32 protein-coding genes, 3 tRNA genes and 4 pseudogenes are annotated in these 53920 nt (G+C 38.7%); 11 read left to right on the top strand and 28 right to left on the bottom strand.

Going from position 1 to position 53920, the window contains the following annotated elements; translation table 11 throughout:
- The 7 genes and pseudogenes from ACFILO_RS07840 to ACFILO_RS07810 form a co-directional block, all read right to left on the bottom strand.
- The coding region (locus ACFILO_RS07840; protein ID WP_375632556.1) for an autotransporter outer membrane beta-barrel domain-containing protein at positions 1–2441 on the bottom strand (2441 nt) is incomplete at its 3' end.
- Positions 2442–2613: 172 nt separating this feature from the next.
- A pseudogene (locus tag ACFILO_RS07835) lies at positions 2614–3339 on the bottom strand (autotransporter outer membrane beta-barrel domain-containing protein); the annotation flags it as partial.
- A gap of 28 nt (positions 3340–3367) precedes the next feature.
- Positions 3368–3496, bottom strand: coding sequence for a hypothetical protein (locus ACFILO_RS07830; RefSeq protein ID WP_375610851.1), 129 nt, complete (start codon positions 3494–3496; stop codon positions 3368–3370).
- 538 nt (positions 3497–4034) lie between these two features.
- A complete protein-coding gene (locus ACFILO_RS07825; protein WP_375678096.1) occupies positions 4035–7565 on the bottom strand; it encodes an autotransporter outer membrane beta-barrel domain-containing protein in 3531 nt (1176 codons plus the stop codon).
- A gap of 445 nt (positions 7566–8010) precedes the next feature.
- Positions 8011–10785, bottom strand: coding sequence for an autotransporter outer membrane beta-barrel domain-containing protein (locus ACFILO_RS07820; protein ID WP_375632554.1), 2775 nt, complete (start codon positions 10783–10785; stop codon positions 8011–8013).
- A gap of 1176 nt (positions 10786–11961) precedes the next feature.
- Positions 11962–15069: an autotransporter outer membrane beta-barrel domain-containing protein gene (locus tag ACFILO_RS07815; RefSeq protein WP_375678095.1), complete on the bottom strand. Its 3108-nt coding sequence runs from the start codon at positions 15067–15069 to the stop codon at positions 11962–11964.
- 675 nt (positions 15070–15744) lie between these two features.
- Positions 15745–20952 (bottom strand): autotransporter outer membrane beta-barrel domain-containing protein, encoded by a 5208-nt coding sequence (locus ACFILO_RS07810; protein ID WP_375678094.1) that lies wholly within the window; start codon positions 20950–20952, stop codon positions 15745–15747.
- A gap of 28 nt (positions 20953–20980) precedes the next feature.
- On the opposite strand from ACFILO_RS07810, the gene ACFILO_RS07805 reads away from it, so the two are divergent.
- From ACFILO_RS07805 to ACFILO_RS07780, 6 genes are all read left to right on the top strand, one after another.
- The gene (locus ACFILO_RS07805; protein WP_375678093.1) at positions 20981–21331 is read left to right on the top strand and encodes a hypothetical protein; all 351 of its coding nucleotides are present in this window, start codon (positions 20981–20983) and stop codon (positions 21329–21331) included.
- Positions 21332–21513: 182 nt separating this feature from the next.
- On the top strand, positions 21514–22464 hold the full coding sequence (locus tag ACFILO_RS07800) for a siderophore ABC transporter substrate-binding protein (protein WP_375678092.1): 951 nt from the start codon (positions 21514–21516) through the stop codon (positions 22462–22464).
- A 103-nt stretch (positions 22465–22567) separates the two neighbouring features.
- Complete coding sequence (locus ACFILO_RS07795) at positions 22568–23524, top strand: ABC transporter permease (protein ID WP_375613670.1); 957 nt, start codon at positions 22568–22570, stop codon at positions 23522–23524.
- Between the two features lie 67 nt (positions 23525–23591).
- On the top strand, positions 23592–24467 hold the full coding sequence (locus ACFILO_RS07790; protein ID WP_375638712.1) for an iron chelate uptake ABC transporter family permease subunit: 876 nt from the start codon (positions 23592–23594) through the stop codon (positions 24465–24467).
- Complete coding sequence (locus ACFILO_RS07785; protein ID WP_375613672.1) at positions 24464–25222, top strand: ABC transporter ATP-binding protein; 759 nt, start codon at positions 24464–24466, stop codon at positions 25220–25222. The genes ACFILO_RS07790 and ACFILO_RS07785 overlap by 4 nt, the downstream gene beginning before the upstream one ends.
- A gap of 64 nt (positions 25223–25286) precedes the next feature.
- Positions 25287–25360, top strand: a tRNA-Gln gene (locus ACFILO_RS07780).
- Positions 25361–25497: 137 nt separating this feature from the next.
- Here the strand turns inward: ACFILO_RS07780 and ACFILO_RS07775 are convergent.
- The 3 genes and pseudogenes from ACFILO_RS07775 to ACFILO_RS07770 all read right to left on the bottom strand — a co-directional run.
- Positions 25498–25703 (bottom strand): annotated as a pseudogene (locus ACFILO_RS07775) (DNA adenine methylase); the annotation flags it as partial.
- Between the two features lie 1039 nt (positions 25704–26742).
- A pseudogene (locus ACFILO_RS09855) lies at positions 26743–26826 on the bottom strand (DNA adenine methylase); the annotation flags it as partial.
- 231 nt (positions 26827–27057) lie between these two features.
- Entirely contained in the window at positions 27058–27447 is a 390-nt protein-coding gene (locus tag ACFILO_RS07770; protein ID WP_375613673.1) for a VOC family protein, read from the bottom strand.
- Between the two features lie 260 nt (positions 27448–27707).
- Here ACFILO_RS07770 and ACFILO_RS07765 point away from each other — a divergent pair.
- Positions 27708–27781: transfer RNA gene (locus tag ACFILO_RS07765), tRNA-Gln, on the top strand.
- 526 nt (positions 27782–28307) lie between these two features.
- Here the strand turns inward: ACFILO_RS07765 and ACFILO_RS07760 are convergent.
- From ACFILO_RS07760 to ACFILO_RS07700, 13 genes and pseudogenes are all read right to left on the bottom strand, one after another.
- Positions 28308–29309 (bottom strand): phage late control D family protein, encoded by a 1002-nt coding sequence (locus ACFILO_RS07760; protein ID WP_375678098.1) that lies wholly within the window; start codon positions 29307–29309, stop codon positions 28308–28310.
- On the bottom strand, positions 29309–29563 hold the full coding sequence (locus tag ACFILO_RS07755; protein ID WP_375678091.1) for a tail protein X: 255 nt from the start codon (positions 29561–29563) through the stop codon (positions 29309–29311). Before ACFILO_RS07755 ends, ACFILO_RS07760 begins: the two co-directional genes overlap by 1 nt.
- The gene (locus tag ACFILO_RS07750; RefSeq protein WP_375678090.1) at positions 29560–30006 is read right to left on the bottom strand and encodes a phage tail protein; all 447 of its coding nucleotides are present in this window, start codon (positions 30004–30006) and stop codon (positions 29560–29562) included. Before ACFILO_RS07750 ends, ACFILO_RS07755 begins: the two co-directional genes overlap by 4 nt.
- A gap of 13 nt (positions 30007–30019) precedes the next feature.
- Positions 30020–32356, bottom strand: coding sequence for a phage tail tape measure protein (locus ACFILO_RS07745; protein ID WP_375678089.1), 2337 nt, complete (start codon positions 32354–32356; stop codon positions 30020–30022).
- 131 nt (positions 32357–32487) lie between these two features.
- Positions 32488–32901 (bottom strand): hypothetical protein, encoded by a 414-nt coding sequence (locus ACFILO_RS07740; protein ID WP_375678088.1) that lies wholly within the window; start codon positions 32899–32901, stop codon positions 32488–32490.
- 9 nt (positions 32902–32910) lie between these two features.
- Positions 32911–33429: a phage major tail tube protein gene (locus ACFILO_RS07735; protein ID WP_375678087.1), complete on the bottom strand. Its 519-nt coding sequence runs from the start codon at positions 33427–33429 to the stop codon at positions 32911–32913.
- Positions 33430–33432: 3 nt separating this feature from the next.
- Positions 33433–34632 carry a phage tail sheath family protein gene (locus ACFILO_RS07730; protein ID WP_375678097.1) on the bottom strand — a complete coding sequence of 400 codons (1200 nt, stop codon included), beginning with the start codon at positions 34630–34632 and terminating at the stop codon, positions 33433–33435.
- A gap of 86 nt (positions 34633–34718) precedes the next feature.
- Complete coding sequence (locus tag ACFILO_RS07725) at positions 34719–34928, bottom strand: 2-hydroxymuconate tautomerase family protein (protein ID WP_375607418.1); 210 nt, start codon at positions 34926–34928, stop codon at positions 34719–34721.
- A 14-nt stretch (positions 34929–34942) separates the two neighbouring features.
- Positions 34943–36283, bottom strand: a complete 1341-nt coding sequence (locus ACFILO_RS07720; RefSeq protein ID WP_375672148.1) for a hypothetical protein — start codon at positions 36281–36283, stop codon at positions 34943–34945.
- Entirely contained in the window at positions 36273–37400 is a 1128-nt protein-coding gene (locus ACFILO_RS07715) for a hypothetical protein (protein ID WP_375678086.1), read from the bottom strand. The genes ACFILO_RS07720 and ACFILO_RS07715 overlap by 11 nt, the downstream gene beginning before the upstream one ends.
- A gap of 147 nt (positions 37401–37547) precedes the next feature.
- Positions 37548–38141, bottom strand: coding sequence for an FAD/NAD(P)-binding protein (locus ACFILO_RS07710; RefSeq protein ID WP_375678085.1), 594 nt, complete (start codon positions 38139–38141; stop codon positions 37548–37550).
- A gap of 95 nt (positions 38142–38236) precedes the next feature.
- Positions 38237–39415 carry a YbfB/YjiJ family MFS transporter gene (locus ACFILO_RS07705; protein WP_375678084.1) on the bottom strand — a complete coding sequence of 393 codons (1179 nt, stop codon included), beginning with the start codon at positions 39413–39415 and terminating at the stop codon, positions 38237–38239.
- A gap of 258 nt (positions 39416–39673) precedes the next feature.
- A pseudogene (locus ACFILO_RS07700) lies at positions 39674–39921 on the bottom strand (baseplate assembly protein); the annotation flags it as partial.
- Positions 39922–40716: 795 nt separating this feature from the next.
- Between ACFILO_RS07700 and ACFILO_RS07695 the strand changes: the two are divergent.
- Positions 40717–41181, top strand: a complete 465-nt coding sequence (locus ACFILO_RS07695; protein WP_375672146.1) for a hypothetical protein — start codon at positions 40717–40719, stop codon at positions 41179–41181.
- Positions 41178–42398 (top strand): MFS transporter, encoded by a 1221-nt coding sequence (locus tag ACFILO_RS07690; protein WP_375632603.1) that lies wholly within the window; start codon positions 41178–41180, stop codon positions 42396–42398. The genes ACFILO_RS07695 and ACFILO_RS07690 overlap by 4 nt, the downstream gene beginning before the upstream one ends.
- Positions 42399–42999: 601 nt before the next feature.
- Here the strand turns inward: ACFILO_RS07690 and ACFILO_RS07685 are convergent.
- Positions 43000–43090: transfer RNA gene (locus ACFILO_RS07685), tRNA-Ser, on the bottom strand.
- Positions 43091–43407: 317 nt separating this feature from the next.
- Here ACFILO_RS07685 and ACFILO_RS07680 point away from each other — a divergent pair.
- The gene (locus tag ACFILO_RS07680; RefSeq protein WP_375612473.1) at positions 43408–44604 is read left to right on the top strand and encodes a porin; all 1197 of its coding nucleotides are present in this window, start codon (positions 43408–43410) and stop codon (positions 44602–44604) included.
- A gap of 1249 nt (positions 44605–45853) precedes the next feature.
- Here ACFILO_RS07680 and ACFILO_RS07675 read toward each other — a convergent pair.
- The 4 genes from ACFILO_RS07675 to ACFILO_RS07660 all read right to left on the bottom strand — a co-directional run bounded on the left by ACFILO_RS07675 (position 45854) and on the right by ACFILO_RS07660 (position 51827).
- Positions 45854–46618: an N-acetylmuramoyl-L-alanine amidase gene (locus ACFILO_RS07675; protein WP_375632609.1), complete on the bottom strand. Its 765-nt coding sequence runs from the start codon at positions 46616–46618 to the stop codon at positions 45854–45856.
- 848 nt (positions 46619–47466) lie between these two features.
- Positions 47467–49641: an isocitrate/isopropylmalate family dehydrogenase gene (locus ACFILO_RS07670; protein ID WP_375653994.1), complete on the bottom strand. Its 2175-nt coding sequence runs from the start codon at positions 49639–49641 to the stop codon at positions 47467–47469.
- Positions 49638–50369: an alpha/beta fold hydrolase gene (locus ACFILO_RS07665; protein WP_375632600.1), complete on the bottom strand. Its 732-nt coding sequence runs from the start codon at positions 50367–50369 to the stop codon at positions 49638–49640. Before ACFILO_RS07665 ends, ACFILO_RS07670 begins: the two co-directional genes overlap by 4 nt.
- Positions 50370–50630: 261 nt before the next feature.
- Entirely contained in the window at positions 50631–51827 is a 1197-nt protein-coding gene (locus tag ACFILO_RS07660) for a multidrug effflux MFS transporter (RefSeq protein WP_375627883.1), read from the bottom strand.
- A gap of 754 nt (positions 51828–52581) precedes the next feature.
- On the opposite strand from ACFILO_RS07660, the gene ACFILO_RS07655 reads away from it, so the two are divergent.
- Positions 52582–52833: a phage tail assembly protein gene (locus ACFILO_RS07655; protein WP_375632598.1), complete on the top strand. Its 252-nt coding sequence runs from the start codon at positions 52582–52584 to the stop codon at positions 52831–52833.
- Positions 52834–53920: the final 1087 nt, after the last annotated feature.

Raw genomic sequence — 53920 nt, 5'->3', positions numbered from 1 at the left:
TGCGTGGTCATATCCACTAAACCAGCATGAAATAAGGCATTTGGCAAAAGAAGATAAGTTGGAACCTGTGGAACAACAGCTCTAATTTGGAGATTAGACTGAACATCAAGCGGTATAGAGAGATTAGATGAAGGATCTAAAGGATCAGAGGACTGAGAAGGCTTTGGTTCGACAGGGACAGAAGGAGGAGAAACAGTATCCAGAGATGAAGTGTCCTCCGGAGCAGAGGGCTCAGATGGCAGAACATCATTAGTAGAATCTTCCACTGGAACAAACGGTGCAGGCATAGGTTGCACAGCAGAAGGAGCCTCCGGAACTGTTGGTACAGAGGGAGGCTCAGACGGAACTGGTGCAGAAGGAGTCAGCGTCGAATCCGTAGGGATAAATGTTTCAGACGGTTCAGATCCTTCAGGCAAAGAAGGTGTAGATGGTATAAGTGGAGGCTCAACAGAAGGGGGTTGTTCAGGTGAAATAGTCTCTGTTGGTCGTTTAGAAGGAACCGTCTCTTCTTCAGATTGAGGAGGTAAAACTGTAGATGTTGGCTTAGAAGCAGTTTCAGAAGAATCTAATTCAGGACCAATGTAAACACTTTCGAGACGAAAATCCCAAAAATCCCCTTCTCCAACAACCAATCTATTCTTTGGATCTGCATTTCCAGAAGAAGAACTTGGACCATAGACACGAAGTTTATATTGATAAGGAAATCCATTCACCGTAGTATAACTATTGGCTAACTTAAAAGAACTTTCCTCTGCTGTCCCAGCAACTTGAACAAGTGAAATACTTTGACTTCCTTTATTGCCAGCTTCTCCTTCTAAGGTTTTGGAAAATTTCTCCATCATGAGCAGTGTACTTCCCAAAACATTCCCGTAGATCAAAATACGATCAGTTTTTTGAGGATTAAACGAGCCGTCATTATTCACAAACGCACTCATCTTAATCTGCACATTTCCCTTTGCATTATAGGCTTCTTTATCATATTGTATCCCCTCTATTGGATTTATGTCATTTAGACTACTTCCTTTCTCAATATATACTTTTCCAATATATAGCGTTTGATAATCTTGAGATATAAATTTATCAAAAAAAATTGTGCTATCAGAAATGCTTATAGACGAAAGTAATGAATCTACAGGAAGAGATTCCTGCAAATCTGTATGTTTCCTTTTGGTGAGATACCATGCAGAGCCATTTGTTAATTCTAAGTGAACAGTTGATGCATCCTCAACACGAATACCCCCTGTAAGGATAGAATCCTTTGCTTTCACCAATAGAGAAGAATTATTTTGAGCCTTTAACAATAAATCACCAGAGATCTTTGTCCTTTCTGTTAATTCAATGGTAGCTTCAGCTCCATAAATATCATCTCCCGTACTATAAATGGCAATACCATCGGGAACTGAAAAAGTTGTCTGTGACAAATGCAAAGATGCTTCACCCCAAACAATTTTTTCTACTTTTGAAAGTTTTTCACTCCCTACCTTAAACATATCACCCCATACATCTGGGCCTAATCCATAAAAATACAGACCGTATACTCCCTCACCCTGAACAGAAATTTCTGTACCTTCAATCTTAATATTTGTCTTTTTAAACTCATTTGATGAAGCGTATTCTTGAACCAATTTACCTTCAGCATCTGCATAACCTGCAAAATTCGTAATCAAGAAGCCATGCATATCAGTGAGCTGAATAAAATCACCACGTAATTGAACATTACCACCCTGTGATATGTCAAAAGCTCTTGGAAATTCATCAATACTTTCATTATCAACTACAATCGTGTGTTTCTTACCTTTTCCCTGAATATTGGTTGTATCAATAAGATATTTTCCCCCAAATTGTGTTGAAAACGCACCAATCTCATTAAAAGTAATAGTACTGCCTGACATCCTAATGAATGCATCAGAACTACTAACAAATCCAATCCCTTTTGCATTCAAATTATCTGATACAATATCAATATTTACGCTCACTAAAGCAATATCGGTTTTTTTTCCTTCTGCACATACAGCTTGCAAACTACCTTCAATCTTCCCTCTATTCATCACAACTTGCCCATTCTGAACACGAAAACCGGACATATCCTTAATATTTGAATTGGTTAGAACAAGCTTGCCATCATCTTTTACAGATGCACTATATAAAAACATCTGCTTTGGCCTATGCGAGATAATATTTGTCTCTAATAAATTTAAAACAGTTCCCTCTTTTTCTATAGAGAAGACAGCAACAAAATCATCTAGAGAAGAGACAGAAGGAGTATAATTTTTATTACTTATCGTATGTTTTTTACTATCGCTATATGTAAAAAAACTCTCTGATACATTACAGGAAGTTCCTAAATTATTAGGATTCGCATTAACACTCACGATTGGCAAAAAAGAAACAATAGCCGTTGTAATAAATAAAAATCTATACCCGCTTAATACATTAACCATAACTTTATTCCCAATTTGCCTTTCTCCCCCTGTTAGTTAAAAATAAAAAATATTCCCCATAACATTAAGTTAAACACACTAACAATAGCAAGTATAAAACTTAAATAATCACTTTATACTTCATAAAACACTCTATAACTTATGTAAAAATTACTCTATATTTCATAGGCACCTAAAAACGATAGTATAAACCGCCTGAAAAAATAATCCCTGAAAACCACCTTTTCTAAGGCAATGCTGATAAGTTACATCTCCATGCAAAGCAAAGTTTGAAGACAACTGAGCCTTCAATCCCATTCCAGTTTCTAGAAAAGAGCCAAAAGCCCTTATTGGAATTCATCTCCAAACCGCACACGTTGTTTTCCTCTAAAACTAATGGCAAGCTTCAGCTTGCAATTGAAAGAAACAACAAGAGCCTCTTCAGAAGCAGCAAGCATCTTTCTTAAAGACCACCAACACGCATCACCCATAAATCAAGTTTTCCCATCTCAATATCAAAACCATCAATATCAGACGCCTTATCAAACCGCACATTTTGATAAATAACCTAAACCTGCGGATCAAAAATAACCCCTTTATGCCCTGTCATAAATGACTTGCCCGCAATCAATGAAGCACTCAAAGGTGTTTCCTTCAATGTTGCTGTCTTGCCTCTTGCTTGCGTGAGAACATCCCCTTTAAATAAACCATAGGAAAAAAGGACATCTATATAAAAGCCTGTATCATGCTGCATGCTGCCATATACTGTAATAGACCATTTATCAAATGTACTTTTTTGCTTTCTTTAACATCTTGAGGTTGTAGAGAGTTTTTTTCCATTATTCTCCATTATTCCAAAGCTCAAAGTGTGATGTGTATCCTCAATCGCATTGAGCAAGACACTTGCCTCTATACCATGAACATCAGAAACCTGAATCTTACCTTCATCAAAGGAAAGAACCACCCTGTTTCACACCAAACACAGATTGAGATAACGTAGCATTTCTACCACTTTTCTTTTCGCCATTTCCTGTAATAGAACTCTTTTTAAAAGAAGTTTTATTATCTTTTGACACAACCACTGCTGATATAATCTTCTCAGATCTCTTTAATTCTAAAATTCCATCAGTTCCTGAAAGCCTTTTTCCCCTTTACTTTTTTGCGGCTTAATAACTATGTTATGAGTTCGTATTGTAAAAATAACACCTGTAGTCCTCCTATCCAATCCACTCATATATAACTTATTACGACTTCCAAAAGTACGAGAAGCATCAACTGTATCACACGAATACGACTTAAAAAGAGAATTACACGAGGGGTTATAATCTTCTCCACTCACATCTATATTGTGCGCGAAGAAAGAAATAGAGGTCGTAAGAGAACACACACATGGCGTTTTAGTACTTTAATCATAATTTAGTCTAAACTTCCTTTATTTTATTCATAAAAAACTGAAAAGACACACCTGGTTCATCTACTTATTATTCTTATTATGTACCGCTACATATAATTTGTTTTGTATTATATGTAAAGTCAAAAATCAGAAAAACAACACAACAAAACCATGTTTTGTGCTTATATCTTTCACAAAAGATGTATTAAAGAAAAATACAATTAAAAATGATAACTTAATCCACCAGAAAAATGCGTTCCGGAAAAGCCGTCACTCGTAAATTTATGCTGATAAATCAGATCGCTATGAAAAATAATTTTGGGAGATAATTGCGAAAAAACACCAAATCCAGCTTCTAAAGAAGTCCCAAAGGAACCAAGCTGGAAGGCATCTTTAAAATATACAAATTGTTTATCATCAAAACTACGAATGAAATGAAGCTTACCATAGAATGAGAGAACATGTGCATCTTTATCTTTAGTAAATGTAAGTGTCTTCGTTAAATACCCACCAATACGCATCCCCCAATGATCTGGACTTCGCATATCAATATTAAAATTATCAATATCACGAGTCTTATGAAACTGGAGATTTTGATAAACAAACTGAACCTGTGGTTCAAAAATAAAATATCGGCTGCCTATCATAAACGTTTTACCAGCAATTAAAGAAACACTTAAGGGCTTCCCTCTCAATGCAGCCGTTTTACCTCGCTCAAGTGTGAGAACATTTCCATTAAACAAACCATAAGAGAAGAGACCATCCATATAGAGACCCGTATCATGCTGCATGCTTCCATATGCTGTGATTGTCCATTTATCAAATATACTTTCTTGACTTTGTTTAACCTTTCGAGGCTGCAAAGAAAGCTTGCCATAATTTCCCATAATCCCAAAAGATGTCGTACTGTATGCACTTTCGATTTTCTTGAGTAAAATACCTGCCTCTAGTGCATTATAATCAAGCTCACCGCCATAATCACCATATTTAAATGCAGACAAATTTGAAGTATAATGATGATGTCCACCGTAACCGCGCAAAAACAAAGCGGGATTTTCATCATTTTTCAACAACCGACCAGGAACAGCTCGCAGCGCTTGCAACTGCTTGCTTTGATTACTGATATCCATCAATCCAGCATAAAATAAGGTATTTGGCACAAGAATATAAGTCAAAACCTGTGGAACAACGACTCTCACATTTGGCTCAAAATGAGAAGAAGACTCAAAAACAGATGACGGAACAGAAGAACCAGACGCAGGTGGAGTAACAACAAAAGGAGTGGGTGAAACAGATGGCGGAACAAGTGAACCAGATGCAACTGGGGAAACAACAGAAGGAGTGGGTGAAACATGCGGCGGAACAAGTGAACCAGATGCAACTGGGGAAACAACAGAAGGAGTGGATGAAACAGATGACGGAACAGAAGAACCAGACGCAGGTGGAGTAACAACAAAAGGAGTGGGTGAAACAGATGGCGGAACAAGTGAACCAGATGCAACTGGGGAAACAACAGAAGGAGTGGGTGAAACATGCGGCGGAACAAGTGAACCAGATGCAACTGGGGAAACAACAGAAGGAGTGGATGAAACAGATGACGGAACAGAAGAACCAGATGCAACTGGGGAAACAACAGAAGGAGTGGATGAAACAGATGACGGAACAGAAGAACCAGATGCAACTGGGGAAACAACAGAAGGAGTGGGTGAAACATGCGGCGGAACAGGTGAACCAGATGCAGGTGGAGAAACTGGATTAGATTCAGCAATAGCGGGAACAACAGGTGCAAGAGAGGAAAGAGGATTGGGGATCTCAAGTACAAAAACATCAGATACATTAGGTGTGGTCGTAAGATGGGAATCCCTATCAGGAGAATCTACAGGAGAAGAAAGACTTGGCTCCTGAGACTTTTGCTGAGAGTTAGAATCAATAGAACCATCCTCACCTCCAGTAATATTAGGATGAATTTTAGGAAAAGAAGGAATATCATCAGAAGAAGGGGGGACAACCAAATCAAGAACAGGAAAAACTTTAGTGGAATCAACAAATTGACTTTCAAGTCGGAAATCCCAAAATGTTCCAGAGTTTTTAAGCACTCTTTGATTGGAATCTGCCGCCCCTAAAGCAGAGCCTGGACCATAACTCTTAAGATGATACTGATAGGGGGAGGCTTCAAGTGTGACATACCCCCCCTTTAACTGAAAAGAATCTTCCATGGCTTTTCCATAAACCTGAATAATGGAAATCCCCTGATTATTACCACCATCTCCCGTCAATGCCCCTGAGCTTCCAGGAACACTATACACATGAACTGTTGTTTTTCCTTCAAGATCACCATTGATTAAAAGCCGGTCAGTTTTTTGCTCTTGCAGAGCTCCGCCTTTATCCAAATATGCATTAAGATAAAGATTCACATCACCGTGCGCTTTATAGACAGTCCCAGATCCTTTTCCAATGAGAAGTGTCTGATAACCATTTGTTTTTTTAGATTTTAATTCTTCAAAAACAAGAGAACTATCCGTAAGATTAACCGATGAAATGAAGGAATAGTCCCCTAAATTAGAACCAGAAGCATCAGAATTTTGCAATTTGTCATATTTTGGTCGCGATAAAATCCACTTTGAACCATTTTTTAAATCTATCTTAGCTGTAGAACTTTCATCAACATGTGCGCCTCCTACAAGGGTAGAAGCATCAGCCTCAATCTTTACATTAGAACGCTCAACAGCTTTCAGAAGTGAATCTCCAGAAATTTTTGAATGTTGTGAGAGTTTAACAGAACTTTCGAATTCGCGACTATAAATAGCCGTACTTTCTGGAGCCATAAAAGTTGTCTTTGTCACATGGACAGTCCCTTTTCCAGGTATAATTGTTTTTTTATCATTTAAGACAGCTTCCCAAAAAAAGTGCATACCATTAAATCCATTCCCTCTCACAAAAACATTGGAATATTTTATATGAGCAGCATTATGGTTATTCCCCTGCACTACAATGCCATGAACATTGTCGACATTAACGTTTCCCTTCTGGAAATTAAGAGAGCCTTTCCCCTGAAGCATACTAAAAGCAGAACCTTCACGATGATTATCTGTATTTGTTCCCTGTTTCCCCCTCCCAGTAATAGAAACGCCCTCTAAATTAATTTCTCCATCTCCTCCTGTTTGAACACCAATACCATCAGCAAAATCAATTTTTCCTCCTTTCATATAAATTTTTGCACCATTATGACTCAAAAGACCTATCGCATCAGAAGATGTCTTAATCTCTGTCTTGGTCAAAGAAACAAACGACCCTTTACCCCCAACACTGATCCCCATTCTGGTTGCTTTAATCACCCCATCCTGCATTTCAAAAGCTCCCTCATCATTAATATCGGCCCCTATCGACACGTTATTTAACATGGAATCAAATAGAGCAACGCCTCCCCCATTTGAGGACTTTACAGCTGTTGTCCAAGCGTTTGTTTCTGAATGTCCATGTGCATTCGAAACACCGTTAATGATTATAGCCTCTCCCTCAATGACTGTATTTTTCCCTGATGCCTCTATGGCAGCATAAGAACTTTCACCCGTAAGTTGATAAGTTTTCTTGGTAATTTCATGCGTTTTACCATCATTACAGCGATAAAATGAGGCACTTTCGTTACATGAATATGGCTTCTTCTCAGAAGAAATCTCACCTGCATCAGTATTGTATACAAAGAAAAAAATAACCGTTGTAAAATGATATAAAGAGAGATGATTTTTAAACATAATTTTCTACAAACTTTCTTCCCCTTCTCTAAAAACAAAAAACACGCGTTCTGTTTAATAACTTTGGTTGCGCGTGATAATTTAAAATACGTTTTGTGTTTTATATATCCACCCTATGTTTTATGTAAAGCCAGAATCCCAAAATATCACAATTTAAAATTGTATTATTTATAAAAACGCGTAAAAATATAGATAGAAATAAAAATTCCACCCCAAAGCAGTGATTTCAAGAGAATTTAATAAAAATAAACTCAAAGAAGAAAAACAGCATAAGAAGCAAAAACTGCAAACCAGAAAGCCTTATCTCGTTTCTAAAAAGAAACAAACTTGCTCATGCAAAAAAAACATTTTTTTAAAAAACTTATTTAAAAAGTTGCAAACAAATAATAAAAAACCACAAGCTATGCTTGTGGTTTTTTAAACAACTTACCTCAAGATGATCATCCTAAAAACGATAGCGCAATCCACCAGAAAAACTGATTCCAGAAAAACCACCTTTACTCAACTTATGCTGATAAACCAAATCACCATGAAGCGCAAATTTTTGAGACAAGCGAGCATTAAGACCTAATCCAGCCTCTAGAGAAGAACCAAAAGCCCCTAACTGGAAAGAATCTTTAAAGCGCACAGACCTTTCTTTTCCAAAATCATGGGCAAAATGAATCTTTCCATAAAAAGAAACATCACGATCTTTTTCAGACGCAGTAAGAGTCTTTATCAAGCGACCACCCATACGCACCATCAATTGATCAAGTTTATCCATCTCAATATTAAAATTATCAATATCGCGGGCCTCATTAAATTGAAGATGCTGATAAACAACCTGAACCTGTGGATCAAAAACAACACCTTCATATCCTGTGGCAATTTTCTGACCACTCATCAAGGAAACACTTAAAGGGTTACCCTTCAATGTTGCCGTTTTACCCCGCGCAGTTGTCAGAACATCTCCCTTAAACAGACCATAAGATAACAAACCATCAACATAGAATCCTACATCATGCTGCATACTTCCATAAACTGTAGCAGTCCATTTATCAAATGTACTTTTTTGGCTTTGTGCAACATCTCGAGGTTGTAGAGAAAGCTTTCCATAAGACCCCATCACCCCAAAGGATATAACACTGTCAACATTTTCAACAGTTTGTAGCAAAACACCTGTCTCTAGTGCATAGTACCCTAGATCTCCCCCATAACCATATTCAAGCGCAGATAAATCTGAGGCATAACGATAACTTCCACCATAGCCACGCAAAAATGAAGCAGAATTTTCATGAATTTGCAACATTCCACTAAGATTAGTCCGTACTATCTCCAACTGCTTGTTTTGATTGCTGATATCTATCAAACCAGCGTGGAACAAACTATTCGGCAAAAGTAGATAAGTTGGCACCTGAGGAACAACAGATCTTACACCTCGTTGAGACGGAGAAACATTTTCAATTTCAGAAAGACTATCTGTAGAAGACGCTGGAACAACATCACCAGAAGATTCGGGAATAATATCCTCAACAGAAGCACGTGCAGGAGGTGTACGTTGAGAAACCATAGGAGTTTCTCTATAATCAGCAGTTTGAACATATTCATTTTCTAAACGAAAATTCCAAAATGCTCCTCCGTTCAAAGCAAATCTCTGTTTAACATGCTCCTCCCCTCTAGTAACACTTGGGCCATAAGAACGAAGAACATATTTATAAGGCGCGCCATTTAATGCAACATACTGCCCATTCAGTTGAAAAGAGTCATACGATGCATCTCCATAAACTTGAATAATTGAAACACTATGCGCTTTTTCGTTTTTTTCTTCTAAACCTCCCGCAACCCCTTGTATATGGACTATAGTTCTTCCCTTAACGTCACCATGAATGAGAAGCCGATCCGTTACTTGATGATCACTTGTATCACTAGGATTTAAACGTGCATTCAAATGAATCCAAGCATCACCAAAAGCCTGATAAACAATACCTGTTCCTTTTCCAATATAAAGCGTTTGATATGCATGATTAGTACTGGACTTTGGTTTTTCAAAAGTAATGGAACTATTAGAAAGGTGTACCGATGAAATAAACGAAACACCTCTATAATTAGGATCTTGTAATTTTTTCTGTCTTGGTTGCAATAAAGCCCACTGTGAATTATTTCCCAAGATAAGGTCGACTTTAGAACTGTTATCAACCTGAGTTTGACCGACAAGTGCAGAAGCATCAGCAACAACCTCTATAGAAGAGTTACGATCAGCCTTCAGCAACAAATCCCCAAAAAGCTTTGTTTCCTTTAAAAATATTTTAGATTTTCCAGATTGACTGCTATAAACAGCTATACTATCTGGAACGACAAAACGCGTCTTTTTCAAATCAACGCGCAATGATTTTCCCTCTGACGAACCTTCTGATGCTGCCACACCTTCAAAGTGTATACCATAAAATGCATTACCTTTCACTGTAATATTGGAATCTCCAATATTAATCTGAGGAGCTTTATCTCCCTGCAATAAAAGCCCATGAGCATCAGTAACATCAACAGAACCTTTCATAAACTGAACATAACCATCTTCAGATATATGAAAAGCTGCCTGACGACCTGCATCCAACCCTTGATCATCCTTGCCGGTACTCCCCTTGCCGGTAATAGAGACACCCTCTAAAATAAGATATCCTTTTTCTCCTGCTTTAACCCCAACTCTCCCTAGGCTAATTTGCGTATTCGTTAAATCAACACCACTTTGAGATTTTCCTCCAGCAAAAGCCCCCACTTTGATTGCATCAATTGATCCACCAGACATTACGATGAATCCACCTTGAGCTTCCACCCCCACTAAAACCCCACTCAACGTGGAATCGCTCAGAAAAACGCCCGCTTCTTCTGATACCTTTACTCCATATTTCCAAAAATTGTTTTCCGAGTTATTCTTTTCATCCAAAATACCCTTAACAGTTATATTCTTGCCACGAATAATTGTACCTTCCTTAGACGCCTCCATGGCTCCATGAACACCATTAACATTTTTATCCATTAACGAATAAACTTTATTATTAATTTCGTGCGCTCCACCATCAGAACACTGATAAAATGCTGCATTCTGATCACATGAAGACTGCTTTTTTCCAGAGATAACCTGAGATTCAGCATTGCGTGCAAAAACACCAACATTGTGTGTCAAAAAAAGAAGTGCCGTTGTAAAAGTACATAAGGAGAAGCGATTTTTAAATAGATTGACCATAATTCCACCATAACCCCCCTCTTCTTACTAAGATCTACACATAACGTATCAAAAAACTTAACCAAAAGAAAAATATTTAATACGTTTAGGTTTTAATATCGTGAGTTTATTAATATTTTTTGTGTTTTATGTAAATATGGAATAAAAAAATTACTCGAAAATACAATCTAAATCTGTCGCTTTTACAAAGAATTTGCAAAAATATAACTGAAGAACGACAGAAAAATCACCTTTAACGTTGTTAGTCAAAAACACCCTTAGTCAGTTGACATGCATTAAGAACACCTACTTTAACTGCCGTCTAATCACCCCCAGAACGGATATAATCAACATCCTTACGATAATATTATATTGAAACAGTGTACACTCTGTAAGCAGACAAAACATATGCCAAAATTGAGAAACAAGAGTTCACATATGCCTTTTAGGCAATCTTCATGGTAAGACAGTCTAATAAAAAGTAAGAACGTGTAAAAATCAGTTCCGATTTTACCTTCTCCTTTTAATTCAACTTTACAATATTCAAAAACATTCAGAGCCATATTTTAAAAAGTGAAGATGACACATGACTTCATCTTTTTATTTATGCATTTAAAGAAAACACACTTTCAAAAAACAATACGTCATTATGTTTCTCATTCACCAATTTTCTCAGATATCTCTCATTTTTTCCATCCCCATTTCACAACGACAGCGGATATAATATCAAGTTCATCGGATACAGCCCTCATTGTGCCTGAGTAGCATCTTTGTCTTTGCTAATTTCTAATATTGTAAATCCTCTCCTCTTAATATAATTCCCCAAATTATATTGACTCCTTTCTTAAATGATTATCCACCTGCCAATTTTACATATAATAGACAAAGGAATGCTTTTTATGGATTCATCATAAAATCCTTGAAAATATTTCAGCACCCTAAATTAAAAATATCTTTATAAATCAAAACATTATAAATAATATAATAATCACTCTGAAATACGCGTTTTGAAACAATAACGTACAAACTCTTCAGACTTTTCAAAAAAATGAAAGAAGTCCAACCTAAAAGCATATTAAAGATATGCAAAATCACACTCTCGTAAAAATGCTATAACACAAAATGAATAGATAATGAGAAAAGCCACAAGTACAACTTGTAGCTTTTTTGAAAGATTAATCAAAAACAGGAACAACACTAGAAATGATAACGCAATCCACCTGAAAAACTCGTTCCAGAAAAACCAGCTTTCGTTAGTTTGTGCTGATAAACCAAATCGCCGTAAAGCGCAAAATTTTGAGATAATTGGGCATTAAAACCTAATCCTGTTTCTAACGAAGAACCAAAAGCACCTAGCTGAAAAGCATCTTTAAAATGCACAAATTGTTTTCCTTCAAAACCATGAGCAAGATGAAGCTTGCCATAGAAAGAAACAACCTGAGCCTCATCAGTAGCAACCAGCCTCTTTGTTAAACGCCCTCCAACACGCCCTACCCACTGATGAAGTTTTCCTAAATCAATATCAAAGCCGTCCACATCACGCACCTTATTAAATTGAAGATATTGATAAACAACCTGAACTTGCGGATCAAAAACAAAACCGTCCTCCCCCACCATAAATGTTTTACCAGCAGTCAATGAAGCACTTAAAGGGAAACCCTTTAATGTTGCCGTCTTGCCCCGTGCAGTTGTTAGAACATCACCTTTAAACAAGCCGTAAGACACAAGACCATCAACGTAAAAACCTGCATCATGCTGCATACCACCATATGCCGTAACTGACCATTTATCAAATGTACTTTTTTGACTCTGCTCAACATTCAAAGGTTGCAAAGAAAATCTCTCGTAAGCCCCGATAACTCCAAAAGAAGTGGAACCATACATATTTTCGATTGCTTTCAGCAAAACACCTGCCTCTAGTGCATTATAATCAAACTCGCCGCCATAACCATATTCAAGCGTGGAAAGATTTGAAGTATAACGATGATTGCCGCCATAACCGCTCACAAAAAAGAGAGGATTTTCACGACTTTCTAATAAGCCCCCAGAAGTAATTCGCAAAGCTTCTAACCGCTTATTTTGATTGTTAACATTCATCAAACCAATATGACGTAAGGCGTTAGGCAAAAGGAGATAAGTCGGAACCTGCGGAACAACAGCCTTAACGCCCGGCTTAGGATGAGGCTCCGGAGCTGGTGCTGGAGAAGGTTCTGGTCCTGGAATTGGGTCAGGATCTGGTTTAGGTTTAACATCAGAATCTATAGATCTACTTTCAAGGCGAAAATCCCAAAATTCTCCGTTCCCTTCAACTAATCTCTGATCCATACTTGCTTTTCCAAACTCAGATTCTGGACCATAACTATAAAGCTTATACTGATAAGGTAATGCGTTTAACGCTACATAACCACCTTCCAACTGAAAAGAATCTTGCTTTGCTTGTCCAGAAACCTGAATGATTGAAATACCTTCAGCATTCCCCCCCTTTCCCGTATATCCTCCTGGACTTCCTGCAACACCATGCACTTGGAGCTTTGTTTTTCCCGAAACATCACCATGAATTAAAACACGATCAGTCTTTTGATTAACAAGAGCACCACCATTATTCAGGTATGTATTAAGAGAAATAGAGGCACCGCCCTGTGCTCTATAAACTTCACCCTTTCCCTTTCCCACACGAAGGGTTTGATAATCATCAACAGAAGAAGATTCGTGTCTTTTAAAATTAATAGAGCTCTCATCCATAAGACTAACGAGTGAAATAGAAGAATCATGTGCAGCCCCATGTTGATCTTTTTGCAGCGGTTGTTGTAAAATCCATGTAGAACGACCTCCCAAATAAAGTTCAGCATTAGAATTCTTATCAACGTGTGTGCGACCTTCAAGCGTAGAAGCATCAGCCAAAACGATCACAGATGCCCCTTCCTCAGCTTTTAATAAAAAATTCCCTGAACGAAGAGTGCTGTGTACCAACCCCACCGCACCAGAAATCATGTTTTTACCATAAAGAGCCGCATCGTCTAAAACAGAAAACTCTGTTTTATCCAAATTAACAACTTCTAATCGTGGTGGAGCTTTTTCTTCCTCTAATGAAATCTCTTCTTTTTTATCCCCACCTTCACTCCATGGCTTCTTTCCCCGAAAATAGATACCATAAGATCCCTTACCCTTTACGGTAACAGAAGAGGATTTCATATTAACTTCAGTCACAGGAATTTTTGAATCAGAATCCTCATTTGATAAATCTTTAACTTCCTGCAAAGGAATAGAATCGACTGTATTTTCTAATAATATGCCATGGATACCCCCATCAGTACTAACAACAGTGCCCTCTAAATTAACAGCCCCCCCTAAATCCATATGCACAACCGCACGATCCTTGCCTTTGTCACCCTTCCCAGTAATTTTAACATTCTCGAGATTTACCTCCCCACCTAACATCGAAGAAACCCCATGGCTGTTCATAAAATCAACTGAACCACCTGACATCCAAACTTCTGAATGATCATAACTTAAAATGCTTGCGTTCCCATTAGCGGTCTTAATTTCTGTATCTTCTAAAAGAACAAACGATTTCTCTGTTGCATCAACACCCTCATGACTTGCCTTAATCTTGCCATTTTTTACCTCAATCACGCCATCACTCGCACGAAGGGCTATAACTGTATTTTTGATAATCGGATCTTCCAAAACAATCTTACCGTTCTCTAATACATGCACCCCCACTAGAAAAGTTTTATCATCAACTTGACTACTAACCGTTACATCCTCCCCACTAACCCTTGTGCCTATTCCTTTTACCGTTATAGCAGTAGGATCATCAGGATAATTGGAAACGTTCTTATTTGTAATCCTATAAGATTTATTATCAATTTTGGATTCCCTGCAATTATCGCATATATAATACAACCCATCATAGTAATAAAACCCACGCTTTATACCTCTTTCATCAAAGCCTGTATCTTTAACAGAGTTATCTATATGACCATTATTCGATCCCTCCATTCCACTCAACCCACGATAATCACTTCCCCCACGAATACCCTCATCGTTATTGCCAACAGGAATCATATTAGGAGGATAATAATTCTGCCCACTCTCTCCACTAAAGGGAGGCTTATACGCATTACTCCCACTAAGATGAGGACCAGAAGTAACACTAATACCGTTAATCGGAGTAACAGTTATAACATAAGGTTTACCGACCTCCTCTGTAGCGGCATACACTTCTCTTCCATTTTGAAGCAAAGAGAGGATAGCTGTTGTACAAGCACATAAACATACATGATTTCTAAAAACTTTAATCATAGTTCCCTCGAAACTTTCCTTCCCCTCTCATTAAAAACAAAAGCACTTACAAAACACCCCATTGCACACCTCAAAAATACGAAAAGTGTAACAAAAGAACATGCCTCATGCTCATCTGAACTGTGCAATGAATTATCCCAATAAATTTGGCAAAAGCTCTACGCCAAAACCACCTATAAGAGAATAGTTACAAAACACACTTTATGAGTGTATAATGCATTCTGTATTTCGTGTAAAGAAAAAATAAAACCAGTGCGTGTAATTAATTAAAAACACAATCAAACCTTGTGAACTTTAAAAATTAATCCACAAGGAGATGAATGAAACAATGACTTAAATCAGTAGAAAACAAACTCTCAAAAACGAGCTTTAGAAAACATCAAATATTATATTAGATAATATCAATACAGTACCAAAAAGGATAACGTAACGTATACCGGTCTGCTGAACGCTTAAAAAGCCGATAAAAGCGAAGCACTCTATCGCATCAGTAGCAGCATAAATTTTAAGAAAATTCGCTTTAGCGAAGAAAAGTGCTCTCATGCATAAAACAAACTATGTCTTTTTTGCTTAATAAAGAAGACGAGATTTCTTAAGAACAACACAAGTTGTTATAAAGAAAAAAGGCAGCACAATGTGCTGCCTTTTCTAAAAAGGTACATAGTGTACCTTATATTAAAACTGATAACGTACTCCTCCAGAAAAACTTGTTCCCGAAAAACCAGCCTTATTAAGCTTATGTTGATAGAGAATATCAGCATGCAGAGAGAACTGTGGCAACAATTTGGCATTAAAACCTAATCCAGCCTCTATAGAAGAACCAAAAGCTCCTAACTTGAAAGCATCATTGAAATGCACAGACTGTTTTCCTTCAAAACCATGAGCAAGATAAAGCTTACCATAGAAAGCAACAGCATTCACGCCTTCAGAACCTGTAGGAATCTTGGTTAAGCGTCCACCAACACGCGCTACCCACTGATTAAGGTTACCCATTTCAATATCAAAATTGTCGATATCACGGGCTTTATTAAACTGGAGATGTTGATACACAACCTGAACCTGCGGATCAAAGACAAAGCCCTTATATCCTGTCATAATTGTCTGACCACCAGCTAAAGAAACACTCAAAGGCTTACCTTTTAATGTTGCTGTTTTACCCCGTGCAAGGGTGAGAACATCACCTTTGAACAGACCATAGGATAAAAGACCGTCGACATAGAAGCCAACATTATGCTGCATGCTACCATATACCGTAGCAGTCCATTTATCAAATGCACTCTTCTGACTGTGCTCAACATTCACAGGCTGCAGAGAAAGTTTTCCATAAGTTCCCATAACGCCAAAGGATATAGCACTATCAGCATTTTCAATAGTTTGCAGCAAAACACCTGCCTCTACACCATTATAACTAAGATCACCTCCGTAACCATATTCAAGTGCGGACAGATCTGAAGCATAACGGTAATTTCCACCATAGCCGCGCAAGTATAAAGCGGGATTTTCACGAACCTCTACCATTCCTGTAGAAGTCATCCGCAACGTCTCCAATTGCTTATTTTGATTGCTAATATCCATTAAACCAGCGTGGAATACACTATTAGGCAAGCTGAGATAAGTTGGAACCTGTGGAACAACAGACCTTACAAATTGTTCAGGAAGGGCAGCAGATCCAACAGACTTAACATACTGATTTTCTAAACGGAAATTCCAAAATTCTCCACCATCCTTAACAAATTTCTGCTGAACATGCTCCTGTTTCGAAGTCGCTTCTGGAGCATAAGCACGAAGGGTGTATTTGTAAGGTGAGTTTCTCAGTGCAACATAATTGCCATCGAGTTGGAAAGAGTCTTTCTTCGCTTGACCATAGACCTGAATAATTGAAACAGTATGAGCAATCTTGGCATTCGCTTTACCATCTCCTACATTGCCCGCATCACCTCGTACATGTATTTTTGTTTTTCCAGAAACATCACCATGAATGACAAGCCGATCAGTGACTTGCTGATCACTCGGATCACGAGGATTTAAACGTGCATTGAGATGAATTACAGCATTACCCTGTGCCGCATAAACAGTTCCTTTCCCATTTCCAATATGGAGAGTCTGATATTTTCCTTCAGATTCCGAAGGTGCAAAATCAATAGCACTATTTACAAGACTTACAGAAGAAATGCATGAATCCACACATCCTGAATCTAGAGTCCCCAAATTCCTCTGTGCACTTCTTTTTAGAATCCACTGTGAATTATTAGCCAAGTCTAATTTTGCATAAGAATTTTTATCAACGCGAACACCGCCTGTAACAATAGAACTATCAACTGAAACCAACATGTTCGAATCATTCTCGGCTTTTAATAACAAGTCACCAGCAAGAGTTGTTTTATTTTCTAATAAAACACGACCACCAGAATTATTACCATAGATAGCTATACCATTTGCAACTTCAAAATCAGTTTTTTTCAACGAAACTGTCCCTGTTATGCCTATAGGTGTATTCTCCTGTTTGGATACAGCGCTCCGCTTAGCAACGCCTGTTTGCGCAGTTTCTAGATTCTGACTTCGAGTTTTCTCACTCCCTTCTTTCAGCGTTAGACCATCAAAATATATACCATAGGTTCCTTCACCTTCCACTTTAACAGTAGAAGACTCGATATTTACGTGATTCATAGTAGGACGAACGTCAGATGATCTCTTTTTTCTAGGAGAAGTCGTCTCATTCCCACTACCATTCACAATCCACAAAGCACGAGCATCAGTCACAACACTCCCATTTTTAAAATCAACAGAACCATTATCAATCAACAGAAAAGCTGCACGCCCAAAGTTATCTACAGAATCTAACTTACCCTGTCCTTTTTTCGCAATAATTCTCACTTTGTCTAATTTAACGCTGCCCCCAGATTCTGACCTTACTGCTACTCCCTTTTCCAGAGTAATAGTTCCAGAATTCATAGTTATCTCACCAACCTGACTCGCCAGACCAGCCACAGCCAAATTCCCCGTTACGTTAATTTTCGTATCCTTTAAATTAACAGATGATCCAGAACCTGCCAAAGCGCCCACATAACGCGCATTGACTGTTCCAGCGTTCATCGTAATCTTTCCGCCCCTTTGCGCTTCAAGCCCAATTAGAGAAGATTGAATTGTTGAATTTTTTTCCAAAACGACTTCTGCGCTATCTTCTGCAAGAACAGCACTCACAGCCTTTAATTCAGTAAGATCAACATTGCTTTCATTATCACCCCCCCCCATAATTGTAGCATTCTCCAACTTAATAACTGTATTCTCATTCTGTGCATGCATAGAATGCTGAACTTTATCATTCCCTTTCAGTATAAGATTTTTTATTGTATGTGTCTTACCATCACCGCATGCATAAAGAGCTTTCTCCACAGCATTACTCTCTTCGCTATTGTTCTGTATATCATTACACTGAGAAGAAACATCACCAGAACGACCCAATACAAGAACACGCCCAACAGGTCTACTAGGTTTTACGCCAGATGCAGCCACCGATCCTATAGATGCAAATTCCTGATGTACACCACCTGTATCAGATCTCAAAAGTGAAACACTTGAAGGAGAAATTATAGCTCCAGATTCTCCAGACACAGAAGGTTCCGCCAAACCACCACTATCTCCTCTTCCACGAGCGTCAGTGACAGTATTAGAAACACGAGGAACAACATATTGATTTTCTAAGCGAAAATCCCAAACACTTCTACTATTCGCATTTCCACTACTCGCAATTAATTTCTCATCAAAAGGTTGTATTTCCGAAGAAGAAATGGTTGGACCATAAGCGTGAAGAATATACTTATAAGGCGACCCTTCTCGTGTAATATAATCACCGTCTAGCCTAAAAGAATCCGCCTCTGCTTGTCCAAAGACCTGAATAATTGAAATACTATGAGATTGATTCTCATCTTGTTGTGTTCCTTCTGAAGTATCTTTTACACGCACTATCGTTTTTCCAGCAACATCACCATGAATCAAAAGCCTGTCAGACATTTGATCACTATCCGAAGTATTAGGAACTAAACGCGCATTAAAGTAAATATAAGAATCTCCAGAAGCAGAGTAAACCGTGCCGTTCCCATCCCCAACGCGAAGCGTTTGATAACCTCCATCTCTATTTTCAGATCGTAAAAACGCAATAGCACTATCTTTGAGATCTATAGACGAAACACAAGAATCTATACAATCTGTATCCGAAACTTCATTACTATACTTACTTTTTGCTAAATACCATTCTGAATAAGATAAAAAAAGGTTTGCACTCGCGGTGCTATCAATGCGTGCAGAACCTACAATACTAGAATCATGAGCAACAACCTTCAAACTAGAAGAACCTGTAGCACGCAATAATAGATCACCAGAAACTAATGTGTCTTCTCCTAAAACAACAGAACCGCTCAAATCGTTACCATAAATGGCCACACCATCTGGAACCTTGAGAACAGAACGTCTTAAAAGAACCATATGCCTCCCATCTACTTCTGGTTCTTGCGAGAAAGATGCTTGACTTTCTACAACACCTCCAGTAGTTACTGTAGCTGTAGTTGCTCCTGCAACATCACTACTTCTTCTAACTCTAGCACTTGATTCTTCTCCTTCTTCACTTTGATTGTTCGTTTCTAAACTTCTTTTTTCGAATTCCGGTTCACTTTCACCAAAATATATACCATAAGAGCCTCTATCTTCTACTGTAATAACCGAATAATTGATAGCAGACCTAATGCTGGCATAGTCATCAGCAAAATTATTCTTAACAAATTCAATAAAACTATCGACCTTTCCACCACTAGACCTTGGAGTAATGACACTCAAGAAACCATTTTCAATACTGTAGTTACTATTTATCCATAGAACAATAGCATTAGAACCGTTAAAGATTACACGATTAGAAGAAACAAAACCATCTTCCAATAAAAAAACAACACTCGGATCCAGTACACTAGAAGCAGCCTCTTCACCTAAAGTTCCTTCTGGAGATTCCTCATTGTTTCTCTCTTTTTCAGCAATACGAATTCTAACATCTTCTAGTTTAACAAATCCTTCGTCTTCCGCCAAAATCCCCACACCACCTTTTGCAAAAGTAATTGATCCAGATTTCATCGTTATTTGAGATCCACCAGAACTATGTAAACCAACTACATTCAGAGGTACTTTATCATTAACGACTTCCACATTAATATCTGTTCCCTCTAAAAAAATAGACGATTCAAAACTAGCTGTAGCACCAAAAAAAGTTTTTTTGATGCTTCCTCCCTTCATATGAATATTTCCTTTGTACCCAGCCTCAAGACCAGTAACAAAGTTCTCGATATTTGACTTCAGCAATTCAACCTTTGCACCTGCTAACGACAATACAGCACTCCCAAACCCCATAACAGCACTTTGAGCACTAAAGCTTTTAGGATCTATACCAACGATAGATACACCTTCTACCTTTACACTTGTCGCCTTAGCAATATTTACAGTTTTGGATAAAGGTCCCCTTACAACGCCAGAACGCGAAGAGTCAACAACACTTACACGTCCGGAGGTATTCCCCTCTACAAGACTATTAACAGTGCTGGTAGTCCTGGCAGCTCTGGCAGTTCTGGAACCTGCACCTCCCGTTACAACGCTAGAACGCGAACCATTCGCATTATCTATAACAAGACGACCCACTGCAAACACAGCATTATCACCGTATTTTTTTACACGAATCTTACCTCCTTTTATTGTATATTCTCCACCGTCTACACATATAATGGATCCACGCTCTGACTCACCAGAACTATTTTCACACATACCTGTACCGTCTTTAGGAAAAAGCGCAAAAAGAGGTATTCGTGAACCAGGAAGTTGTCTTATAGAAACGTACGCTCTAGGCAATGAACCCTTTGCTTCTGATCTAGGTTCAATGAATACTTCTAAATATTGCAATGCTGAAGATAGTCCTGTAACTAGAGATTCAGGCGTTGGAACTATAGAAGAGATTGAGTCAGCGACAGAAGAGATTGAGTTAGAGACAGATGTTTTAACTGTATCCAATGCAAGTGAAACTACCCTTTCAGCGATTGCATCAGAGACAGATGATGAAATTGAATTAGGAACAAATGACGCAAATGGAGATAATATAGGCGAAGAGAATGAGAACCAACCACTCCCCATAGAAACATCTACACCTTGCAAAAAGAAGAAAGCACTTGTTGTCAGTGCGTACAAACGTGTACGCTTTTTAAATACATTGATCATATGTCAAACTTTCTAAATAATGTTGCAAAAACACTAGAATTAAGTGAAAATGAGGTAAGTGAACGATTTGTAACATATGTCAGTCAACTTTACAACATAGTGTTATTTATTTACGCTTCATTTTGTGCATAAAAATACCAAAGTTAAGTTTTTAAGTGCGCAAACCTTTGTAATATTAGATAAAAGGATAAAATCACGATGATAAAATATATGAAATGGATGACTTCTGTTTTACTGGTTGCAATTAGTTTTGCAACGGTTTTGTGGACTCATACGAGTATTGCAAATACCAGTACCCAGACAAATGTAACGATTGATCATGTTTCAGGAACGACTTCTGTTCCCACTTCTCCGCAAAAGGTTGTTGTGTTTGATCTTGCCTCGCTAGATAATATGAATCGCCTTGGTATCCAAGCAGTTATCGGCCTTCCTGAAGGAAAAAAACCTTCCTATCTGCAACAATTTGACGATGCAAAATATGAAAGAATTGGAACCGTTTTTGAGCCAGATTATGAAAAAATTGCCACTCTTCAACCCGATTTGATTATTATTTCCTCCAGAACTCAAGCAAAATATAAAGACTTATCCAAAATAGCCCCAACAATTGATCTAACCGTAGAAAACGAAAATTCTCTTGAAGATATAAAACGAAATGTGTCTATCCTTGGAAAAATTTTTGGTAAAACACAAGAAGCAGAAAAGGAAATTGCAAAAATCAATGAAGCTTTTGCTGAAGTCCGTAAAAATACCCAAGGAAAAGGCACCGGGCTCATACTCATGACCTCTGGTGGAAAAATCAGTGCTTTCGGACCAAAATCACGTTTCGATATTTTTCACTCCGCTTTTGGAATTGCCCCTGCAACCGATAAACTTACCGTGCAAAAACATGGACAACTCATTTCTCCTGAATTTATTCTTGAAACCAATCCTGATTGGTTGTTGGTGATTGATCGCGATGCAGCCATTGGACGGGAAGGACAATCCGCAGCACAATTGCTCAACAATGAGCTTGTTCACCGCACAACAGCAAGCAAACAAAACCAAATTATTTATTTGGACTCTTGGAGCTGGTATCGTGCAAATGGTGGTTTAACGGCGCTCATTGAAACCGCACAGCAGATCAATGAAGCCTTTACAAAGAGCAAATAAGCGCACGAAAGAGCTTGCTTGCTATATAAATAAAATTTAAAAGCAGAGGTTGTTTATTAAGCAGTCTTTGCTTTTTGTAGATTTTGTTAGAAAATGATTTAACGTGAAGAATTACTGGATAACCATAACACTTCTAATTTTCCTGTCTATCCTCAGCATTTTTGTTGGTTATTCTGATGTCACACCTTCTAACCTTTTCGCAGCCGATCCCCATGCGTGGCTTATTTTTTGGCAAACACGTCTTCCTCGTACCATTGCAATCCTTTTAGTAGGCGCAGCACTTGCACTTTCAGGCATGATTATGCAACTATTAACACGCAATCGCTTTGTCGAGCCATCAACCACTGGAACCATTGAATCTGCTTCCCTTGGCATTCTTTTTATTATGATTTTTTGGCCCGATATTCCTGTTTTAGGAAAAATGGTCGTTGCGACAATTTTTGCCATGGTAGGCACTTTACTTTTTATGTTTTTATTGCGACGCATTCCTCTAAAATCTGCTCTCATTGTACCCCTTACAGGGATTATGCTAAGCTATATTATTGGCTCTTTAACCAATGCCATTGCAGATTATGAAATGTTACTTCCTTCTCTTCAAGCTTACTTATTTGGCAGTTTTTCGATGGTTCTTGAAGGAAAATATGAGCTCTTATGGCTATCCCTTCCCCTTTGTATTCTGGCCTATTGTACTGCTGATCGCTTTACGGTTGCAAGTTTGGGAGAAGATTTAACCAATAACCTTGGATTGAATTATCGTGTTGTCATGTTTTTTGGTCTTTTTATTGTCGCCTCAATCACTGCTGTTGTTGTCTGTACCATTGGCCGTATTCCTTTTGTTGGGTTGATTATTCCAAATATTGTTTCAAGTTTCATGGGAGATAATATGCGCTATACCGCTCCTTGGGTGGCCATCAGCGGTGCAGGATTGGTCTTAATTTGTGATCTTTTAGGACGAATCATTCATCCCTCTCTTGAAATTCCCATCAGCACCATAATGGGTGTAATCGGTAGTTTTATTTTTATGATACTGCTTTTACGCTGGAGAAAGCGTCTTGGATAGAAGAAGAAAAACAATATGTGTACTAACAACACTTATCATCATAGCATGCACTGTCATTAGTCTTTACATGACGTGGAACATCAATGTTTATACATGGAAATTTCGTCTTACAAAACTTTCCTCTTTGCTTCTTATTGCCTATGCAATAAGCGTTTCCACGGTTTTATTTCAAACAATCGTTAATAATCGTCTTCTTACTCCTTCAATTATGGGATTTGATCAGCTTTATATTTTAATAAAGACTGCCCTAATGTATTTTGTAGGCTCTCTTTCTTTGCCCTTTTTGAATGAAGAAGGACAGCTTGTTCTTGAAGCCCTCATTCTTATCCTTTTTTCAATAAGCCTTTTTCGCTGGCTCTTTTCAGGAAGCCTAAAAGGACTTCATTTAACGCTTTTAATCGGTGTTGTTTTAGGCGGATTTTTTTTCAGTTTACGGATGTTTATGCAATTGCAACTAAATCCAGACCAAATGATGAATTTAACGGATATTATGTTTGCAAATTTTAATAAATTTAATACACCGTTAATAGGCTTTGCCACAATCATTGTCTTCATTGTGAGTCTGATTGGATGGCATTCCCGTCATCTTCTTGATATCTTGGCTTTAGGACGTGAAAATGCCCTCAATCTTGGCGTTAATTACCACAAAAGTGCGACAGCTGTCCTTATTTTTATTTCCATTCTCGTATCCATTTCCACCGCATTGGTAGGCCCCGTCACCTTTTTTGGACTGTTAGTTGCCAACCTTTCCTATGAACTTTCTCCTCAAGCAAAACACAGTGTTGTTGTTCCAATTGCAATATTATTGGCTATTATTTGTCTGGTGGGTGGACAATTTATTTTAGAACAAATTTTTCATATGGCAGGACGTTTAAGTTTTATCATTGAGTTTTGTGGGGGAATTGTTTTCTTAATGTTACTGATGAAGGGAAAACTAAAATGATTGAGATCAATCATCTTTCCAAGGCTTACGGAGCACGATTGATTATCGATAATTTATGCCTTCATCTTCCAAAAGGGGGGATTATTTCTCTTATTGGGCCCAATGGTTCGGGAAAGTCAACTCTTTTAATGCTGATAAGACGTCTTTTGCCACACCATAATGGTACAATTCATATCGACGGCTTTGATATTGATAAAATGCCCCACGATATTTTGGCTCAAAAACTCTCAATTCTGCGTCAAGAAAATCCTTTGTCTTTTCGCTTAACCGTGTACGATTTAGTAAGTTTCGGACGCTATCCTTATTCAAAAGGCTGGTATACACATGAAGATAAACAATTTATCGACAGTGCGCTACGCTATCTCGGCTTACAAGATTTACAAGACCGTTTTTTAGATGAGCTTTCTGGCGGTCAGCGTCAACGCGCTTTTATAGCCATGGTTATCTGCCAAGACACTGATTATCTTCTTTTAGATGAACCATTAAACAATCTGGATATGAAACATGCGGTTTCTATGATGAAGCAATTACGCCGCACAGCTGATGAACTGAAAAAAACCATTCTTATTGTTATGCACGATATTAATTTTGCCTCATCTTACTCAGATATGATTGTTGCATTGAAAAATGGGAAAGCGGCCTATTGTGGGACTCCAAAAGAAATTATGCAACCAAAAATTCTTAAAGACATTTATGATGTCGATATTCAAATCAAAACAATTAATGACATCCCTATCGCTCTTTATTATCGATAATCATAAAGATTTTTTGCGCTTGCATGCACTATAGAATCTGCTAGGGATAGTAAAATTGGCTTATTGGGGAATAGTTTAATGGTAGAACAGCGGACTTTGACTTCGTCAATCTTGGTTCGAATCCAAGTTCCCCAGCCAGTATTTAATGATTGTAGCTTGTCATCGGGTTTTGTATAATTTGAAAGCAGGTTTTGCATCAATTTATTTTTTTCAAAGGATCTTCAAAAACTTTCAAGGGTTATTTAAAATCCCTTTAATGCATATTTTCTTTTCCTCTAAAAATTGCAATTTGAGATGATAAGCTCTTGAGCCGGTGCGGATTCTTTGAATCACATGTATAAGATGTGGCAACCCCTTTTATCTTAAATTGGCTAAATATTTTTCGGATCTGAGACACATCATTGAGAGAGAAGAATTTTTCTCTTGCGCAAGCAAAGCAAACATTGTCTGGTAATCCTCGCGCAAATAAATCCTTTCCATAGTAATACACGTATATCTGGCTCTGTTTATGGGAAAGCCTTATCTAATAGCTATAAACCTATCTAAAGAGAGAATTCAAAAAAGAAAGCCGAGCCAAATGATATGACGCGGCTTTCAGATATTGATTATAAGATTCAAATGAATCATCCACAATGGAGTAATAAATTCATATATACAAAACGTATCATATTGCAAGTGCTCTATTTAGAAATATGAAAACTTATCAAAAGAAACGTAAATGATAGCTATGATTTTGATATCATTCATTAGCATTATAGAATCTATAAACGCTTGGTAACTTTATCAATCCAATCAAAAGAAAATGCATCTTAAATGAATGTTTTCTCAATAAGGCTTTCATAAGTATCTTTTCATTTTGCACTCAAATGTAACTTCTTTGCAAATTAACCAGCTCAAATTTGAGTTGGCAAAATTAACCAATCCAATTTTGGAGGCGTTATCTTTAGAATAGCCATCTTTAAACATTATAGCTTTTGACTCAAAATTGAATAAAATCCCATACCTTAGATGTTACAATGGTTTTGAATTTTGCTGCCTCATCTTTTTTTCAATAGGTGCCCCCCAAATTTTGAGAGAGCTCATTTGGTTTCGTATTTTTAAACTGTAACTTTTAAAACGTTTTTTTCTCGCTTGCTTGCGTTATATCATTAAAAGGCTTTCAATTTCATAAGACATAACATTGTGATTTTCATTCTATATTGTGATGATAGTATCTATATAATGCCTGCCTATCATTTACTAACTTTTTAGTAAGCGTTTTTAAAAACGTATCATAAAATTTATGATACGTTATGAATGATAACCGCTTTTCATTTCATTTGAATGCACCCATGCGTTATAATATTTGCATCATGATTTGCTTTTTATGGTCTATACATCCATGGCAATCTTATATAAAAAATGATCAATTCAAACATGCATAAAAGTATGGATTCTTAAGTGGATTCATATAAAATAACTGCACTTAATATATTGATATTATTAGTTTTTATGTACAATGTCTTTTTAACTTCAAAAGATATCAATTTCCTTGTAAAAAATATTCCTCCCATTCCAATAAAAGGCTCAATATAAGTGCGATGAGGGATAGCTTCTATGATTTTACAAGTACTGATCACTGGCCATGTAATAACGCCGATGATGTCCAAGCCAATTAGACCGCCTGTGGAAACAGGCAGGTTGTGGGGCTGAATATAGTGGAACAGCACCGAACGGATAAGCCACACGTCGTAAGTAAGCCTCTTAGCGTACATAGCTTATAGGTTTTGGAAACAGACAATTATTATAATTCAGGTATTATAATTCAGACGATTAAAGATCAGATCTCAAGCTTTTTAATCCAGTGGACAAACACGAATAATATGTCCGTCTGGATCTTTGATTAGGAAGGTACGTCCAAATACATCAGTATACGGTTCCTTCAAAACATTTATCTCAACAGTGGTTTGCTCTTTCCATTCCGCATAGAGCTTATCTACGTCCTCTCCTGTCGGAAACATAATGCCGATTTCTGAAAAACGAGATGCATTTTCCTCAGGCGTATCGCCCCCAGACCAGAGAGCAAAGAGAGCATCCCCCGAAGAAGCAAATGCAACATAGCGTAGCGAGGTAAACACAGGTTCTTTCTTGAAGATGAATTTGTAAAAAGCCGTAGAATACTCTATGTTTGAGACGTATACCAACTGTAGGTTTGGGGTAACAGGATAAGTAGGGATATTACTCATTAATTCTCTATGATTTAGTAGCTGTTGCCTGACAGGCATATACCTATTAGAGAATATTTCAACAAGAGTTTGTGATACCTCCGTTCGCGGTGTGCTCTATTTATATGTTTTTATTCGCTTATTGCTATATGCTAAAATATTGAGACCGCCACTACGGGGATTATAATGATATCCCTATCGCTCTTTATTATCGAGAATCTAAAGATTTTTTGCACTTGCCTACACTATAGAATCTGCTAGAAATGGTAAAATTGGCTTATTGGGGAATAGTTTAATGGTAGAACAGCGGACTCTGACTCCGTCAATCTTGGTTCGAATCCAAGTTCCCCAGCCAGTGTAGCTGTAGCTTGTGTAGCTGTAGCTTGCCTGTAGCTTGCCTGTAGCTTGCCAGCAGGTTTTGTATATTTTGACACTAGGTTTTGTACCAATTTATTTTTTTCAAAGAGTTTTTAAGGGGTTCTCAAAGGGTCTTCAAAGGCCTTTCAAAGATCATTTAAAGCCTCTTTTTCTTTTCTGCTCAAAATCGCAATTTGAGATGATCAATCATTGAGTTGGAATCGTATTATTTGAGAAGCAGCGTATATAAGATGTGTTCACCTCTTTTAGCATAAATTGACTGATGATTTTTCTGTATCCTAAGCACATTATTCAGGACATTATTAAATAAGAGAAGCGTTTAAGGAATTCGGTCAACTTGACCAAATTGCTCTTCAGTCTGCAATTGTGCAATGTTTGCACCATTGCTCCTTTTAGGAATTGGGTAAACATTACCCTATTGCTGTACTCATGCAATTGGTGCAAGTTTCACCTATTCCTCATCACGACCGATCAAAGGGTCAAGTTGTCCCTTTGATTTTCTGTCACTCAGAGGTTTCCTTTTCTCCTGCCTCTTTTCCCTTGTTTGGTGCTTCTAGTGTGATTTCTGTGGTGTATCCGCTTTGTTTTTCATAGCGGTGGGTGACGGTTGCAGCTTTCCATGGTCCATTGATTTGCCCACGAAACCCTTGAAGGATGAGAGGTTGATCCGCCATGATTTCAGGGCGTCCCTCAAGGGTCAAAGAACCACTGCCTACAGCACGACATAAGCGATCCGACTCGGAAGCAGCGGCAGATAAAGCTTCCTCTTGACATGGATAACAACTGCGAAGACGCCGCACGGGACCGCTAAACCCTGTCTGATGCTTGACTTGGCATTGCTGCCCTTTTGCGCGATCAAAATAAGAAGCTTCAATAGTGCCGTATTGCGTACGTGGCTCTAGGGTAAATTCCCAGTTAGAACAGTCGTGCTTATGAAGTTCAAGGGCTGGTAAATTGTCACCGCTTAAAAATAAAAACTTATTGTCCTTGATTAAAAAACGCGCCCGCATGCGATCGGCAAGGCGGGTTAAAAAATCAACAGCCGATTGATCTGTACGAATCACATAAGGCAAAGTTTGTTGAGTGAACTGAGGACTGACCTTTGCTTGATAGCCATGGCGTTTGGCAAGTGTCTCGACAATCTCACCAACAGTTTTGTGGTCAAAATGTTCACTCACCTGTTCTTTGAGCTCTTTACGCATCGAGGCGCTTTTGCCACAAAGGCGCAAGATCTCTCCATCACTGCCACCACAACTGACCACTGACTCCACAACAAAACACCCCATAAATGCACTGATGCTGTTCTCATAACCAAAGATCACCTGTAGCGCACTTTTACTGGAGGGAACCTCTAAATCATTGCCACTATCGTCAAACTCTGCTTCAAATGTATCGGCTTCATTACCGGCATGATCCGTGATAGTTGCGGTTAAAAGACGCTGGTAAAAAACCTCATGAACAGGTTTGTCTCCCACCTTGACCACAATAAAAGGGTGTGTACGCATTAATCCCATAACCGCTTCACCATGCTTTGGGGATTAGACAACACAAATTCAGGCAGAATGACCTTTAAGCCCCGTGGTAAAAATACACCATATTTGGCAATCTCTGGATTGGCTTCCAGTGTGGCTTCTAAATAGCCGTTTAGTGCCCCAACTTGAGAACGGTCCCCTAACACAGCCATGACATGGTGAAAGCAAAGGAGATCGAGGCTCATATCCTCTAGCTCTACAACAACATGTTTTTCTGGTATCTTCATAAAGTTTGTCCCACTTGGTATTGTCCTTGTGGTTTTCCGCCATTAAAAAAGGGCAAGAGCGTAATGGAATAGCGGATGCGCTGGGATTGACCAGAGCGACTGATATAGTCGTGGTCTTTATTGATCGTGGTGATTACTACGGGTCCATGGAGAAGGACACTATAGGTCGTATCATTGATCCAACGAAGCATCTGGACCGGCTTTGCTCTTCGGATAGTTGTAGTGATGGCATCAATGGCTACACGGTCACCAAACTCTTCTGGAAACCAAACCCCATGAATGGTTTTTGCATCATTGCCATAGCCGGTAAATTGCAAACTGGGTGCCTTGCCAAAACGCTCCATACAAACCCATGAGGCAGAAAACTCTTCTTCAAAGGATTGGAAATTCAGCCAGTCCACGTAAAAGAGATGTGGACCTAACATCAGCAAAGGATCTCTCATAGACGCCCTCCCCTCATTCTGTCCCGCCATGCAGAGCATTAGCACGTGCCCGTTGCAAAGCATGGGCAACCGCACGACCAGTGGCCACAGGATCACGGGCACCATTGACATGCACTGTGACATTTTGATTGTGGGTGATGGGGGAACGGTCTTTGTCTCTTTGTTCTCTCACAGAGTAATTGGCATGCCCCGCCCCCGCAAATTGTGCAATCGGTTGAATGGCTGTTTTACCCCCCAAAAAACTTGGCAAAAACTCTCTTACATCAATGGAACCAATCCACCCCTTAATGCGGCTAGGCAAAGATTTACAAAAATCCATCAATTGTGAGATAGACGACATAAAGCCATCGACAATCGAATTAGCCAGATCTTCGCCCGCTTGTTCCATACCAGCCTTGGCACTCTCCGAGAGCTTTTCCTGTGTAAAAAAACTCTTCAACCATTGCCAAAAGTTGGAAAAGCTTTGTTTAACGCCCTCCCACAAATTGCCAAACCACTCGACAACAGAGGAAAGTCCTTGTTTAAACTTTTGCCAAGTTTGAGAGAAATCAAAAGCAGCAGCAATGATATTTTTCCATTTGGTAATGGTGGTGGTATCAGCACCAAAAAAGCGCATAACAGCTTCAAAGGCTTGCCCAAAAGCCCGAGATACCCCCCGTGCAAAGCCCTTCATAAAAGAAGAAAAACGATCCCAATATTTCCACAAAGCAAAACCAGCAGCCAGTATGACCGCCACAACAGCAGCAATGACCACCCCGATCGGGGTAAAAATACCCCCCACAACAGAGGAAAGACTTGCCCCAACCACTTCGATCACTGTCCCCATAAAGCCAAAAGAGGCAGCAAATGCACTTCCTGAGACAGCAATCCCCCGTAAAGCCCCGACCAACAAGGTCATGGGGCGTAAGAGTCGGAGTGAACTTGCCCCAAGACCCGCGGTTAGCAAGCCCAGCGAGCGCCCTGCGGCTGCTAAGCCCCGCCAGCTTGCAGCAACACCACGACTGAGTACTCTAAGCTTAATAAAAGAGCCCATCAATTGAAGAAGCCCAAGGCGTGTCCCGGCAAGAGTAAAGCGCAAAACCCGTAGAGCAATATTAAAAGCCATAAGGGCAGCAATGGTTTTGATGATGGCGCTTGTTAAAGTGGGATGGGCATTCGCCCACGCCATAAGCCCATTGGTAAAATTGCCAACACTTTCCATCAAACTGTTGAGGGGGGGCAGAAGCACTTCACCAATGGTGATGCCCAGAGCCACAATACGGTTTTGCAAGAGTTCAAATTGCCGCATGGCACCGGTTGCTTGTTTGTCTGCTTCTTGTTCTACAGAACCTTTAAAGACTTGTGGATCTTTCACATAATCTAAAGCTTGCCCTAACAATTCGGGGTTACCCACCAATTTGGCAAAATCACCAGTAAAATCGCGCCCAGCAATGGCAATCAGCGAGCGCATCCCCTGTTCGGATTTACCCAACACATTAAAAAAGCGCACCAAAGTGCCGGTAGCATCTTTGTCCAGATCTTGCATAAATTTTTCACGGGAAAGCCCGATATTGGCAAAAGCATCTTCAATATGCTTGCCTCCTGCCTGGATACGGGCACTCATGGCATTAAAACCACGCGCGGCACTCTCTGGAACAATCCCAGCAGAAATCATCGCCGTACCAAATGCCGCAGTTTCGCGCGCGGTGAGCTTAAACATGGTTGCCGCACCGGTGGCACGATTGGTAAAATCAGACACTTCACTGGCTTTTGCCGCCATGTGGTTAGAGAGATGATTGATAGCATCACCTAGATCTTCAATACCTACCTGATTAAGCTTAAAAACATTGCGCAATTTGGCAAAGCGCTCCCCAATCTGATCTCCCGTCATATCAAAAGCTACAGCTGCTTTAGCGGCATAAATGCTAAAAGCTTCTAGATCTTGTTCGCCAATCCCTGCTTGGCTGGCACTGGTCATCAATTCTAAGACTTCACGCGCCGCTAACGGAATCTTGGTGGAGGTTTCAAGCGCAAAACGGCGCAATTCCTTTAAGCGATCAAGGGGGGCATCGAGAACCTTTTCCAAGCCCTTCATCGATTGATCAAATTGCATGGCTTTATAGAGCGGTGCAATTAAGGTTGCTGTTTGCGCAATGGCACCCACCATGCGCCCGCGGGCTTGGATAAAAGCATTTTCCGCATTCTTTGTCGCATCCTCAAGATGCTCAGGGTCAAACCACCCTTTAAAATGCTGCCTTGTCTTGTTTTGGAAATGCGCAACATCTGAACTAAAGGCTGCAAGATCCCGCTTGGCAGAAGCGATCCCCTCTTGCAGATGATTGACAAAACGCACAACAAGGGAAACATCCATGACGATTCTTTATCCTAACTGATGACTTTCATATTCTTGTTGTTTCAGGCGTGCGAGTTCTTCTCGATAGGCAATCACATCCAGCCAATCCATCTGGTTAATCTCTGAAGGCGCCCAGTGATAATAAAGGGCTAGTTCTGCCCCAAATTGTCTGGCAGAGAGGATTGGCGTTGCGTAAAAAAAGCAAAAAAAGCCTTCAATATTGCGACAATATCCATCACATCAACTCGATCAATCAATTCAATAGATTCACGTGACATATCAGCCAAAAGTGCTGTGATGCCTTCTGTTGCCTCACTTGTGAACAAAACTTGAGAAAGCTTCGTGATAAGCACATCATTGCTCAAAGTTGTTTTTTGCTCTCCAAACTCAGGAAGCAGCAGCTCTGTCAATTGTGGTCCAATGAGCACCGCTAATTGCTTGGCATGCTTAAAAGTGGGGCGATAAAAGGTCAGTTTCTTGCATAGAGATTCTTTGCCACTTTTATCTTGATAAGGAAGCGGAACAGCTAATTCCACGTCAATGCTGGTTTGTAAACTTGTCATGATCAATTCCTATAAGTTGAGAATAGCGCGGCGGCGAGAACCGATCTCTTGCCCATTGCGGACAAGCCACCCGCCCCGTTTAAAAGAAAAGCGGTGCAAAACAGAGCCATCCCAAAATTCCGTATAGTCCCAAACATTTTTGATTTCGCAATCATAGCCTGTCGCTTTTCCAGCTGTTAAGCCTTCACTATCCACTTTGACCAAGCGCCCTGTCACATCAATGGAATGTTCATGCTCACGCCCATCTTCTTCAGAAATCACATGTTTTTTGCCAGTGAATTTATGACGAAGACCAGGAGGACCACCAAAGATGCCGATAATTTCGGGGGTATGGCTGCGGATTTTCATTTGTAAACTCAAAGCTTTCACACCAAGACCGCTCACATCAATTTGCATATCAGAGCCGCCCGGTTGATAGGTTTCGGTGATTTCTTCCAACGTGGGCAGTTTCAATGTTTCAAGATCAAGGTGAAGATTCACATCATCATCAACAATCAAGGTAAAACCGCGTACAATGCGTAAAGTCATGCTTTAACTCCTTGCTGCTTTGCGATAAGTTTCAAGCGTATCGCCAAATTGATAAGTCATTTTCTTTTGGATATCTTGCGCCAAACGGTCAAAATAAGCGCTATTGCGCCGGCTGCCAAAGCTTAAATCTTCTAAAGGCGGCACTTCTTCTGCATCAAATTCCACCCGCAATTTCCCCAGTTGTAAATTGCTGTTGGAATTTAAATCACGATCAAACCAAACCCGCCCACCAAGCAGTGCACCGCGTGCAATCATATCATCAAGAAACTGTGTAAGGCTGCGGGTAATGGCAATGACATGTTGACCAGTAAGGTTTTCATCATTCGCCCAAGGGCGGAAATTGTTAATGATCGTTTTTTCCAAGGCTGCACGGGTGCGCACCACATTGACAAAACGCCAAAGTGGATCACTAGAGGTGGTATGGTTGCCCCATAAAATGCGCCCATTGGCGGCAATTTGCCCATGCCCATTTTGACTAAGTCGTGCTGGAATAAAGGTTGCAATATCGGCTTGGTTAAGGCGATTTGCCTCATGATCAATTTCGCCATCAAAATAGCTAATGGGGCGTGCTGTCCCTAAAATGCCATGCACATCTTGGTTGGAAGGAGACCAAAAAACACCGCCCCTTTGCTTGTCCCGTTTGATAAACATGGCGGCAGCAAAAGGACTTGCGGGTTTAACACTAACACCCCCCTCACGATTTGCCACCCGTACAAAGGGATCAATCAAATAACAAAAGCGTGAGGAAAAATCTGCACGATAGGCAAGGCTTTCTTCCGCATTTTTACCCCCCGTATCAAAAACCGCAATCGCTTGTAGCTTTTCTGCAACCTGTTCCAAAGCGTCTGCCACAGGGTTTTTGCCATTGTCAATCCGCCCTGCACTATAAGCCGGTGCTAAGAGAATTCCAGGTTCTACCCCCAAATGCCCCCGCGCATGCGCTAAGGCATGCACACCGGTCAAGTGAGTATTGGATCCCACCATTTCGGTTTGTGTCTCAGCAATGGTTGACTTTTCTTCCACACGCACAAGGATAATTTGTGCCTCAATCCCCTGCGCGCACACGGCTTTAATCACATCAAGAGCCGTGCCTCTTGCCCCAAGCTTTTGGATTTTCTCTGTCTCATGCGTAAAGACCAACACAGGCTCATTAAGGGGATAAGTTTGTGCATCAGCATCAGGGGCTGTAACAACCGCCCCAATAGCGCTCTGATCAAATGTTGCTAAAGGACGGGATTTTTTACATTGATTAACCCTATTGACCTTAAATTATTGTCAAATACACAGAGTTATTCTTTATTTTGAGCTTTTCTTAATTCTGTAATGGGGACACCACCAATACCCCAATTGTCTGTCTCCACTTCATCAATCACGACAACAGTCGTTTTCGGATTTTTATTCAGAATATTAACTAATAATTGAGTTGCCCCTTCTATTAGTTGCCGTTTCTGTTCAGAGGTAACCCCTTCATTAGTAATTTTAATATTTATGTAAGGCATAAGATCTCCACAATTTACAAATATTGAATAAAAAAGCTCAAATAAATGAACGCAAAAAGATTAAATATTAATACATAATAACTATGCATTTTAAAGCTCGTATCCACCGGTGAAATATGCAGGCTACTGGAAGCAAAAATAGCATTTATTGATACAGGAGAAAGGAGTTGAGCTGCAATAAAGAAGCAAATCCAAACCAAATAATCCGTAACCCCATAAGCCATCGATGACCCTAGTAAGGGAAATGCCAAACTAAATAGCACCATAGGGTGAATTCCTACTACACTGAAAATTGGCAATACAAAGAGAATACAGGCATAACGCTGCCAAACAGAGAGTGATGCCAATGAGTGACTAAACGTCACCGGCAACAAAGGAATAAGCAAATCACAAGTAGATATTAGCAGACTACAACCTAGCAACAACATAATTTCACTGGATATACTGCGTATCACTGCCACCAAAGGAGTCAAAAAATCAATACTGCGTGAACTCCCACGCTCAATGAGGTATAGAATGCTCGCCGTCAATGCAATGCTTTCTAGTGCATTCAACCTAATAACTGTCAACGCAACGATAAATATTAGCCAGAAAAATATCAAAAAAATCCAAATTCTTACTCTCTCTCCTTCTTTATTCGCTCTTCTCTCATCGCAAATAATCGGGTTAGCTAGCGGTATAACAGGAGAAAGGCACAACAACAACAGACTGAATAGAAAAAGTGGTATCCCCAAAGCAGCGGATGTGAATATTGGTGTTCTAGGCATAGCAGCGAAAACTGTTGCTGCACCGATGCTGGTCGGCATCAGTACCATCGTGATGCTCATCATTCGCATCACAATAGCGGCCAAATGGCGAGAGGGAAAAACACTTTTTTTCAAGGCATCAATCATTAGGGGGATAACCCCCAAACTCATCGGCCAAGCTAAAAACGCAGTCAGTATCGCGATGGACAGGGTAAGCGAACCCTTTCCATAGCGCATCAACCGTTCAGAGAGAAATTCTGAAATACGCCATGTATTCATCACATGGCGCAACAATCCCATGGCGAGTAATAGCCAAAAGACATCAGTAAAACGCACAAGCACAGTACGAACATCAGGCAAGTGCCAACGCCATATCAGCACTAAAGCACAAGCCAACAGGATGAACACACCACTGCGTGCATTACCCTTCAACCACCAGTATGGTATCGTCAAAAGCAAATAACCGAAAACAGTCACTCCAGCCAATGGAATAAGAAACCAAGTTCTTATTGAGATAGACATAAGAAAAATGAATAGCATCAGCATCGCCATTATAACGGATACGGAGGACATGCGTATCAGGAAGCTTTTTACATCATCAATGTACATTAATTGTTGAATCTTTGACTGAGTAGCGATTAAGAAGCTGCTCGTACATGTCAGTGACACAGCGCCCTGCATCCCGCAGTGCACGAGAATTAACTAAAGGCCTAGGCAAAATATATGTATAAAAATTGGGCCCCTCTACTGGATTACCGACCACCCATAATGTATTTTGTATTTGCCCTTTAGTGTCTATAGGATGCTGCCGACGGTCAATATCAATACCACCAGGATGATATCCTTGGTTGATAAATGGTCGAATGATGCCCTGACCAGCCAAATTCTGGATAAAAGAGGACTCATCACGCAACGGAGAAAAACGATCAATCTTGGCCTTGATCAGCACATCTCCATCAACTGAACTGTTTTCATCTTGAAAAACAGACTGAATTTCGAAACGGCTGGTACTAGCATTGAGAACAAGTTTAGGTGAAGGTCCGCCAGCCAAAGTCACGATACCAGCCTCCATCAGAGCCTTCAACTCTTGGTTTCGCTGCATCGGTGGGCCGACAGAAATACGGTTAAAGTTTGGATTAAAATATTCAATAAAATACTTGTGAGATGAAGACGTTAACCCGCAAAAATCAATTGCTGAACGTAAGATATCACGGACATCTCGTAGCACATCTGTAGCAGCTTTCACTGGGCCATCAACATTACCTGCAGCGGAAGAATGAAGATCGTCCTTCAAATGCTCCATGAAGAATCTTGTATAATCCTTCAAAGAAGCAAATATTTTATTTCGATAAGGATACAGCAACGCTTGAATACACTGCTCGTCTTTGGAAGTAACAACATAGGTTTCAGGGTCTAGCCAGTGCCCCAGCTGCGTACTTCGATAGACATAACACATTTCTTTAAGCAACAGAGGTAAAAGCTGCGTTTCGAAATCCAGCTTCGGAGAACCGTTAGCAATGCTGGATTGCTTACGTAGATGATGTATTGCATCGAGAGTAAGGAATGATGGTATGTATTGCCCACTACCACCCTTTTGATTAATCCCGCGACTACTAAAAGGCAATGTTTGACGGGAGAATAGAGCTGTCGCAGGTTCTTTGCCGCTTGGCATGTAGCGCAATTGTCCAGCATTTTCAGTAAAAGTCCCACCGCGACCGTAAGTCAATTACGACAAGACATCATAGCTAGTTAATCCAATTCCCTGCAGCAGCACACGAGACTGAGCTTGTATAGAGTCCAACTTTTCAATTGGATAAGGATTCGAATAATAGTTCAAAAGCGCGTTTTTCATTTGGTGAACAGCCACAAACTGTTACAGGCTTTCATCATGCGATGAATATATATTCTTACCGTGACCCGTGGTCATGGAAACAAAATCTACACTATAACGACAGCCATCTTCCAAAAGAACATCCGTTTTATTATCTTGGTGGATATGGAGATTGATAACCTTTTGTCGGATCTCCTTAATACGAATACCAGAAGGTAAATCTTGCGTGAGCTCTTGGTAAGCCCAAGACAGGTATTCCCCTAACAAACGACGTGATAAATAATCATTTTCTTTGATTTCTCTCCCAACATTATGCTCTGTACGAGAAAAAACACCGTTAATATTACGATAACCTTGTTGAATAGCCCATTGATAGAAATTCGGCCCTTTACGAATAGGCCCGACACCCTTAACTGTATCATCACCAAATAAAGTAATCTGGCAAGCGACAGTGTTAACCAATAAATGATCTGGCTGATGCACACTATGGGTACCGGTTCCCATCTCATTGGGATCAATCAATAAAATATCAATGTTCCCAGAAAATGGATAATGGGAATAAAGTGTGAGCAAGCGTTCGAGAATACTGATCCCACGAGGACCAACGCCCAAAATAGCGACTGTAGAGTGAAGCATTCTGTAATCTCTCCTATTAGAATAATTTGACTTTCACAAAATGTTTCAAAAAGAATGGAATAAATTCTCTCGACTTTTTAGTGAAGATTGCGGATTTATGAAACGTCAACGACCTTTTTACAAAGACAATATTGACAGATTCCAGCAGCGGCAAAAAGCGCTACAGCACCACAGATAACGGAAAGCGCAATGGCATATGAACCAGACTGTAAAAAACTCGTCAAGAGAGGTCCTAATATTTGGCCAAAACCGTAAGTTAAGGTAGCCAAGCCTAGCAGATTTATACCATACGGCGCATATAAACGCTTAGCTAACGGCATAACTAAAGAAGTCGTCCCCATAAAAGTAAATCCAAACCCTATACAACTGAGAACGATCAGTACAAGAGACTGGCTGAATAATGTCAGTAATACGCATCCTCCTTGGATAAGCAAATTGAGCATCAGACAACGTAATACCCCCCACCGATGGGCTCCCCATAACCAAATGAAACAACTAGGAACAATGGCTATTCCGACAAACGACCATAAGTGGTTAGCAAGTAGTGGGAAATTAAATGTTTTCGCCATCAGAGGAAGATATGTCGCGACAATAATATAACCAAACCCAGCAAGCCCATAAATCAGAGCGAGTTCCCACCAAACGATATTTTCGTGTGCCAATGACTCATTAATAGCAAATTGAGACGCATCAACACGACGTGGAAATAAAATAAACAACAAGAGCAACAATACAACAGATATAAAACCAGCTCCAAACCAAATATTTTTCGCGTTCAGCGATTTACTCAAACCAATAATAACATACTCATTACCCAGCAGAATACCAACTCCCACACCTGCATAGAGCGAAGCAATAACCCACACCTTGTGACTATGCTGCATAACCGTCATAGAACCAAAAATCATCATTGCTGCACTCGCGATACCGGCAGCAAAGCGGATAAAGAAGACCAAGTAAAAGTTTGTTGTTAACGCCATGGCAAAAATAAGTGCACTCGTCACTATAGCTGCACCAAATAGCATGTAGGGAGCACGGGATATATTCCCAACTCTGCAAAACGAAAAAAACATACTCCCAACTAAATAACCGCCATAATTAGCACTAGCTATATAAGAAAGTTGCTTAAAGGTAAACAATCCTTCATCCAACATAACTGGAAATACCGGCGTATAGAAAAATCGCCCAATTCCCATCCCCAAAATCATAATAATCATACCGAACACAGCGATTTTGAAATAACTCAAATCTTGACGATTATTTTTTCCCCCCATTACTCTAATCCCTTAACGAATAATTCGCTCATCCGCATTCTATCTCATCGAGGGTAGCACTTATCTCAGAGAGTAAAGCCAATCTAGCCATTTGTTTGAACAACCAGAGGAACATATTGAGCGATTATTGTCAACATTACTGGATCAGTTATATGCATTTCATCGTTTTACGCCCTGCTCCATGTATGATCTTCTCCCTACAAAGCTTCTTTTTCAGAAAATAATGGCTGAAATTAAGCAGCAATAACAACGAGGAAATCAATAAGCACGCCCCCGTTCAAACAAGACAATATCCCCTAAAGCTCTGCTTCATCAGGTATGACTAAAATACCCTCACAAAGTTGCGTTATGTTCACATGGTGAACACCCTCAACCATCAAGCGGCTTAGTATCCAACTTAAAGAGAGATCAAGGACAAGCTTTTGCGCACGCGCCCATTCTGCTCTTAAATTCTGCTCTGCTCTTTCCAAAACAAAGGAACCTTCATCCGGTAACAACCAAAAATCAATAGTATTGAAGGGTATAAAGGCTACTTTTAATATAGCTTTGTTTTTTATCAGCAGCAGTAAAAAGTTTGTTTTTTTATAAAAATTGAAATTTATTCATTTTTTATCGTATATTTTATGTTATCTTCTTTAAATTAATTAAAAGATCATAGAATATTAAACTGATAGGATGCATTTTTCTCAAGCGGCATTTTTAGAGAAATGTTGATTTAATCAGTGAAGACAAGCAATGAGCAAAGTTATAATTTGAAAAGACAGTATATAATGTTTTATGATCAATGATCTAAAAATGATCTAAATTAGAGACATGAATTGGGGGAGTTTGATCTTTCTTACAGCACAGTAGCTCAAAAAAACAGTAGATGAAGTTTAAAATTCACCATTACCCATCATAAGATGAAAGCTTTTATCCCACGTTTGATTTTTTTAAACTATTTTCTTGTCCTATCTGTAATATCTAAAGAATATCTTCAAGCACTCATAAGCACTCTTTTAGGGTATCATTTCCATAATCAACGTAACGGTTATCGAGCTTCCATTCAAGATACTGTTTTGCAAAAGGAAATCGTCATTTCAGGATACGGAGGGATTTATGTATTTAGTCACAATGTATCATGCACCCTTCCTCTTATATCAGAAATTTAATTCTTAATCGTAATGACGTGATTAAAAAGCACCTTGCGAGACAATCTTTTTAATAAATTTTTAATAAATAAAGTAAAGATGAATTCTGAAAAAAATTTTTAGACGTAAAGTGATACGGAGAAACAGTCAGAAAGAATGGGGGGATTACAAATGTTGATGACTATAAAAAAAGATATCAAAAAATTACCAAAAACCGATTTATGGATCATTTGTGCTATTTCAGCTGATCAGCAAAGAGAATGGATCAGTAAATGGTGTATAAAAAATAAACACACTTCTATAAGTCCTAATTATGTCAATGATCTTGCCGTCCTAGGGTCATTTTACAGATCTAGACAAAATGATTACTACGGAAGCAACTCCCCTCAAAAAATAACAATCTCATTTATGAGGCTTATGTTGCTTCTCATAATCACTTTACAATTGCATCATTTGCTCTCATTAATACGCTTTGAAGTCCCATATGGACTAAGGGACCTTTTAAATTTTGGGATGGTTATGGAAGCCTTCTTTCCACTAATCCCTGAATGGGGATATGAAACCGCTACCTTTTCACAGAAAAATATTCTTTTCAATGAGAATTCTTATTGTACAATCTATGGAACAACACAATGAACAGAGCACGCACCCTTGCTCTCACCTATGGCTCCTATAATGCTGTCCGCATGCTGATCGGCGTTTACCATGCGATTTTTTTAATGTCCATGGGAGTGAGTCTGGCGCAATTAGCTCTGCTTCAGGTTGTCTTTTCCACCACCATTCTGCTGCTTGATTTTCCCTGCGCTGTTTTATCTGACAGATATCGGCGTAAATATTCCGTTATGGCTGGGGTCTTTATGACAGGAGTATTTTATCTTCTATGCCTTCAAGCTCCCAATATGACAGCACTTATTATTGCGCAAATTCTCTATGCAGCAGGCATTTGCATCATTGTCAGCGCCATTGACGGATGGATTTACCATTCTCTAGGCGATAAACAGGATCACTTTTCGCATTATGCTCATCTCTACCACCAGGTTAACTCTTTTGGAAGTATTCTCAGTGGGATTGTAGGAATTGGAACGATCTATTACTCTGGACGATATTTTATGGGATATATCATCTCATGCCTCATGATGGGATTTATTTTTTTGATATTCCTTATTGTTCCTGAAGAAAAGAAAACGACAATTGAAACGTCCAAAACAAAAACAATCTTGCACAATGCCAAGGAAACGCTCTGGATATTTCAAAATACAGTAGGAGGAGCATGGTTTATTTTCCTCATGTGCCTTTTTAGCGCTGGTATTCAGATTATTTATCATTTCTGGCAACCAATAATACTTTTAGGGGGAAAAATTCATCACCTCAACGGTTCGCAAATGCTCGTCTTGATGTGCTGCCATATTGGAGCCTTTTCAGCACAATATTTTTCAAATTTACTGATGTCTAAGTATCATGTTCTTGATAAAAAATATAAGAATTCTATAAAATATTTTTCCTTCTTTTCTGCGCTGATGTGCATAGCGCTCTATTTTTCAGTTCATAGCCATCAAACGGCTGCATCAGTCATCGCCTTCTCTTTAATCCATGGATTTATTTGCACTGTACCGATCGGCGCAAAAAGCTTATTTTTCTCAGAACTTAACCAAAAACAAACGCAGCATATTTCCGGTGTTGTTGGTGCTGTCTCTTTTAGCGGAAGAATATTTTCAATTACAGTATTGAGTATTATTTCTTTTCTTCCTGCAAAAGTTTCTCCATCTTACTACCTAATATTACCGACCATTACTTTTTTCATGTGTGGTTTGGTTGTCATGAGATGGATGAAACACTCTCAAAAGTCTCTATGAAAGGAAAACCATAACATTTCACCCACAATGTTTTCTTCTAAAAGAAATCTATAACTTTTTTGAGAGCATTGCCACATCCAACTTTCAATACACAATGCAAATATAAAGCAACACGTTGATTTATAATGATAATATACCAAACGCGAATATTGTAAGATTCTTTCTTTTCAAATCTGCTTTATGGTTGAAACAATCAAAATCATTTGCTTGCACATCATAAGTGGAGAAAGCCGTATAAATAAAAACGATTTAGAAAGGAAAAATGCCTTTTATGAACTCTCATAGTCAAAATCTATAACAACAGGAAGGCAGATATATAAGCAGATATATAATATGCCTCTTTGCATCTTCATAAGTATACAAATGATGTGGCTTTATAAGGCTTTATATGTCTCACAGAAACTTTTGTGTTTTATACCATTTACGAGGTGGCGTCGCAAAATGGGCTTATACACATTGCAAAGATATCTCTTTAAAACAAGTGCATAAATCGGCAACACAAGTATATTTGTGTTTAGAACATGCTTTTTATATGAGAGGTATAATCCCAACGGGATAAACAGAATCCCGATACACAGTCAACTGCTTTTATAACAATAGATGGCGGAGAGGAAGAGATTCGAACTCTCGAGAGCCTTTTGAGCCCTACTCCCTTAGCAGGGGAGCGCCTTCGACCACTCGGCCACCTCTCCAACAGAGAGGCATAAATGGTATCAACAGAAAGTTCAAGACATTTTCGATTTTTTTCCCAAATATCTGAAAATTTTTTTCCTTTATTGATCCCATAAGGAGCAAAAGTTAATAAAACAAAAATTGTGTCTTTTTTACCACAGCATCTCGAATAGTACATGTATATATTACAAAAAGGTAATTTCATATTTGAAACTCTAAAAAGATTAGTTATAGCTAAGATAACAAGTGCTGCGTATTTTACTTATGTCTTTGTCCTTAATGCGTTAGGCAAATGGTACTCTTTAGAAGAAATTTAACCGGACCTCGGAGATCCCATATGAATATTAAATCCCTCTTTTTAAGCTCTACAGCAGCTTTTTTAGCAATTTCTGGAGCACATGCTGCTTCAACAGTTATCGCCGAACCCGAACCTGTAGAATATATTCGCGTTTGTGATGCCTATGGAAAAGGATATTTTTATATCCCTGGAACAGAAACCTGCATGCGTTTATCAGGAAATGTTCGTACTGATTTTATAGGCGGTGATAATATCGATGCAACAACCGAAACTGAACTAAGAAACAAAAGAAAAACCTATGGCGCAGCATCACGGCTCACCCTTGTTTTTCAAGCAGCTTCTGAAACAGAAATGGGAACACTTCGTTCATATGCAAGAATTTATTCAAACTGGGGTGATGGTAGAGACAACGCTGCTGCAAAGCTTGCCGCGGCTTACATTGAACTGGGTGGTTTTCGCGTAGGTCTTGATGACACAATTTTCAACAGCTGGACTGGTGATTATGGAAATGTTCTCAATGATGACAGCATAGCGCCTGCCGGCACAACACGCACCAATTTTATTTCCTACACCTTTAGTGGTGACTCCGGCTTTTCTGCTATTATCGGCGCTGAATTAGGCAATAATGCAGATTCTCTTCCAGGAATAACAGGATACTACATTGATAAAGATGATAAGCTTGTTTCTATCACTGAGGGCACTCTTCCAAGTAAAGCAATTAAAAATTACACCCCGAATGTGGTTTTGGGTATAAAGTTCATGCAAAAATGGGGTGGTTTTTCAGCAGTTGCAGCATATGATGCTTACTACAAAAAGTGGGCTGGAAAAGTACGTGCAGATTTCAATGTCAACGATCGTTTCAATCTATGGGTAATGGCTGGCTATAAAAATGGACTTGATTACTACACAGTAAATGCAAATGATGAGTTATCACGAAAAAGCACAACGATTTATGCAAACTGGGGTGGTAAATGGGCTGCTTGGGCGGGTGCCACTTACAAGCTTACTCCAAAAGCAAATTTGAATGCTCAAGTTTCTTATAGTGCTGTAAAAACCTTTGCAACTTCTGTAAATATTACATACACGCTGGTTCCAGGATTTGTGATTACACCTGAATTAACCTATGTTTCTTGGAACGATGATCGCGTTGTGACGGATAAAAATAATGATGAAAAACATTTATTCAATAAGAAAAGTGCTTTTCAAGGTATGATCCGTTTACAGCGTTCATTCTAATCCTATTTAAGCTACAGCTTTTAAAAACTGGCAACATGGTTTGCCAGTTTTTATTTTTGAAATCAAATATCATGAATATCTTTTCCTGATACGTATTGTCTTGTCTCTCGAAAAAAACCGCCTTAGTTTCATAAAACTACTCTTAGAAGATTAACCTGATATGCTTGATAAGAGCACCTCACACGGGCGTTTACACATCACTTCAAACACAATCTCTTCCTTGCCCTTTAAAGCATGAATAACCCCTTTGCTTTATGACCAAATTGGTCTTTCTTGATAATTTACTTCTAACCTTTGTTAATTTAGGTCATGATCTTCTCAAATAAATTCTACACTGAACAGATAAAATATTGAAAAAACAAGACATCATTGTGTTTTTGATATGCCTGAATGTGTCTTCTATCAACACTCTAAAACACAACGTTTTATAACACTGCTTCATTAAAAAACTTAATCATTAAGAAACATGCTGTCAAAACGATGCAAACATCCCCTAAAGCAATAAAAGAGAAAAGAGATATATCTTCAAAAAAATGAATTGACCTCTTCCCCTTCTAAAGAATAGCCCCCCTATCAGTAGCAATCTGTAAATGCCCCTATTTTTCTTGAATCTGCATCACTTTGATTTATAATCATAATTTATAATTTTGCATGTTTCAATCAACCAAAACCTTTCACTTGTACACGACAAGCGGAGAGAGCCGTGTGAATAAAAACGAGTAAAGAAAACCCTTTTATGTATCGTTTTCAGTTCCAAGGGTTGTCGTAACATTGAGATCTAACAAAGTGTACGATAATGCTAGGCACTTTTATTAAGCATAAAAATGAGGATACACTTCATAGAGGATTTTAGATTATATTCTCTATGAACGTCGCTGTAAAATATGTGTTGTAATACACATTAAAAGACATTTCTTTAAAACAAGCATGTAAATATACAATACAAATCCATTTTATTTGAAGCCTTTTACCCTGCGTAAGGAACATGTCATCATATACACAACATCTTGGCTTTATGCGTTCTTAAAGGAAGAAAAATATAAGACAAAGAAACAATAAAATTTAATCTCTGCAAATCATAGAGCTTTCAGAGTTATGTTTCCATAAAACGCCTTACACCGTACATGGGATTTTTTACACGATTAATGCCCTTTTTACATAAAGCCAATTGGCAAAAAGCAGCCTTTCCTGATAATAAAAAGGCTTACACGTAATCATAAGCCATATTTTCAATTAAAACGCATTGAATTCACGGAAAATACTTATCAACCAATGCATAAAGAATTGCTGCTGTTTCAACATCTAGAATCCCATCATAATTTTCTTGACGAAAATGAAGTTGAAATGCTCGGATCAAATCTTTGTATCCTGTTTGGGTACACGCAGCAGAAATGTCATATCCATAACATTTTAGCTTCGCCAAAACATCTTCTTTGGGTGGCAAATTCTTAGAGAATTGCTCTTGATAATGACTTTTTAGTTCATCATCATACCATGCTCCTATACCTGCGCTATAAAGTTCTCTCCATGGAAAAGCTGCTCCTGGATCACTTTTTCTTCCAATGGCAATATCACTATGTCCCACCACATCAGTTGGCATAATATCGGGATACCGTTGAAGAATATTCAAGGCAAGTTCCTTAACAGCATCAATTTGTATTGGATTATAAGGAGGAAACATACCCGTCTCATCATGATAAGTCGCTAAATTAACGATTTCAATCCCGATAGATGCATCATTGAGATGACTATGCCCAGCCCATGAACTCACACCCGCATGCCATGCACGCTCATTTTCATCAACCAGATTAAAAATACGCATATCCTTAAAGCCTGCCTCACGATATGTCTGCTCTGAAGGATCAGGAACAAGATAGTGTGCACTAACCTTTTCTCCTGTAAGCGCCATAATCGAGGCTTTAAAATCAATAGCCGTATAATGCATAACGAGAAAATGAACGCGACGACTAAAACTCTTGACAGAACGATAACTGTTGTAATCAATCTGATACATAAAAGCCCTTTCTTTTTTGCTTAAAAAACCACTGCGCATCACAACAGATAGAATACGAACTGTTAAAAAATGCAATAAACTTCCCATCTAGATACTAAGAATTACGACTAAAATTTGTTCATCAAAAATATTGACACTCTTATCAACAATTAAGACCACATTTTTATTTTTCTCCCACACACGCATAAAATGTTTTTAACCACATTAAATATTTTCCCCAAAAAAAATTCCTACAAATTACCAATCAAAAAGAAAACAAAAGCGTAAAATAATCACTCCTTAAATCTTCACATCTTACAGAAAAAATAGTTCTTCCTGTTATCAAATTGAAAAATATCGCCCCTCGGAAGTGAACACCCAACGATCATGCAATCACACAAAAACTTAAAGGAAAAATTTTATGAGCTCTTTACAGCAATTTATTATCAGATAACAGAACGGCACATGTTCACAATAAAACTCTTCACGGACATATTGTTCAATAAAATTTGCAAAGCTTTCCTGTAAATGACACGACTTCTTGTCTTTTCACACCATCGCTTTTTGATTTTCAGAAGAATCTCAATTATCTACAACGCTTGCGGTACATGACGTCTCTGGATTCCTTGTCATCAGCTCCATGAAAGATAACATCTTGATTTATAATCATAATTAATCATTATAAATATTGAATATAGCGAGCCTAATATCGTAAATTTTTTCTTAATCTTGAATCAATCAAAGTCATTTAATGACACATCAAAAGAAAAATTACCCTATAGACAAAAACCACTGAAGAAAAGGATCAAAATACTTCCTATAATAGAACGTTCAATAATTTAGGCAATATTTTACATCCCCATAGAGGTTCATTTTTTCTTCTCCATTTTCAAATATCTTTTTAAGACAGCCCAGGCTGCATATTCTTGTAAGACGACACCTAAAAGTGGTCGCGTATAGGGAAAAGTAATATAATCCTCACCATAACCTTTCATCCGTATAGTTATGGTAGCATGTCCAAGGCTTTCTGCTTGATTTTCTAATGTCTCCAAAGAAGGCTCTAGGCTCACTTCAACCTCAAGCAGTGGAATATCTTGTTTACCTTTTTCTATGGGCTGAAAATATTTTAAAAGCAGCGGATCATTGGCAGACCAATGAACCTCTGCATGCATCGCTAATTGTTTACAAGCAGTAGTAACTTCTGCCCCAACTAAATAGGGGTGAAAATGATTTTCAAATGCTTCCACGAAATGTTGTTCCAAGAGCGCTTCTGATTGAGCAACCAGTTGCACCAAAACATAGGGGCTTTTCCATAAAAAATGCCGTTCAAAGGGTTCATTTTCAAGATGATCATCAACCCACTGCGCAATAGTACTTTCATCAATTCCAATCAAAGTCCATGCATACTCCGCACGCGATACAGAAGAATATTTCTTCTCATTGTGTTCTAAATAATTCTCTAAAAGCGCAAGAGCCTGTGATGGTGGACCAGGCAAAACAACAAGCGTACTTCCATCGCAAGAGAGATAAAACCCTGGTGCTGTGCCTGTAGGATTATCAAGCACAGTTGCTGTCTCAGGAAACAATGCTTGACGTGCATTACTCTTATCCGCCGTAATCCCTAATCGTTGTAATTGACCTTTTATTGTTTGCCAAACATCTTCATGATGTACCAAAGGCTGCTTTACAGCTTGGGCAACTCCATCGCGTGTTTTATCATCTGATGTTGGTCCCAATCCCCCACTGATAATGATAAGATCTTCTTGTCCAAGACAAGAAACAACAGTCTCACTAATTTGCTGTAATTGATCAGCACAAACAAAATGACGTGTGACTTGAATATTTCTCTTGTTCAAGCTTTGGCTTAAATCTTGTAAATTCGTATTCAAATATTGTCCTGAAAGGAGTTCATCACCAACGGTAATGATCGCCGCACGACAAACAAAGACAGGATTCACAAGAGAATTGCGAACAGCTTCAGCCATTTGACGGGTAGAGGCTACACCTCCAAGATCATAGGTAACGGTTTTTCCAGCACGAATAACCTGATCAACACTCTCAGATAATTGTTTTGCTGCATCTTTAAAGCCTAAATGCTCTAAGAGTAAAGCCGTAGTATAAAGCATCGCAGAAGGATTGGCTTTATTTTGTCCAGCAATACGTGGTACGCTTCCATGAACAGGTTCAAAATAAGCAATCTCGCTCCCCACATTCGCATGAGATGCAAGCCCCAATCCCCCCATTATCCCAGAGCCAAGATCAGAGAGAATATTGCCAAACATATTTTCAGCAACAATCACACCAAACCGCTCTGGCTTGGTTGCAATCCACAAAGCAACCGCATCAACATTATGAATATCTGCTTCAATTTCCGGATAGTTTTGCGCAATTTTCTCAAAAATTTCCTGAGCAAACTGACCACTCTCTCGCAGAACATTAGGCTTATCAGCAAAAGTAACTCGCCTAAAGCGATATTTCCTTGCATACGAAAAAGCATATTCAAATAACCGTTCTAAACCAAAGCGTGTTTGCAAACGGACTGTCCACGCAGCTTCCTCAAGCCCATATTTTGTCAAATTTGGATGTTTTAGCCAAACGGCTGTTTCAGGAGAAATACCCCGAAAATCCAATCCAGCATAAAGGCCTTCACTATTTTCTCTGATAACACAAAAATGAAAAGGTTTTCTCGGACCAAAGATGTATCTTACAGGACGTATATTCGCAAACAAACCTAACTTTTGGCGAAGTTGAAGTGCGGGAGAAACATAGACAAGGTTTTTCTCTTTTAAATGCGGAGCAAGTTCTTTTAAAGCCGCTTCTTTTCCTTTACTGGTCACAGCACCAAGTAAAATAGCATCACTCTGAGTAATTTTTTGCCAAGTCGCTTGAGGGATAGGATCTCCTTCCCGTTTCCAACATTCAAAACCAATATCACCATAAGTCAATTCAATCGGCAATTGGAATTGCTCTAAAACCATCAGCGCAGCATCACAAACCTCTGGTCCTATCCCATCACCAGGTAATACAAGAACTTTCTTTTTCATAGTCCCTCCATCCACTCATCAATGACTGCATCCGTCATAGTAGGATTATCCTCCCACAAACGCGTACCAGCACCAGAGATAATCTTATATTCATGGTTCAGATTATGACTTTGTGTCTGATTATTTACCGTTGCAAGTTGCGACTTTTCTCCCACTAAAGCTAAAAACTTCCCCTTGTACTTAACTAACTCATCTCTAGCATCCATCATCAATAAGAGTTTAAAGCCTCTTGTCATGCGTTCAATTGCCACGCTTTTTTGTTCATCAGGAATCTCCAATAAGGCTCTTTTTTTCATAACGCCAGAAGGATGCATAAAACCATTGAGTATTTCCAAAGCCCCCGATAAATCATTATTTTCTAAGGAGGCAAGAATATCTCCAAGGCGCCGTTGCAAAATCTTATCTGGATAGCCAGGCGCATTCACAGCAAGCACAGCTTGAACATTGGGAAGCTGTACTGCCAATATTTGTACCAATGTTCCAGCCATAGAAAATCCCACAAGAACTGCGGGCTCTTTAAAATAGCTTTTAAGTTTTTCTGCCATAAAAGATAAAGTGTCTACAGCAGAATAATTGAGAACATGAGAACTCTTAGGAAAAAGAGAAAGCGTATCCAGCAGAGTGACAGGGAATCCTTTTGATAAGCATAGCTTTGTCAATGGAGAACAAAAAACACCACCATCCCAAATTGGCATTACAGGAGAAAGAATAATAATAGGAAGGCTCATTGATCAATTCCTCCCCTTATTTTTAAACATGCATTAGAGCCAGAAACTTTCCCACCCAATATAATGAAAATATGTTGAAACTCTAGGCTCATATTCTCCCCCCATAATAATCGATTTGTTAAACTCAAACTAAGCTTGTAACAAATTTTAAACCCACTCAATCCAGCAACTTAATAAAAAAAATTCATCTAATGTACAGGTGCCCCATTTGTGTAAAACATCAAAAGCATTTCCGCATAATGCTTTCTTTTTATCATTTACTCAGCTTATTTCTGAAGTCATAAAATGACGCGCTTTTTGAATATAAATGATAAAACCAATCATACAACACACAGCTAATAAAGCTGCCATAGCCCGTGGGCTATGACCAGAGATTTTTCCGATAACCGCTGCACTGAGTGCCGCACTTCCTAATTGCAAAGATCCCATAACACCAGAAGCCGCTCCCGCAGCTTTCGGATGCGATGAAATAGCCAACGCTGTTCCTAACGGCAATAAAAAACCATTGCCAAAAGTAAGAACAGCAATAGCCATAAAACTTGTCACAAGGGGCCATGGGCTTAGATACATTTGCAAAGCAAACAGCACACCACCTATCACAAAAATAATGTACCCTCTGCCCACAGTCTTTTCCATAGACTCGCGTTCAAAAAACCATCGCGCCAAAAGATTTCCCAAAATATAGGGAAACGAGACACCAATATAGCTATAACTAATGTGTATCGGCGATAACCCCAAAGTCGTGAGTAAAAAAGGCGACTCCACAATATAAGCAAAATAGGCAGCGTAAGAAAAACACGGAATAAGTGCATAAAAAATAAATTGTTTATTTCTGAAAACGCCTAAATATGCCTTCATTAATCCTACAGGAGAAAAATGCTGCCGTTTTTGAGGGGGTAGAGTTTCGCTTAGCACAAAACAACATAGCAAAATGGTCAAAAATATAAAAAAGCTTAAAAAGATAAAAGTTGCCTGCCAATGAAAAGCCTGTATCAAAAGTCCACCAATGAAAGGTGCAAGTGCTGGTGACATTCCAATAAAAGGGAAAACAATCAAATAAAGTTTTCCAGCCGCTTTTTTATCCAACAAATCATTGATAATTGCACGACTTAAGACAAGTCCCGCACAAGCACCAAGACCTTGCAAAAAACGTAACACAAGAAAAGCGTGAATATGAACCGTATAAATCACACCAAGTGTCGTAAATAACCACAAGAATAAGCCCAATAGAAGTGTTTTTTTACGCCCAAAATTATCACTCAGCGGCCCATAAATGAGCTGTCCAAGTGCCAATGCCAACAAAAAAACCGCCACTGCACTTTGAATTTGAGATTGTGTCACTTGATAATATTGACGCATATCGCCCAGTGCCGGTAAAAAAATATCGGTAGAAATCAATCCTCCCGTCGATAAACATACGATAAGTATAATGAATGGTAATGTATATTTATGTTTCATCAGGAAAGTCACATTTCTTAAATTTAAAAATATTTAAATTTTACGTTTATAGAAAAATAATAATTTATATTTATAAATATAAAGCTATTTTAACTTTATCCACAGGGAATAAAATAATAAATTTTCTTTATTCTTTTACTTTATTCGAGAATAATTCATTTTGTTGAGACATAAATCCAGTGTATGATCCGCACGCACACACTCAACACATAAATAAATACTTAGTTCTTCACTTTATAATTAATTTTAAAGCATAGCAAACCGCAATTTTAAAACTATACGCAAAAGAAGCTAAAAGATCAAACCTCTCCTTCAGAGATATATTTCCCAATCCGAAATAGCGCATTTTGTTGTATTCATGTTGCCCTATCTTCATCAGCTTTTTTCATTGATATCATCAACAAAAACGCTCCCAAACTCTATCCCTCTCCATGACAACAACATCACTCTTCCGACAACATCTTTTATCAGAATTGGTTTACAACGCTCAAAGAAAAAAGAAGCCACAAACTCCCTTTCCTCAAAACTCCCCACGCAAATAGTTGAGCAAATAAACTTAATAGCCCACTAATATCATAAAGCAAATTGCGCTTCTGTCTCCCCTTAAAATCTAAATTCATCTTGTCCATTTTGTTAGAATTTCATTCTACATAGCCAGCACAAAGTTTATTGCCTAAGCTATTGACAAACATGCTATAATAAAAATTTGATAAATCATTCTGCATCTAATTTAGAAAGCAAGGAGAAGCTAGTAATGAATATAACAGAACTAGCCATGTACCAATTACTTGTACCTATTAAAGTGGAAGGAAAGACATACACAGAAATCACCTTACGCCGCCCGAAATTTAAAGACTTAAAAGCAATACAGAGGAAAGAAGGCGACGAGCAATCAATCGAAATAATCGCATGTCTTTCAGGGTGGTCCTATAATGCCATCAGTAAACTTGGTGTTCTTGACTTTTTAAACATTAAAGACATTTACGGGCCTTTAATAAAAGAATGACTAAAAGAGTTTGATAAAATACTAAACAAAGTAAATGCACCCATAAAAAGTATAATGGATGAATGTATTTTAATCGACAGTAAACCCGAAAAACGCACAAGTAACCTTTACACAAATACATTTGAAACAGAATCCATGACAACTGCAAATGCAAAAGTGAAAACCTGTAGCACCTATGAACCGATTACAGTTCATAATCCCTACGTCATAAAGGTGGAACGCATGACCTTTACAAAATGCACTTTCTTAATACAAGATGGTCCATCGAACCAAATTTATCTCTCAAATCAAAGTGCTCTTACATCGTATAAAAAAACTGCGGGCGAAACTAAAAAACAACCTTTAGAGAGAATCTCGAAACTTTTGGACATTGTCTCAAAACTTTTCAACTTTCCTCTCTGGTTTTGGGAGTTTTTACTCAAAGAACTTAGAAAATTTTTCTAGCATTGTTTTGATATAGAACAATAAGAGAAGGAAAAACAGCTTAGAACACTAATGTTTCTTCCTTATCTTTTATCTCTCATAGCTTTTTGAATTGAATACTTTTGATATTTATTTTGAATAATTGAAGCATTCTTTTAATTATAAGTACAATATAAAAAACTAAAATTTTAGAAGACGCGCTGTTTTTACAAAAAAATGAATAATAAAATAAAGACTCCAGAATTTTACTTTTTACCTTCAAACATAATCAATGATGGAAAAGCGTTTACAAAGTTTTCCTCAAGTAGTATCTGGGACATTACTTGAAAGAAAAGCATTAAGAGAGCTTACTTTTAAGCTAAGGGGGAAAGATTAAACTTCACAACGACATTCAATCTTTTAAACATTGCAGTACAGAACGGGAAAAGAGAGCCATACCCCCATAGACCGTTTACCCCCCCATCAACTAAAATTCTCGATAAACTGGTATTATCAGTTCTAAACTGGAGTCATATAAGAAGAATTTTAAGCAATGATCACCGTCTTGTTTTCGATGTTTTCTGTCCTTTTTGGCGCATATCTATTCACTTTTGGAACATAATTAGCAAAAAGGCATTGTATCTCCAGCATATTCAAGGAGATAAAACATGGAAACTCGCATTCC

Origin of the sequence: Bartonella sp. AP72JLCBS, assembly GCF_042195705.1 — a bacterium.
In the GTDB taxonomy this organism is placed as follows: Bacteria; Pseudomonadota; Alphaproteobacteria; order Rhizobiales; family Rhizobiaceae; genus Bartonella.
Note: the sequence above shows the minus strand (reverse complement) of the source record. Positions and strands in the feature narration are given on the sequence as shown.

Excerpts from the sequence above, each read along its gene's own strand:
- ACFILO_RS07750 (WP_375678090.1), bottom strand. The coding sequence starts at position 30,006 with ATGAGAGATCCTTTGCTGATGTTAGGTCCACATCTCTTTTACGTGGAC.
- ACFILO_RS07665 (WP_375632600.1), bottom strand. The coding sequence starts at position 50,369 with ATGAGCCTTCCTATTATTATTCTTTCTCCTGTAATGCCAATTTGGGAT.
- ACFILO_RS07805 (WP_375678093.1), top strand. The coding sequence starts at position 20,981 with ATGAATACTTCTAAATATTGCAATGCTGAAGATAGTCCTGTAACTAGA.
- ACFILO_RS07690 (WP_375632603.1), top strand. The coding sequence starts at position 41,178 with ATGAACAGAGCACGCACCCTTGCTCTCACCTATGGCTCCTATAATGCT.
- ACFILO_RS07790 (WP_375638712.1), top strand. The coding sequence starts at position 23,592 with ATGACGTGGAACATCAATGTTTATACATGGAAATTTCGTCTTACAAAA.
- ACFILO_RS07745 (WP_375678089.1), bottom strand. The coding sequence starts at position 32,356 with ATGGATGTTTCCCTTGTTGTGCGTTTTGTCAATCATCTGCAAGAGGGG.
- ACFILO_RS07800 (WP_375678092.1), top strand. The coding sequence starts at position 21,514 with ATGATAAAATATATGAAATGGATGACTTCTGTTTTACTGGTTGCAATT.
- ACFILO_RS07670 (WP_375653994.1), bottom strand. The coding sequence starts at position 49,641 with ATGAAAAAGAAAGTTCTTGTATTACCTGGTGATGGGATAGGACCAGAG.
- ACFILO_RS07655 (WP_375632598.1), top strand. The coding sequence starts at position 52,582 with ATGAATATAACAGAACTAGCCATGTACCAATTACTTGTACCTATTAAA.
- ACFILO_RS07770 (WP_375613673.1), bottom strand. The coding sequence starts at position 27,447 with ATGAGTAATATCCCTACTTATCCTGTTACCCCAAACCTACAGTTGGTA.
- ACFILO_RS07720 (WP_375672148.1), bottom strand. The coding sequence starts at position 36,283 with ATGTACATTGATGATGTAAAAAGCTTCCTGATACGCATGTCCTCCGTA.
- ACFILO_RS07710 (WP_375678085.1), bottom strand. The coding sequence starts at position 38,141 with ATGCTTCACTCTACAGTCGCTATTTTGGGCGTTGGTCCTCGTGGGATC.
- ACFILO_RS07660 (WP_375627883.1), bottom strand. The coding sequence starts at position 51,827 with ATGAAACATAAATATACATTACCATTCATTATACTTATCGTATGTTTA.
- ACFILO_RS07755 (WP_375678091.1), bottom strand. The coding sequence starts at position 29,563 with ATGAAGATACCAGAAAAACATGTTGTTGTAGAGCTAGAGGATATGAGC.
- ACFILO_RS07735 (WP_375678087.1), bottom strand. The coding sequence starts at position 33,429 with ATGACTTTACGCATTGTACGCGGTTTTACCTTGATTGTTGATGATGAT.
- ACFILO_RS07760 (WP_375678098.1), bottom strand. The coding sequence starts at position 29,309 with ATGCGTACACACCCTTTTATTGTGGTCAAGGTGGGAGACAAACCTGTT.
- ACFILO_RS07815 (WP_375678095.1), bottom strand. The coding sequence starts at position 15,069 with ATGATTAAAGTTTTTAGAAATCATGTATGTTTATGTGCTTGTACAACA.
- ACFILO_RS07675 (WP_375632609.1), bottom strand. The coding sequence starts at position 46,618 with ATGTATCAGATTGATTACAACAGTTATCGTTCTGTCAAGAGTTTTAGT.
- ACFILO_RS07825 (WP_375678096.1), bottom strand. The coding sequence starts at position 7,565 with ATGTTTAAAAATCATCTCTCTTTATATCATTTTACAACGGTTATTTTT.
- ACFILO_RS07740 (WP_375678088.1), bottom strand. The coding sequence starts at position 32,901 with ATGACAAGTTTACAAACCAGCATTGACGTGGAATTAGCTGTTCCGCTT.
- ACFILO_RS07695 (WP_375672146.1), top strand. The coding sequence starts at position 40,717 with ATGTTGATGACTATAAAAAAAGATATCAAAAAATTACCAAAAACCGAT.
- ACFILO_RS07705 (WP_375678084.1), bottom strand. The coding sequence starts at position 39,415 with ATGGGGGGAAAAAATAATCGTCAAGATTTGAGTTATTTCAAAATCGCT.
- ACFILO_RS07725 (WP_375607418.1), bottom strand. The coding sequence starts at position 34,928 with ATGCCTTACATAAATATTAAAATTACTAATGAAGGGGTTACCTCTGAA.
- ACFILO_RS07820 (WP_375632554.1), bottom strand. The coding sequence starts at position 10,785 with ATGGTCAATCTATTTAAAAATCGCTTCTCCTTATGTACTTTTACAACG.
- ACFILO_RS07680 (WP_375612473.1), top strand. The coding sequence starts at position 43,408 with ATGAATATTAAATCCCTCTTTTTAAGCTCTACAGCAGCTTTTTTAGCA.
- ACFILO_RS07785 (WP_375613672.1), top strand. The coding sequence starts at position 24,464 with ATGATTGAGATCAATCATCTTTCCAAGGCTTACGGAGCACGATTGATT.